General features: G+C 37.3%; 53 protein-coding genes and 3 pseudogenes (1 of these 56 running past the window's edge). 7 read left to right on the forward strand and 49 right to left on the reverse strand.

The features are described from left to right. Positions 1-46: 46 nt before the first annotated feature. The 7 genes from IGK77_RS14820 to IGK77_RS14850 form a co-directional block, all read right to left on the reverse strand. Positions 47-361, reverse strand: coding sequence for an LPXTG cell wall anchor domain-containing protein (locus tag IGK77_RS14820; protein WP_438713234.1), 315 nt, complete (start codon positions 359-361; stop codon positions 47-49). A 1,236-nt stretch (positions 362-1,597) separates the two neighbouring features. Next, positions 1,598-2,956, reverse strand: a complete 1,359-nt coding sequence (locus IGK77_RS14825; protein ID WP_077151558.1) for a HAMP domain-containing sensor histidine kinase — start codon at positions 2,954-2,956, stop codon at positions 1,598-1,600. Next, positions 2,953-3,609, reverse strand: a complete 657-nt coding sequence (locus tag IGK77_RS14830; protein ID WP_065095712.1) for a response regulator transcription factor — start codon at positions 3,607-3,609, stop codon at positions 2,953-2,955. The genes IGK77_RS14825 and IGK77_RS14830 overlap by 4 nt, the downstream gene beginning before the upstream one ends. Positions 3,610-3,621: 12 nt before the next feature. Further along, positions 3,622-4,854 carry an ABC transporter permease gene (locus IGK77_RS14835; protein ID WP_438712942.1) on the reverse strand — a complete coding sequence of 411 codons (1,233 nt, stop codon included), beginning with the start codon at positions 4,852-4,854 and terminating at the stop codon, positions 3,622-3,624. Between the two features lie 6 nt (positions 4,855-4,860). After that, the gene (locus IGK77_RS14840; RefSeq protein ID WP_438713235.1) at positions 4,861-5,544 is read right to left on the reverse strand and encodes an ABC transporter ATP-binding protein; all 684 of its coding nucleotides are present in this window, start codon (positions 5,542-5,544) and stop codon (positions 4,861-4,863) included. Then, positions 5,531-6,784, reverse strand: a complete 1,254-nt coding sequence (locus IGK77_RS14845) for an efflux RND transporter periplasmic adaptor subunit (RefSeq protein WP_438713236.1) — start codon at positions 6,782-6,784, stop codon at positions 5,531-5,533. Before IGK77_RS14845 ends, IGK77_RS14840 begins: the two co-directional genes overlap by 14 nt. A gap of 61 nt (positions 6,785-6,845) precedes the next feature. Continuing rightward, positions 6,846-7,076: a hypothetical protein gene (locus tag IGK77_RS14850; protein ID WP_086334354.1), complete on the reverse strand. Its 231-nt coding sequence runs from the start codon at positions 7,074-7,076 to the stop codon at positions 6,846-6,848. Positions 7,077-7,354: 278 nt separating this feature from the next. Here IGK77_RS14850 and IGK77_RS14855 point away from each other — a divergent pair. From IGK77_RS14855 to IGK77_RS14875, 5 genes and pseudogenes are all read left to right on the forward strand, one after another. Then, a pseudogene (locus IGK77_RS14855) lies at positions 7,355-8,493 on the forward strand (transposase). Positions 8,494-8,674: 181 nt separating this feature from the next. Continuing rightward, positions 8,675-9,955, forward strand: a complete 1,281-nt coding sequence (locus tag IGK77_RS14860; protein WP_438713237.1) for a sensor histidine kinase — start codon at positions 8,675-8,677, stop codon at positions 9,953-9,955. 13 nt (positions 9,956-9,968) lie between these two features. Next, entirely contained in the window at positions 9,969-10,697 is a 729-nt protein-coding gene (locus tag IGK77_RS14865) for a LytR/AlgR family response regulator transcription factor (RefSeq protein WP_438713238.1), read from the forward strand. Positions 10,698-11,228: 531 nt separating this feature from the next. Further along, entirely contained in the window at positions 11,229-11,387 is a 159-nt protein-coding gene (locus IGK77_RS14870) for a transposase (protein WP_438713393.1), read from the forward strand. Between the two features lie 358 nt (positions 11,388-11,745). After that, positions 11,746-13,104: pseudogene (locus IGK77_RS14875) on the forward strand (IS3 family transposase). Between the two features lie 464 nt (positions 13,105-13,568). On the opposite strand, the gene IGK77_RS14880 reads toward IGK77_RS14875, so the two are convergent. The 6 genes and pseudogenes from IGK77_RS14880 to IGK77_RS14905 form a co-directional block, all read right to left on the reverse strand. Continuing rightward, a complete protein-coding gene (locus tag IGK77_RS14880) occupies positions 13,569-13,793 on the reverse strand; it encodes a hypothetical protein (RefSeq protein WP_438713239.1) in 225 nt (74 codons plus the stop codon). A 147-nt stretch (positions 13,794-13,940) separates the two neighbouring features. After that, positions 13,941-14,072: pseudogene (locus IGK77_RS14885) on the reverse strand (C39 family peptidase); the annotation flags it as partial. 152 nt (positions 14,073-14,224) lie between these two features. Then, on the reverse strand, positions 14,225-14,938 hold the full coding sequence (locus IGK77_RS14890) for a DeoR/GlpR family DNA-binding transcription regulator (protein ID WP_438713240.1): 714 nt from the start codon (positions 14,936-14,938) through the stop codon (positions 14,225-14,227). A 162-nt stretch (positions 14,939-15,100) separates the two neighbouring features. After that, on the reverse strand, positions 15,101-15,964 hold the full coding sequence (locus IGK77_RS14895; protein ID WP_438713241.1) for a ketose-bisphosphate aldolase: 864 nt from the start codon (positions 15,962-15,964) through the stop codon (positions 15,101-15,103). Positions 15,965-16,053: 89 nt separating this feature from the next. Next, entirely contained in the window at positions 16,054-17,460 is a 1,407-nt protein-coding gene (locus IGK77_RS14900) for a PTS fructose transporter subunit IIC (RefSeq protein ID WP_195514464.1), read from the reverse strand. A gap of 16 nt (positions 17,461-17,476) precedes the next feature. After that, positions 17,477-17,929: a PTS sugar transporter subunit IIA gene (locus IGK77_RS14905; protein ID WP_438713242.1), complete on the reverse strand. Its 453-nt coding sequence runs from the start codon at positions 17,927-17,929 to the stop codon at positions 17,477-17,479. Positions 17,930-18,518: 589 nt separating this feature from the next. On the opposite strand from IGK77_RS14905, the gene IGK77_RS14910 reads away from it, so the two are divergent. Further along, positions 18,519-19,154: a recombinase family protein gene (locus IGK77_RS14910; protein ID WP_438713243.1), complete on the forward strand. Its 636-nt coding sequence runs from the start codon at positions 18,519-18,521 to the stop codon at positions 19,152-19,154. Between the two features lie 68 nt (positions 19,155-19,222). Here the strand turns inward: IGK77_RS14910 and IGK77_RS14915 are convergent, their stop codons facing one another. The 26 genes from IGK77_RS14915 to IGK77_RS15040 form a co-directional block, all read right to left on the reverse strand. Further along, complete coding sequence (locus IGK77_RS14915) at positions 19,223-19,573, reverse strand: DUF7006 family protein (RefSeq protein WP_142432914.1); 351 nt, start codon at positions 19,571-19,573, stop codon at positions 19,223-19,225. Positions 19,574-19,592: 19 nt separating this feature from the next. Beyond that, positions 19,593-21,071 (reverse strand): helix-turn-helix domain-containing protein, encoded by a 1,479-nt coding sequence (locus IGK77_RS14920; protein WP_438713244.1) that lies wholly within the window; start codon positions 21,069-21,071, stop codon positions 19,593-19,595. 49 nt (positions 21,072-21,120) lie between these two features. Beyond that, on the reverse strand, positions 21,121-21,264 hold the full coding sequence (locus IGK77_RS14925) for a hypothetical protein (protein ID WP_438713245.1): 144 nt from the start codon (positions 21,262-21,264) through the stop codon (positions 21,121-21,123). Between the two features lie 66 nt (positions 21,265-21,330). After that, a complete protein-coding gene (locus tag IGK77_RS14930) occupies positions 21,331-22,404 on the reverse strand; it encodes a helix-turn-helix domain-containing protein (protein WP_438713246.1) in 1,074 nt (357 codons plus the stop codon). Positions 22,405-22,466: 62 nt separating this feature from the next. Next, positions 22,467-27,959 carry a WxL domain-containing protein gene (locus IGK77_RS14935; RefSeq protein WP_438713247.1) on the reverse strand — a complete coding sequence of 1,831 codons (5,493 nt, stop codon included), beginning with the start codon at positions 27,957-27,959 and terminating at the stop codon, positions 22,467-22,469. Positions 27,960-27,972: 13 nt separating this feature from the next. Beyond that, complete coding sequence (locus IGK77_RS14940) at positions 27,973-29,013, reverse strand: DUF916 and DUF3324 domain-containing protein (RefSeq protein ID WP_438713248.1); 1,041 nt, start codon at positions 29,011-29,013, stop codon at positions 27,973-27,975. Between the two features lie 90 nt (positions 29,014-29,103). Beyond that, a complete protein-coding gene (locus tag IGK77_RS14945) occupies positions 29,104-29,910 on the reverse strand; it encodes a WxL domain-containing protein (RefSeq protein WP_438713249.1) in 807 nt (268 codons plus the stop codon). A gap of 24 nt (positions 29,911-29,934) precedes the next feature. After that, positions 29,935-30,243: an LPXTG cell wall anchor domain-containing protein gene (locus IGK77_RS14950; protein WP_023520670.1), complete on the reverse strand. Its 309-nt coding sequence runs from the start codon at positions 30,241-30,243 to the stop codon at positions 29,935-29,937. Between the two features lie 631 nt (positions 30,244-30,874). Further along, positions 30,875-31,228: a DUF7006 family protein gene (locus IGK77_RS14955; RefSeq protein WP_194180038.1), complete on the reverse strand. Its 354-nt coding sequence runs from the start codon at positions 31,226-31,228 to the stop codon at positions 30,875-30,877. 25 nt (positions 31,229-31,253) lie between these two features. Next, complete coding sequence (locus IGK77_RS14960; RefSeq protein WP_438713250.1) at positions 31,254-33,884, reverse strand: WxL domain-containing protein; 2,631 nt, start codon at positions 33,882-33,884, stop codon at positions 31,254-31,256. 13 nt (positions 33,885-33,897) lie between these two features. Continuing rightward, positions 33,898-34,968 (reverse strand): DUF916 and DUF3324 domain-containing protein, encoded by a 1,071-nt coding sequence (locus IGK77_RS14965; protein ID WP_194180036.1) that lies wholly within the window; start codon positions 34,966-34,968, stop codon positions 33,898-33,900. A gap of 87 nt (positions 34,969-35,055) precedes the next feature. After that, the gene (locus IGK77_RS14970) at positions 35,056-35,886 is read right to left on the reverse strand and encodes a WxL domain-containing protein (RefSeq protein WP_194180035.1); all 831 of its coding nucleotides are present in this window, start codon (positions 35,884-35,886) and stop codon (positions 35,056-35,058) included. Continuing rightward, positions 35,883-36,218 (reverse strand): LPXTG cell wall anchor domain-containing protein, encoded by a 336-nt coding sequence (locus IGK77_RS14975; protein WP_194180034.1) that lies wholly within the window; start codon positions 36,216-36,218, stop codon positions 35,883-35,885. The genes IGK77_RS14970 and IGK77_RS14975 overlap by 4 nt, the downstream gene beginning before the upstream one ends. 544 nt (positions 36,219-36,762) lie before the next feature. Continuing rightward, positions 36,763-37,116 carry a DUF7006 family protein gene (locus tag IGK77_RS14980; RefSeq protein ID WP_194180038.1) on the reverse strand — a complete coding sequence of 118 codons (354 nt, stop codon included), beginning with the start codon at positions 37,114-37,116 and terminating at the stop codon, positions 36,763-36,765. A gap of 25 nt (positions 37,117-37,141) precedes the next feature. Beyond that, a complete protein-coding gene (locus IGK77_RS14985; protein WP_438713251.1) occupies positions 37,142-39,757 on the reverse strand; it encodes a WxL domain-containing protein in 2,616 nt (871 codons plus the stop codon). Between the two features lie 9 nt (positions 39,758-39,766). Further along, entirely contained in the window at positions 39,767-40,807 is a 1,041-nt protein-coding gene (locus IGK77_RS14990; RefSeq protein ID WP_438713252.1) for a DUF916 and DUF3324 domain-containing protein, read from the reverse strand. A gap of 88 nt (positions 40,808-40,895) precedes the next feature. Next, on the reverse strand, positions 40,896-41,726 hold the full coding sequence (locus IGK77_RS14995) for a WxL domain-containing protein (RefSeq protein ID WP_438713253.1): 831 nt from the start codon (positions 41,724-41,726) through the stop codon (positions 40,896-40,898). Continuing rightward, positions 41,723-42,058 carry an LPXTG cell wall anchor domain-containing protein gene (locus IGK77_RS15000; protein ID WP_438713254.1) on the reverse strand — a complete coding sequence of 112 codons (336 nt, stop codon included), beginning with the start codon at positions 42,056-42,058 and terminating at the stop codon, positions 41,723-41,725. The genes IGK77_RS14995 and IGK77_RS15000 overlap by 4 nt, the downstream gene beginning before the upstream one ends. Before the next feature lie 824 nt (positions 42,059-42,882). After that, positions 42,883-44,055: a hypothetical protein gene (locus IGK77_RS15005; RefSeq protein ID WP_438713394.1), complete on the reverse strand. Its 1,173-nt coding sequence runs from the start codon at positions 44,053-44,055 to the stop codon at positions 42,883-42,885. Positions 44,056-44,446: 391 nt separating this feature from the next. Next, a complete protein-coding gene (locus IGK77_RS15010; protein ID WP_438713255.1) occupies positions 44,447-44,659 on the reverse strand; it encodes a hypothetical protein in 213 nt (70 codons plus the stop codon). Positions 44,660-44,833: 174 nt separating this feature from the next. Further along, positions 44,834-45,013: a hypothetical protein gene (locus IGK77_RS15015; protein WP_349521200.1), complete on the reverse strand. Its 180-nt coding sequence runs from the start codon at positions 45,011-45,013 to the stop codon at positions 44,834-44,836. 15 nt (positions 45,014-45,028) lie between these two features. Then, a complete protein-coding gene (locus IGK77_RS15020) occupies positions 45,029-45,229 on the reverse strand; it encodes a hypothetical protein (RefSeq protein WP_438713256.1) in 201 nt (66 codons plus the stop codon). 169 nt (positions 45,230-45,398) lie between these two features. Next, positions 45,399-46,094 carry a hypothetical protein gene (locus IGK77_RS15025; protein ID WP_438713257.1) on the reverse strand — a complete coding sequence of 232 codons (696 nt, stop codon included), beginning with the start codon at positions 46,092-46,094 and terminating at the stop codon, positions 45,399-45,401. Further along, entirely contained in the window at positions 46,087-46,524 is a 438-nt protein-coding gene (locus tag IGK77_RS15030) for a hypothetical protein (RefSeq protein ID WP_108145546.1), read from the reverse strand. Before IGK77_RS15030 ends, IGK77_RS15025 begins: the two co-directional genes overlap by 8 nt. Positions 46,525-46,527: 3 nt before the next feature. Further along, the gene (locus tag IGK77_RS15035) at positions 46,528-46,746 is read right to left on the reverse strand and encodes a DNA helicase UvrA (RefSeq protein WP_169058595.1); all 219 of its coding nucleotides are present in this window, start codon (positions 46,744-46,746) and stop codon (positions 46,528-46,530) included. A gap of 441 nt (positions 46,747-47,187) precedes the next feature. Beyond that, positions 47,188-47,448, reverse strand: coding sequence for a hypothetical protein (locus IGK77_RS15040; protein WP_023523762.1), 261 nt, complete (start codon positions 47,446-47,448; stop codon positions 47,188-47,190). A gap of 153 nt (positions 47,449-47,601) precedes the next feature. On the opposite strand from IGK77_RS15040, the gene IGK77_RS15045 reads away from it, so the two are divergent. After that, entirely contained in the window at positions 47,602-47,724 is a 123-nt protein-coding gene (locus IGK77_RS15045) for a putative holin-like toxin (protein WP_070097509.1), read from the forward strand. Positions 47,725-47,939: 215 nt separating this feature from the next. Here IGK77_RS15045 and ssb read toward each other — a convergent pair whose 3' ends face one another. The 10 genes from ssb to mobP2 all read right to left on the reverse strand — a co-directional run. Next, positions 47,940-48,425, reverse strand: a complete 486-nt coding sequence (gene ssb / locus IGK77_RS15050; RefSeq protein ID WP_438713259.1) for a single-stranded DNA-binding protein — start codon at positions 48,423-48,425, stop codon at positions 47,940-47,942. Positions 48,426-48,427: 2 nt separating this feature from the next. Next, positions 48,428-49,327 carry a nucleotidyl transferase AbiEii/AbiGii toxin family protein gene (locus IGK77_RS15055; protein ID WP_438713260.1) on the reverse strand — a complete coding sequence of 300 codons (900 nt, stop codon included), beginning with the start codon at positions 49,325-49,327 and terminating at the stop codon, positions 48,428-48,430. A 15-nt stretch (positions 49,328-49,342) separates the two neighbouring features. Then, positions 49,343-49,936, reverse strand: a complete 594-nt coding sequence (locus tag IGK77_RS15060) for a type IV toxin-antitoxin system AbiEi family antitoxin domain-containing protein (protein ID WP_438713261.1) — start codon at positions 49,934-49,936, stop codon at positions 49,343-49,345. Positions 49,937-50,011: 75 nt separating this feature from the next. Continuing rightward, positions 50,012-50,161 carry a hypothetical protein gene (locus IGK77_RS15065; RefSeq protein ID WP_438713262.1) on the reverse strand — a complete coding sequence of 50 codons (150 nt, stop codon included), beginning with the start codon at positions 50,159-50,161 and terminating at the stop codon, positions 50,012-50,014. 15 nt (positions 50,162-50,176) lie between these two features. Next, positions 50,177-52,381, reverse strand: a complete 2,205-nt coding sequence (locus tag IGK77_RS15070; RefSeq protein ID WP_438713263.1) for a DNA topoisomerase 3 — start codon at positions 52,379-52,381, stop codon at positions 50,177-50,179. Positions 52,382-52,391: 10 nt separating this feature from the next. Beyond that, positions 52,392-53,861, reverse strand: a complete 1,470-nt coding sequence (locus IGK77_RS15075) for a toprim domain-containing protein (protein WP_023523819.1) — start codon at positions 53,859-53,861, stop codon at positions 52,392-52,394. A gap of 60 nt (positions 53,862-53,921) precedes the next feature. Further along, entirely contained in the window at positions 53,922-56,777 is a 2,856-nt protein-coding gene (locus tag IGK77_RS15080; RefSeq protein WP_438713265.1) for an NADAR domain-containing protein, read from the reverse strand. Between the two features lie 62 nt (positions 56,778-56,839). Next, positions 56,840-57,034, reverse strand: a complete 195-nt coding sequence (locus IGK77_RS15085) for a hypothetical protein (protein ID WP_023523817.1) — start codon at positions 57,032-57,034, stop codon at positions 56,840-56,842. Between the two features lie 147 nt (positions 57,035-57,181). After that, entirely contained in the window at positions 57,182-57,517 is a 336-nt protein-coding gene (locus IGK77_RS15090; protein ID WP_108145551.1) for a hypothetical protein, read from the reverse strand. Between the two features lie 11 nt (positions 57,518-57,528). After that, on the reverse strand, positions 57,529-57,671 hold the 3' end of the coding sequence (gene mobP2 / locus IGK77_RS15095; protein ID WP_438713267.1) for a MobP2 family relaxase. Its footprint extends 1,450 nt past the window's final position; only the last 143 of its 1,593 coding nucleotides appear in the window; the start codon falls outside the window, past its right edge; it ends in the stop codon at positions 57,529-57,531.

The raw sequence follows: 57,671 nt of genomic DNA on the forward strand, positions 1-57,671 counted from the left end.
GGCTACAGTTGCTAAACGGATAAATTTCATACTTAAATTCCTACTTTCATTTAATTGTTTTTTGTGTTGCTTTTCTTCTTTTGTACCCTAAAACTAATAAAACACTTGCCACTAAGAAACTGCCAACCCATAGCCCGAGTGGGCTACTGATCGTATTGGTTTGCGGCAAAGTGCCACCTGGCTTTTGTGGGCTGGTGCTAGGGGGTGGATCTGGTGAACCGATTGGTTCATAGGCCCCAGTAAATCCAATCGATCCTTCTGACTCGACGGATTGGATCTCTGTACCGTAAACCAATAGCGGAAACTGCATCGCTATTATTAGGACACAAAGTGCAATCATCTGACCAACCGTTTTTCGCATCTTCCCTCCTCCTTTAATGTTTCTCTCAAAACTCTTCGTTTTTAAGGAAACTACAAAAAAGACATCTGATCGCATCAGATGTCTTGAAAAAGTGATTAGATTAGACTTTCTATCCCAAGTGATAAATAACAAATAATCATTCTTAAAAACGAAGGTTTTTGATAAAAACGATTAAACAAATAAGGCTCAACTTGTGGCCTTCCTTGCATCTTCTAGATTACAAGATTCTCACCGAAATAAATAATCAAAATTTTCACTTCGACATGCAAATTTAGAAAAACGGACATTAAAAAAAAAGAGTAGTTAACAGGAATTCCACTACATAAAGTAACCTTTTCAAATTCCCCAAATAATCTAAATTCTCTTTCAGGTATTTTATTAGGATACTTTTTCTTCATTGGTGTTAGTATTAAATCTTCGACAGCTTTTCGTAGAGATAAAATTAAATTAAGCTTATCTACAAGAGGATAAAAAACGGCTTGAAACCAACAACATAAGGCATTCCTATAGTCGAAAGGAAACGCCTAATGATAATGCAGGAATCGAATCCATAGCTCAATTTACTATTTAACTCCACAGAAGTTTGAAAATTTCGAAATAGAGAAATTGTCTCAGTAGTCTCTACTAATTATATGTCCAAGATATTGACTCAAATCCACAAGTCAATATATCTGAATATTTAAAAAACTCATTTTCTATGTAAAGGGTGTAATAAAACTTCACTTTCTTAAGTAAGTATAAAAAAATCAAGAATGTTTTCAGATGACTTATAATAATAATGCACTGGATACGACGAACAATAAAATTAAGGTTATTAAAAAAGGGGATACTAGCTACAGAAATTTTCGAGTCCGCATTTACTTGTTTCAGGGCGTAGTTTTCCAAGATCAATCCAAAATAAAAAATAATCAATCGAAGCGTATTTCTACTTCGATTGATTCTCGATGAAATTCTTTCAATCTATCACAACCTGATTGCACAACTGCTACTTACCAGGGACTAAATTTTCTACAAGAGTTTCTAGTACGTTGTGAGTTTTTTGATCATTTTGTTCTTACTATTTAGTGGTATGGTATAGTGTGGTTTTGTACATTCCAGTTGAGTGTGTAAAAATAAAAAATAAAAGTCCCTGGCAAATAGCAGTTGTGCAATTTGGCTATTAGCTTCGCTACCATCACAAAAATATCCAATAAATCTTGTGGCGACAGACCGTTTATCCTTTAGCGATACCATCGATCAATTTAGGCTTCTTCCACTAAAAATGACAGAAAAGCACATTCTGGAATTAGCAGTTGACTTGAATGAATACTCCCAGCCATATTTTTCAAAAAGTTGTTGTACGATAAACAATCCTAAACCAGAACCTCCAGTATCTCGACTTCTGCTAAAATCCGGTCGATAAAAAGGTTGGAAAATCTTACTTAATTCCTCCTCCGTAAGTATCTGATTCACTTCATTTTCAATCACTAATTGTTTACCATCAAAAAACAGACTGATTTCTCCCTCATGCTTCGTATATTTGAAGGCATTACTTAGTAGGTTATCTAAAATTTTATCAATATCATTTTTATTACCGATGATTTTCTCCCCTTTTAGATTAACGACTAGTTTTTTCTGTTCTGCTTCAGCAAGTATCCGGAAAGAAGTCAATTTATGTTCGATCATTTCTTTGATTGAGACTTCTTCATAGACCACATCATCTGAAGGCAAATTGTTTCTTGAGGCAAAGAGGATATTATTGATCATTTCTGTTTGTTCTTGCAAAATATTTTTACAAACTTCTAAATATCGCTCTCTGTCTTTAAATTTTCCGACATTATAGATCATGCCATCAATCAGCCCCATCAATGAAGCAACAGGTGTTTTCAATTCATGAGAAGCGATTTGCATAAACTCTGACTTTGCTTGTTCCAATTCTTTCGTTTTAGCTACTTCAAGCTCTAACACTTCAATTGTTTGGATCAAAGAAACATATAGATGGTTGATATCTTGCGCTAAAAGTGAGATTTCATCCGTACCTTTGACATCACAACGAATATCCGCATCTAATTCGATCATTTTTTCTGTTACTTTGGATATCTCTTTGATTTTTTTTGTCGAATAAATACTATAGTAGTAAGCGCCGATCCCCCCAATGATTAGTGAGACGATGATGATAAATGGATATAAATGAAGTAACACTTGACTTGCTTCTGCGACTGGTTGCATCGAGTATATGCCAAATAAATAATAAGTGTTACCTTGTTTGTCAGTAATCTCTTGAAAAATTCTCTTTTCATCAGATAAAAGACTGATGCCTGAATAGTCAAGATTCCCGTCAAAGAAAGGACCAAGAACTAGGCCATTATTATCCAACAGCATGATATCAAGATTTTGTTCTCTTTCAAGCCAGTATTGATCAACAGCGTTTTGCATTGTAGCTAAATCTTTGTGCTCTATACTCTTTGCCACTTGATTGAATTCCTTGTTTATTTCGTTCAGCTTCATTCGTTCATAGTAGACTGGCATCGTAAAATATAAGACAATCAACGAAAGAATCGAAACTAGAAAAATGATGATCCCAGAAAACAGAAAATTTTTCAGCATGATACTCATGGGGTGTCCTCAAGCTGATAGCCTCTATTTTTGATCGTTTTTATTGATAAAAGTGGCATTTTCTTTCGGATATTTTTTATATGATTATCTAATATTCGATTTTCCAAATGATATTCATACGACCAAACTTGATACACTAATTGTTCTCGCGTGATGATTTTCCCTTTGTTTCTTATTAGAATCACTAAAATATCATACTCTTTTCTTGTTAAATGGATTTCTTCCTCTTGGTATTTGACAAGACCACCATCGAGATCAATGGCGTACTCCCCGATAGTGATGTGGGGATTTCCTTGATTCATCCGAAACACATTTTCGATCCGTTTGATCAAAATAAGTGGGGAAAAAGGTTTGACGACATAGTCACTGATCAAATGGGAAAAACTGAGCAACTGCGTATATTCATCATCCAAGGCAGTCAGCATGATGATCGGCACATCCGACGTTTCCCGAATTTTCTTTAAAACATCCGTCCCCCTTATCCCAGGCAACATAATGTCCAATAGGATCAAGTCAAATGTTTCTTCAGCAAAAGCTTCCAATGCTTGTTCGCCACTTCTTACCGAATAAACTTCATACTTGCGTTCTTTTAAAAATTCCGTCACGATCTGATTGATCATATATTCATCTTCAACAACTAAAATTCTTTCCATATCACTCTCTCCTTATTCAAAGCGTAATGCCTCGATAGGGTTTAATTTCGATGCTTTCATCGCCGGTAATAGACCAAATATCACACCCATCAGGGAACAAAATACTAAGCTACCGACAATGGAAATCACGGATACGATATAAGGATAATCCAGTGATAGCGTAATGGCATAGCCACTTAACAAACCAACAAGCACACCTAGTACCCCACCAATCAAAGTCAGGACGACCGCTTCTACTAAAAATTGTTTTAAAATTACTTTTCTTCTTGCGCCTAGTGCTTTCTTTATTCCGATTTCTTTCGTTCTTTCCGTGACAGAGACCAACATGATATTCATCACACCGATTCCACCCACTAATAACGAGATACTTGCTATACCAGACAAAAGAATAAAACTTGACTGGTTCATTCGTTCCAATTCTCTGGCAAATTCTTTCAAATTCATCACCCCATACTCATAATCAGATGGTGGGATCTGTTGATTGAGGATCTCTGCAGCTTTTTCTGCAGCGCCTTGTAATTGATCGGTATTATTTGTTTGGATCGTGACAAGGGGAACAATATCCAACTCATCAGATAGTTTATGCGCTTGCTGTAAAGGAACATAAGCTCTTTTCTCAAAGCTAAATAGATTACTACTATTGGGATCTAACTGAAATACACCTTGAACTTTAAATGGCACCCCATTCACTTCGACAAACTGTCCGATCCCTTCTTCATTTGGAAATAATTCGTCATACAAGGAATCTTCCAGAAAAATTGCTTGTTGTTGCTCTTTGAATGCTTGGGCAGTAAATCCTTCCCCTTTGATGAAGTTTAACTGCTCCAAATCGGCTACAGAAGAAGTGACAGCAGAAACTTTGGCGTCGGTCCCTTTGGCTTTCCTGTAGATTTTCCCTTCCTTTTGATAAGACAAACCACTTGCTAAGACCTCTGGTATCTCATTGACTTTCTTTAGGACATCCTCGTCTAAGAATGGAAAATATAACGGTTTTTTCTCTTCCTTTCCAGATAAGATTCCATCTGACATAGTGTTCTGTTGGAAAGCACTTTTTCTGTCATATTGGATATTCATCGTATTATTGTTACCACCAATCATTTCTCGTTTCATTTTTTCGGTGTTTCCGCCGATGATGCTGAAAATCGAAATAATGGCAGCAATTCCAATGATGACACCTAGCATAGTCAATACCGAACGCATCTTATGAGCAAAAATCGATTGTAAGGCAAATCTGATTTCTTCCATTCTCGATCACCTCACTTCATTTTGTTCGTCGCTGATTATTTGACCATCTCGTAAAGTGATCGTTCGCTGACATAACGCTGCGATTTCTGGCTCATGGGTAATTAGAATAATTGTTTTTCCTGCTTGGTGGAATTCCTTAAAGAGATCCATGATTTGACTACTGGTTTTTGTATCAAGTGCCCCTGTCGGTTCATCACCTAAAACAAAACTAGGGTTAGTCACTAAAGCTCTCGCAATTGCGACACGTTGCTTTTGTCCTCCTGATAATTCCATTGGTTTAAAGTCACTTCGATCCTCTAATCCTACGAGTTGCAACATATCCAAGGCACGCTTACGCCGCTCTTTTTTATTGACTTTTTTATACGTTAATGGCATTTCCACATTTTGCGAAACGGTTAATTTTGGCATGAGATTGAAATTCTGGAAAACAAAGCCGATTTTTGCATTACGAAAATCAGCTAATGAATTGTCCGCTAACGTTTTGATATCCGTTCCTTCAACGATATAATCCCCTGATGTAGCTGTATCCAGACAACCAATGATATTCATCAACGTCGACTTTCCTGACCCCGATGGCCCCATGATTGCGACCAGTTCTCCTTCATTGATTTGCAAAGAGATATCTTTAAGGACTTTTAGTTCTTTCCCGCCTTGCCAATATGACTTCTGAATGTTGTTAAGCGTCAACACTTGCACCAACCTCCATTCCCTCGACCATTCCTGTTTGAGGCAAAGCAAGCTGATCTTCAACAGTCAATCCTTCGACTATTTCTGCAAGTTCATCATCCATAGGATTTACCTTTACTTCATGCTCTTTGATCCGATTATTTTCTACTTTCCATACATAATATTTTCCATCTTTTTCCATGAGGTATTTTTGGTTGATGATCACTTTTCCTGGCACAAAATCTTTCGGTAAAACATTGACATACACATTGGAACCAATCAGTGGCATTTCTTCTTTTGGATCGATCTTAACTTTATAAGGAAACTTAGATAAATTAGGATTCTCTTCTTTTTGATCCTCTTGTTTTTCATCTCCAGTTAAGTTTGCCACCTGTACAATATTTCCTTGCCAAGTTTTCTCTGGGTCTTTACGATCCATGATTTCTACTCGCTGATCGACAGCGACTTTTTCACGATCAAATTCAGTGACTTGACCATCCACATACAAGTTCGAATCATCAAGGATCTCCATAAAATTATCTTCTTTTTGACGTTCTTTTGATTGATTGACTAAGTCACGATTCAACGATTGGATTCTTCCTGAGTGATCAGCTGTCACTGTGTCTTCATTTAGTCGTTCTTTTTCACTTTCGTGAAGTAATTGGGCTTTTCGCAATTCTGTTTCGGCATTCTTCACTTCATTGTCGCCAGCAATAGCGTCTGCATGTAGACCTGTGATTTCTCCTTCTAATGCTTTGATCGTACTTTGTAACTCTTCGGATTTTTCCTTCGCATAATCTTGTCTTGCTTTTCCAAGCTCTGCTACTTTTTGGTTATGTGCTGTCCATTTTTGATTTGCAGTCACTCGTGCTTGTTCTACTGCTCTCACTTTGATTTCTACGTCCATTTCAGCTTCCACAACTTTTCTCTGTTGATCCGTTTGGTATGTAAACAAAGGTTGCCCTTTTTCTACGACATCTCCTTCATTTACCAGAATATCTTTCACTGTTCCTCGTTCTGGATCAATTTTGATTTTGTTGCTATTGTTTGGCATGACTTTTCCTGCTAAAATCAAATTCGCCGCTTTCACCTCATCAATAAGGGATTTGACAGACCGGGCTTCAATATTTGTTTCTGAATTTTCTTCTTTTGTTTTCCCACTAGAAGCAACTATACTGATTGCACCAACCACTAGTAAAACGGTGATGACTGCTACTGGAAAATACCATTTTCGGTTGAATTTTTTTCTTTTTTTAGGCTTCATGTACCTACTCCTTCATTAAGATCAGTCATTAAAAAAGCGCTTATATAATTCTATCCAAAGCTCATTCCTCTTCTTTTTCCGATACTTCTTCATCAAACATTTGAACAACCGTTCCATCATCCATAACTAGTTCCGTTCCTTCTTTTCCATCAATAGTCACTTTTCTTTCACTTTTCACCTTTGGCATCTCTGCTTCATCCCCATCTTTGGTCTCTGAGCTGCATGCTGCTAAAAGACCGACAGAACATACTAATACCAGATAACCTTTATACTTTGTTCCTTTTTTCATCATGAAAAACCATCCTCTTCTATTTGTTTTAGTTATGTTTCCCTTGTTATGTTTACTATCATACATAACAGACCTATTCTCTTTCTAAAGCTAATCTGTTTTTTGTGTAATTTTTTTGGTAATTTTTTTTGAACAAAAAGATAGCGCTTAAATTTCACAAAAAAAAATCCGAGTGATCGTTCAGAATGTAGACAAATTCTTAAATGTGGAGTCTTCTTTGCCGTTTTTTTGTTTTATACTAATAGCATAAACTTGGGAGTGATTCTAATGATGATAAAACAATTGATGCCCTTGTTCCTAAAGATCACATAGTTCGAAAGATTGATGCTGCAGTTCAGTTTGATTTCATTTATCCCATTGTAGAATCCCCGTATTCGACCTATAGTCGTCCCAGTATTGATCCAGTGGTCTTAATTAAATTAGTATTTATCCAATATTTATTTGGGATCCCTTCGATGAGACAGACAATTAAAGACACAGAAACAAATGTTGCTTATCGTTGGTTTTTAGGTTATTCATTCGAGGATTCTATCCCACATTTCTCTACTTTTGGTAAAAACTATGTTCGAAGATTTAGAGAAACGACTTTATTTGAAGATATTTTCTCTCATATACTAGAACAAGCTGTAAAAGCTGGTTTCATTAGGATGACCACCTCTATAATGATTCTGCTCATATAAAAGCGAATGACAATAAACATAAGTTCACGAAAGAAATGACCTACGGTCAAGTCGCAATGGATCTCGTTAAAAAGTCGAAAAGAGCTTTTCCAAATATAAAACGTGTTGTCGCTGATGCAGGATATAAGATGCCCAAATTTGTTCATTTTCTTTCACGCTTGAAACTCTACCCGATTCTTCCATATACTGCACCTCATGGAGTGAAAGGGATGTTTCGTAAAAAAGACTTCGTCTATGATACCTATTTTGACTGCAATTTATGCCCCAATAATCAACCATTGTTATTTTCAACTATCACTCGTGATGGTTATCGAACCTATAAATCAAATCCAAAATCCTGTATGAGTTGCTCGTTACGTGAAAATTGTACTTCGAGTGCAAATTATCAAAAAATTGTAACTCGACATGTTTGGGCTGACCTTATGGATGAACTTGAACACCACCGCCATACGGCGTTAAATAGAGAAATTTACAAAAAGAGAAAACAAACCATTGAACGAATATTTGCAGATCCAAAAGAATAGCATGGTATGCGTTGGACGAAATTTCGAGGTCTTGAAAAAGTAGCCAAGCACACGATATATACGTTTGCTGCCATGTATTTTAAAAATTAGCCACATGGCTTTTTATTTAAATTTTATCCAAAAATAACAAAAAGGTGTGGCTTAATTGGCCACTTCTTTTTGTCTAAAATCTGTGTCACTCAAAAACAATTAATTAATTTTCTCAGATTTCATTAAAAAATAATGTATAGAAAATCACCAATATTTACAAGTAATCGCTATAAATTATAAACATTTAAATTTTTTAGTCTTTAATAAAAATATGTGATATGTTTATCAAATTTTTTAGGTGACAAATAATAAAAAAAATTATTGCTTTATGCTATAATTTTAGAAAACTCATTAGGAGATGTATTTTATGTTTTTATGGCCTATAGCCTTACAATATTTCATATATACAATTTGTATATTACTCATCAATCATCAAATAATACATAAATCTCTTTTTTTAAGCGTTACTTGCATAAATGCTGTTTTTTTAAGCTTTTTGTACCCAATATTTGGTATTTTTTCTTCACTAATAGCAATTTGTATGTTAGTTATGACGTTTTACTTTTTTTCTTCATCAAATCGACTATTATTGTATGCTTTAACTTTGGGATTGTTATCTTCCTTACTGGGAGATCATCTTGCAAGGATAGGAGACCTTATAGTACTTGGATCTTCAGTGATCGAACCCGGAGATGCCTCGCAGTACTCTCATATTGCAATTTCTGCTCTTTTGTCTTTTATCCTTGCTTATAGTTTTAGAAAAGCCCTTGATAATTGGTCTTATGCAGTTGATTACCAAATGATCGGTACAATCGGTGTATTTATTCTTTCGACTTATTATATTATTATCTTATTTACTCGCTTTTCGGGAGGAAATCCGGAAGTTCTTGCATTAAATACTACTTTTTTTATTCTATATTTATGTATAGGTTTAATTATTTTGATTTATTATTGGAAAATTTCAAATACAAAAATGGAAGAACAACTATTGGAACAACATATCCAGTTACAGCAAGATTATATAAGAGATATTGAGAAAAATTATCAAGAACTTAGGGAATTCAAACACGACTATCAGAATCTATTATTTTCGATGAATAGTTATATTTCTGAAGGCGATTTGGAAGGGCTGAAGAAATATTATGACCAAAATATAATGCCCACACGTGAGATCATGAATCTTTCACCTGCAAATCTCAGTTTATTAGATAACATAAATGTTCCGGAAATTAGAAGTTTATTATCATTGAAAATGATGATGGCAATAGAAAAGGGTATCTCTTTACAGACTAGCATACCTGAAGAGGTCAAACTTGATACCAAGCATACTGTCAATTTGGTCCGTATACTTGGTATCATTCTAGATAACGCAATAGAAGGGGCTTATGTAACGGAAAATAAAAAAATAGAATTGTTAATTTTTAAAAAGAAAAATTCGCTAATTATTCGAGTAGTTAATACAACTATCAATACACTACCACTTAGCCAATTAAAACAAAAGGGTTTTTCTACGAAGAGCAATCCTAAAAATGAAGGATTGGGACTACATATCCTGGATGATTTAGCAAAAACGAACCCTTATCTGTTGATTGAAACTTCAATTGAAAATCAGCGTTTTTCTCAAACTCTTTATATACAAACACATTAAAAGGAGCTTTTTAATGATTCCAATATATATATGTGAAGATGATCCGAAACAACTAGAAGTCATAAGTTCTGTAATCAAGAATCGTATCATGATAGAAAATTTAGACTGCTACATTCATTTTGCTACGCCTAATTCCCTAGACTTGCTCAAAATTGTTCAAGCTCGTACGTCCTCTTTTGGTATTTATTTTTTAGATATAGAATTGAAAGACAGTAAGTTGAATGGGATTGAACTCGGCAAAAAAATTCGTGATCTTGATCCTTCAGGTAAAATAATTTATGTTACTTCCCATACAGATCTTTCGTTGGCTATCTTGAAAAATAATATTGAACCCACTGATTATATTATTAAAGAAGATGTTTTACATTTAAAAGATTCTATCGAACGTATCTTGAGTAAGCTATTTGAAGATCTTCAAATAGCTCCTTTAGAAAAAGAGCTATTTAAAATCGAATTCAATGATGAAATAAAATTTTTATCTGTTAAAGATATCCAATACTTTTCTACTTGTCCGGAAGCCCCACATAAACTAGTGGTCCATCTTTCTAACGCACAGCTGCAGTTCTACGATAAAATAAAAGAAATTGAAAAGAGAAACCACCACTTTGTTCGTTGCCACAAATCATATGTGATAAATACACAGAAAATAAGAACAATCAATAAAAAGACACGGGAAGTAACTTTAGTGAACGGTGAAAATATTCCCGTGTCCATTCGTGGCTTAAAGAAACTACTTACTTGAAAAATAAATAAAATGAAGGTTTATAAATGAACAAGATTCTATAATATCTAGTGTTGGTGGAAAACAATTTTGTTTTCGACTCAGCCTACTTTATTGGTAAAAAAGGAGAGACAAATTGATAGAATTAAGGCGACCAAAATAAACTCCCCAAGACAGGATATCTCCATGAACTATCATACTAAAAATTACTCGGTTTAACAGACAAAAATATTATTTTTCCAAAGAGTTGGGCGCAACTTTCTCGACTGAACCTTCTTTAGTCGATAGGAACAGTTCGCTTTCTGTCGGCTTGAATTGAAAAATTATGGCAGATTTAGCAACCAACTCAAGCAGAAAAGACATTACCATTCGATACCTCGTATTGAATGTAACGATTTTATGAAGCATGAAAGCAACTGTGAAGAACGTTAAAGTACGTTTCGACTACTTACCTTCCGTTCTTTGCTTTGATGAATTTAAGGCATTGAAATCCTGTGTTGGTGAAGTGAGTTTTATCTTCATGGATGGTCAAAAATCAAATTCTTGGTCTTCTTGAAAGCCGTAAAGTCGCTTATCTACGTACCTATTTCTCTTGCTACCCCCGTCAATATCCAATATATCATCATGGATACGAACGCCCCTTATTTTGAATTAGCGAAAAGTATTATTCCCCATGTTCAAATTGTTACGGATCGTTTTCATATTATCTAACATATCTAGCGGGCATTGAATCATTTACGGATTCAAATCATGAATACTTATCGCAAGAAAGATCGCCTGAAGTATGACGATTCAAACGTTACTGAGAGTTATTAAGTTATTTCTAAACGATTCTTATCTATTAGATAAGCTCACACTACCGCTATGATTTTTTCTTTAAGCGACCGATGACTGAAAAATCATCGTCAATGAACTACTGAGCTATGATTCTAAATTGAAGCTGACTTATAACACTTGCCCACTCCTACTCTATACACTATAAATAAAAGCTCTATAATTTATGGGACTGATGAATGTACCGACCCCAAAAAGTTAGAACAAAATCTAATTTCTGAGAGTCGGTATTTTTATGGCAAAATATAGCTTTGGATTCAAGTTTGGCAATCGTTCAAGAATATCTTAAAGGAAAAGCCGGATTAGGATATTTGGCAAGAAAACATGAGGTAAAATCAAAAAATCAGGTACACGGATGGATCAATGTTTATCGGAAATTTGGAGAAGAAGGGCTTTTGCACAAGCGAAAAAGCAAAGTTATTCTGTTCAATTCAAGATAGATGCGATAGAGTTATATCAAACGAGTGAGCTATCCTATCGTAAAGTGGCGAATCATTTAGGGATAAACCAACCTGCGTTAGTTTTCAATTGGATGAAAATTTTTCGTTCAGAGGGATTGGGTGGGCTCTTAAAAATGAAAGGATGTTCCTCCAATTTGTCTAAGAAAGAAGAAAAGCAAGAGATAAGCAAACTGACGTCTAAAGAACATAGTCGGATCAAGGAATTGGAAAAACAAGTGCGTTCCCTTCAGATTGAAAATGCCTTTTTAAAAGAATTCAGGAAGCTCAATAAAATCGAACGAATCAATCGAACGAATCATCGATAGCCTCCGTGGATTATTCAAGTTAGTTGAGCTTCTTGAAACCTTGAAATTTCCTAAATTAACCTTTATGTATTGGCAAAAACGATTTGATCGAGGAAATCCAGATCAAGAAATCGAAGAGGAAATGCTTAAAATATAAAGATTATGGCTGTTTACGTATGACAAAGGAATTGGGGAACCGAGGATTCCATATTAATAAGAAAAAAGTACAACGTTTGATTCGAAAGCTGGTATTGAAGTTCTATCATTTACGAGAAAATCTCGCCGCTATAATTCTTATCGTGGAAAAATCGAATTCATCGACGCTTTTATACAAGCATTTGTCATCAAAAGATTACAACAGATACGACAGAATTATAATATTTTGAAACGGACAAATACGGTGCTATTCGTGAAAAAAAACTGTATCTTGATCCATTTTTGGATATGTACAACAATGAAAATGTTTCTTAACGCATTTCTGAGAAACTAAATGCGTTGGCTATCATGGAAGCTTTAGAGGAAGCTATCTATGTAACGGAAGATTGTGTCTATCGTCGAACCTATCAAGGATAGGCCTACCAAATGAAAAGTTATAGTCATAAGTTGAAAGAACATAAGATCTTTCAACTTATGTCCCGTAAAGGAACCTGCTTAGATAATTCGATTATGGAGAACTTCTTTAGTCTATTAAAGCAGAAAATTTATTATGGAAGAGACTATCATAGCTTTGAAGAATTGAAGCAAGCCATTGATGGCTATATTCATTACTACAACCATGAGCGTATGAAAGAGAAACTAAGCTGTCAGAGTCCAGTGCAATTTAGAGAAATAGCATTGAAAGCTGTCTAAAATCATTAAGAAAAGCAAAGAAAAATGGAGTGGATTTCTCCACACCAAAAAAGTTTAAATTTTGGGATCACTACATTCATCATTCCCATAAATTATAGAGCTGAAAATAGTTAGACAACTATCTGACTATGATAAACCTATTTATTTTTTTCGTTTGGCAGTCGAAATTCTTGGTCAATAAATTGATAAAAATTACCAAAATTTTACAATGATATTGTTTTGTTTGTATATTGAGTTGAATAGCTCACCGCGATACAGCCGTTCTTGGTTTTAATCCATATAATTAACGCCCACAGAAAGTATAGCCTACTTGTTTTTCTTGCATTCACTTTCTTCCTCCCTAAAATGATTTCTATCCTTAGCAGGTATAACTCTTCGTTCAACCAATGATGATTTTTAATGGGTGACACCCTGACCTTAGAATGCTCATAGGGACATAGAATTGGCATTATTACTTTGGCGCTCTATGTTGATTCTTCCATTAGCTTCGACGTAATCTTTACAGCTCCAATTAAAACTAAATATTGAGCGCCATCTTTACTTTTTTTTAGTTCAACATAATGTACTTTGTCTGATAGTGGTCCAAAAAGATCTATTGATACAACCTTTTCTGACAGAGTTGTGTGTACTTGTATCTCCTCATGACTATAATTTTTAACTAGCATATCTGGTCCTTTTTTTCTGAACAAGCTAACATCTCCCAGTAATTTTATTTTTATTAATTATAAGCCATCTTACAAGTTATAGGACAAATCAATCATAAAAGACGTTTTTAAACACATAATCGTTACGATAATTATTTATATAAATTATTCTTATACTTTTAGAATAGGTTACTATCTAACTACAACTGCATATTTTCGTGCGTTGTAAATATTCTCAAATATTGTTAGATTCATCCAATAAGAACCACTAATCGAATCAGATACATTTACCTGATTACTTCCTTTGTTGTATCCATCAAGTGTTCTTGATTTTACTACCAATATTTTTTCCAATACTTATATTTGAAGTTTCATCTGAGATAATATGTTCATGAAACACGTATATGGATACACAATGAAAAATAAACTACATCCATTTTATAATGTCGCGATGAACGTAGTCTATTCCAATCAACTCATAAATTCTCAATAACTATATATATATCATCTGGTAACAAACTCTTATAAAAATAAACTTTATTTTTTTTTGATTGTAATACCATTAATATTATTTTGTCTGTACACTCCTTTAAGCATTGTTTTAAAATTGCTTCTCCTTCAGAAATTTCGCTTGCTCCTTTATCTTCATCAAATCCCCTACAAGACAATAATGCAAGATCAAATTGATAGATGTTTAACTGGTTTATTGCTGTAACTGAATTTACTGTAAATTTTTTTTTAGTTACCATTCCTCCAATAACGGTCACTTCAACATTTGTATTTTCGGAGAGAAGTGTTGCTGTTAAAACGCTATTTGTTACTACCCGTAGACCATGAAATCTGTTTAGATAAGGAATTAGGTGGAGTGCTGTACTAGAACTATCAATGAAAATAGTCATATAATCTTCTATATATGTTATGGTTTTTTCAGCAATCGATCGCTTTTCTTCATCGTTTACATAATTTTCCACTTTTGTAAGATAGGCAGCGTCAACTTTTTCAGCATCAATTAATATTGCTCCCCCTCTGGTACGTCTGATTTGTTCCTCGTTCTCTAGTTCAATTAAATCTCTTTTGACAGTAGCACTACTATAATGTACAAATTCAACCAATTCCCCTAAAGAAGCAAATTTGTTTTTGTTCAGATAAACCATGATTTTCTTTTTTCGATCATCTTTTGCTGTTGCCATGACAAAACTCCTTTTGAAAAAAAGCGACAATAAATAAAGAAAAACAATAATCTATTAATATACAACTATTCTTCAATATGACCAACGATCACCGTTATTAAAAACAATCTCTCAATGATAGTTAGTGTAACGAATTACTGTCACAATTCATTTTTTTCATTATCACTGGTAGAAGCTCGCTTTGTCAACCGTTTTCAATAAAGTCAGTTTATGACGAACAACAGATTTTACATCTTCGATGGGCTGGATATAGACTTCATTTGGCTCATACATATCCGGATATTCTTTTAGCACTTTTCTTAATGAATTAAAGAAAACTGATTTCAAGTCTGAACTTAAATTCACTTTACAAACTCCGTGATTTATAGATTCATGGACTTCATCATCAGGATTTCCAGATCCACCATGTAACACAAATGGAATATCAATCCGTTTGTTCAATTCTTTTAATAACTCAATATTTAATTTTGGCGTAACATCCTTCGGATATAACCCGTGTGCTGTACCGATCGCAATCGCTAGTGTGTCTATTCCGGTAGTATTCACAAAATCTGCTGCTTGATCAACATCTGTATAAATGATTTGAGAAGTACCGCCTTCAGCGGAACCGTTATTTCCTATTGTTCCAATTTCCGCTTCAACACTTACTCCAACTTCGTGTGCTAACTCAACAACCTTCTGGGTGATTTTTTTATTATCTTCATAATCTTCTAATGAGGCATCGATCATAACAGAAGTATAACCGTTACGAATGGCACGCATGACATCATAAAGTGTCCCACCATGGTCAAGATGGATGACTACTGGTACACTACTTCTTATTGCATATTCTTGAATAGTTGCGATAAAATTATCACCTAGATAACTAATTTCATTTGGGTGAATTTCTAAAATCACAGGCGCATTTTGCTCTTCAGCTTCTTCCATAATTGCTTTTAACATATCAAAACTGCAAATATTAAATGCTGGAATAGCAAATTTATTTTTCTTAGCTACTGCAAGCAAATCTTTCATTGTATATAACATATTATTTCCCTCTTTCCATTTAATTTTTTATCTTTAAAGAGTCCTTGCAACAATAATAATCTATTGCAAGGACACTTCCCCCACAATTTTTATAGTAGATCTGTCTCACTTGTTGTTGATATCCCATTTTCTTCAGATACCGGTTTTTTTAAAAATCCTAACATCATTGCTGTGACGAGCATCCCACATCCTATTGCCACAACATACATTAACGGTTTATTTAATACATTAGGTATTGGAAGAATCCATATACCTCCATGTGGAGCCAGAGAAGTAACACCCGCTCCCATTGATATTGCTGCAGCTGTTGCAGATCCTGCCATCAAGCTAGGTATTACACGAATTGGATCAGCTACTGCAAAAGGAATAGCTCCTTCAGTAATATAGGATAAGCCAAGAACCCAACAAGACTGAGCGGAAGTACGCTCTTCTTGTGTAAATTTACGTTTAAACAAAAGAGAAGCTAGTGCGATTCCAAGCGGTGGTGTCATCCCAGCTGCCATACAAGCTGCAATTGGGGCATTTACACCAGCTGACATAAGCCCGATACTAAAAGTAGAAATAGCTTTATTTATTGGCCCGCCCATATCACTTGCCATCATAACTCCTATTAACAAACCAAATAACACGCCACTAGTAGAACCTAACCCATTTAACCAACTAGTTAGGCCATCAAGAATCAGGGAAATGGGTTTATCAATTAAATAAAACATTGCAAAACCAGTCAATGCTACTGATACTAAGGGCACCACAATCAGTTGATATAATGACGCGAAGGATTTAATAATCGTTACCTTATTCGCTAAAAAATGAGTTGCATATCCAGCCAGTAACCCTCCAATCATTCCCCCTAAAAACCCAGACCCACCACTTGCAGCCATTGTACCTGCTACCAAACCTGCGGCAAAACCTGGTCGACCAGCAATGGAGGTAGCAATACCTGCGGATAATGCTGGAACCATTAATGCAAATGCTGTTCCACCTCCAACTATACTTAATACTTCTGCAAACTGATTATAAGTAGGGTCGGTAGGATCTGCTGCATTGATTCCAAATGCAAAACTAAAGGCAATTAATATCCCTCCAGCAATCACTAAAGGTAACATGTAGTTAACACCATTCATAAAATGATTATATATACCAGATTTTTTTTCTGAACTATTTGGCTTAGAGAATTTTTGCGAAATAACTTTAACATCTTCTCCATCCAATGCTTCTTGAATAACTTTTTTTGGTTCTCTAATTGCTCTAGCTGTCGACACTTGTTTTACTTTCTTCCCTATAAAACGATTAGTACCAACTTTCTTATCCACTGCTAAGATAACAACATCAGCCTCTTCGATTTCATCTGCGGTCAATATATTTTCAATCTTTACACCTTGTGTTTCGATTTTAACAAAATGCCCCATTTCCTTAGCCGTCTTTTCCAATTTTTCCGCAGCCATATACGTATGTGCAATTCCTGTGGGGCAAGCAGAAATACCTACAATTTTCATAATATTCCCTCTTCTCCTAGTAGTTTGTTTTTATAATATCTATAATATCTTTTGGGGTTACTGCTTCTTTTAATTTATTTCGAAACTCCTTATGCATGAGGAGTCTTGCTAAACTGCTTAAAATCATTAAATGTTCATCCGAACCTTTAGTTGGAGCCGCAATCAAAAACGAATATTCGACTGTTGATCCATCCATAGCTTTGTAATCCGAAATAGGTCCAGATTTGATAAAAGCTATCGCTGGTCTTGTGACCGCTTGACTTTTGGCATGTGGAATTCCAAAACTGTCTTCAATCCCTGTGGAAGTTTGGTTTTCCCTAATAAATAAATCCTTTTTATACTTTTTGATATTTTCTACGATCCCGACAGAATTAAATAATTTTGCTGCTTGATCAAATAATTCTTCTTTAGTATTAATTCGTTCATCAAATAAAATTAACCTGGGATCAATCATCTCTTTAATTTCCATTATTGAACACCTCATTTTTTGAAATCGTTTTCTATTTCTTGGTTCAACAATACCATCATGATCTTTACAGTTCAATAGAACGAGCCATTTAATACATTTTCCTAAATAATAAAGTTTTTAGATCATTTTTTTGAACCATATAGATCAAAAACCATATACATTAAATATTTTTAACCATGTAAAATAAAAAAGATTCTATTCGTGTTTTATACACTCATAGAACCTTTTTTATTTGATCGGCACATATATTTAAAGTGAAATTTATAGCGATTTACCAAATAATCTAATTTCTCCTGCAGGTATTTTATTAGGATAATTTTCTTCATTTGTCTCATATACTCAGAATCGCATCCTCATCTTTGACTGGTTTTAGTCGCAGTCATCAATCAGAACATTGTCTTGTAGATCATATTCCTCTCCTTTGATACACGATATAGTTTACAAATAAAAATAATATATCGTGTATTGAGCTAAGCAATGTTAATTTTAAGTGTACCCTAAATAGACACTACCCGATCATTGAAAAATCTAGTTTTCTAATGTATGATTAGGGTGTGTTTTAAATAGTTTGAGAAAGTAGGTAAAAAAATTGAAAGTTGCTTATATTCGAGTATCATCGATTGATCAAAATGAACAACGACAAATTACAGAAATGAAAAAGTTTGGTGCAGAAAAAATTTTCATTGAGAAACAATCTGGAGCAACAATTACTCATCGACCGATTTTCCAGGAAGCTTTAGGTTTTGTCCGAGAACAAGATATTTTTATTGTCGAAGCCATCGATCGATTAGGAAGAAATTATGACGAGATTATTGAATCAGTCAATTATTTAAAAAAGAAGAATGTACAGCTAATCATCACTAGTTTACCGATCATGGCTGAAGCAATCGGAAATCCTCTCCTGGATAAATTTATCAAAGACCTAATCATTCAGATCTTGGCCATGATTGCCGAACAGGAACGTAAAGAATCCAAACGACGCCAGGCACAAGGGATAAAGATCGCAAAAGCGAATGGTGTTTACAAAGGACGTCCTAAGTTATATAGCGCAGATACAAAAGATCCCCAACGTCGCCTTGTTTATAAAAGCATCGTTGAGGATCTTGAGAATGGCGTTGCTATTTCTAAGATTGCAAAAGACTACAATATTACTAGACAAACAGTTTATAGAATTAAAAATGAAATAAACAATAAGAATACCTATATAAAGACAAATAATCATTAACCATTATAAAAACTCTTACTAAAGTAAGAGCCTAAACATTTAAGTTATTCCCATCAGCCATCAATCCATCATACCACATTGAAAATCATGGAATGTTTCGGGTCCATACTGCGATTGTACCCACATAGTTCTTTAAAGTAGGTGGAGTATTCACTTTCAACGATTCGAAGGATTTCCACATCTGAACAGTGATCAAAGTCGATCAGATCTACTACTAGACTCATCTTGGCATCGATTCCTAAGATCTCCGGCAATAGTTCCCAAAAATTCTCCTGACAGATCTGACTTACTAAGGTTTCCAATCGTTGGATCTGGGTGTTTAAATAGACCTTTAGGTCTTCACTTGCTCGTTTTTCTGCCTCTTCAAAGGTACTTTGAAAGCCCTCCAGATACGCTTCTTTTGTAAAAAATGTAGGCATTGTTTTTTCCTTCCTTCTTTTAAAATGTTTCATGATCGATCAGTGGATTCAACTGATGCTTGACTCTTGCCCAATCTTGCGCCGTAGGGATACTGCCCATAAGAACATAATCCGTGTCAAGAGAGTAATCCAAAAGGTACGGTCGATAGTTCGTTACAATCAAATCAACGTGTGCATCATTTAAATGTTCCGGCGTCAATTCCTGAAGCGGCATAAACAACAGCTTATGATATTCCCCTAATAGTACACGTGCCTGCATTCGAATGGATTGAACCATTAAGTAGTCACCTTCTAATAAAAATAAAACTTTTTTGACCGGTTGGTAATAGTGGAACAATAAGTTCATATATGCCGTAAAACTCACCACGATATCTTCAAAATATTGGCCAGAAAAACTGAGTACTCGGGCATGTTTTAAGAGAAATTGTTTATGGGCTTCATAAATCTGTTTATCGCTTTTCTTTACCATCCAATGGATTTCTTCTAGCTCTTTGTTCAACACTGGACTCACTGCTTCATTCATCAAGCGCGAAAGGAAAAAAGAGGTCATAAACGGTTCTAAAGTATCCGTATCCCATTGTTCAAAGAAAGGATCAGAAAGATAATCTGACACGATGAACTGAAGATCCTTCCAGCGGTTGAATCGTTGGTTAAAAGTTTGTTCTTGGTCCACACGATGGATCGTCCGTTTGGAAATAATCGATAAATGGATCCAAGCGAATTCTTCCTTTGATAGATAGATCTCGTATTTATCTTTGATCCTTTCTTGTAAAGAATAAAGCAACTGAAAATCTTTTTCCTGATAAATGCTTACTTTTACCCATTCAGGTAAGGACACAAAATGGTTTTGATGAACTCGGACCATTGCGATATAAAGCTGGTAATAAAAGGCTGAAATCGTTATTCCCGTACCCAACTCATACTTCCCCAATTTGCCAGACAGTTCGTTCAAGACCAACGTATGTAAGTCTTCTGGCGGACGGATTGTATACGGAGTTTGTTCACTGCTATAATAAAAATCAAAAAAGAACTTTCGGATATTGGCTTCTTCCCCTAAAAAATTGACTGGGTTAAAAGCCAACGTTAACTCATACTCAGCTAATACCGGTCGGATTCTTAATAAAAACCTTCGTAAAGTACTCTCTGCATAACTGTGCTGGTGAGCCAAGTCAGCCACTGTAAAATCTTTTCCCCAAAAAACATTTCCCACGATTTCAAATAACACTTCGTTTTCCAACAGTTGTTCTTTTTTCTCTTGGTAGTCCCTACGATTTCGTTCTTCAAAATAATACCCACTATAATTCGAACGTAATTCGATGCTTGTGCCAAAATGGTTTTTGAATGTTTGAATATCTTTTATCAAGGTACGATGTGAAATAGCCAGTCGTTCACTCAGCTCTCCAATCGTAAAACGCCGTTCTTGTTCCATCACACTTAACACCTGCATCCATCGCTTGACCTCTGCGCTTGTAATAAACGCCATCTGAAACTCACGCAATTTTTTTCCCCCTCACTTTTTCAAATATTTCCCTCTTATGCTCGGTAACTCATCTTGACTCAGAAAATGCAGAGAGCACTTCATCGATTTTCTCCTTGCTAGGTACATAGGGAAGTTCAATCGTTTCACGAGCGTTTCTAGCTTGTGGTTGATTCACGATTTGTACATGACGTACTAGTCCAAGTGGATTCATTTGGTCAGCTTCCACCACCTGTAGCCCAGATTTTTTTAAAATCGTTTCAACTTCCTGTTTGATCCATCATGTCAAAGCACGTGGTCCTACTAGCTGATAGGAAACATAAATCGTCTGGCTATATTTTTTCTTCTCAGCTAAAAAACGTTTCATGAGTACTTCTAGAGGAGACGGTTTCTCACTGTTTACATACGGCACTTGTTCTGGTGCTTCAAGTGTAGGTAGCTGGAAAAAGGCCTCCATTAAAAAAAGGAGTGTTTCGAAAAAACCATAAGTCAGACCTTCGGTCTCATGCATCGGTAACTCATACTCACTCGCAGGTGAAAATGTGCGGGTAAATGCCTGTTGTGTCAAAGGGTTCAAAAATTGACTCTCATCTAACGAGAGAAGAAACAACGCAGCTTTTTCTGGTCCTGGCAGAACCACACTCACCTGTTGATCCAAAGCCTGGATTAGAGTTGTTTGGGCTTGTTTATGTGCCACTTGTTCTTGTAAGCAATGTCCTTGGTCGACTCGTTGCTTAGCTAGTTTCAGCCATTGATTAAACAAGGTTTGATCTAGGTGCCAAGGTCCGTCTTGAATCGTCACTTTCTCCTGATGTTGGTCCTGAATATGCTCTGAAAGAAACTGGGGATACAATGGTAAAGTGAAATAAAAATCATAAAGGAATTGGCGAATCCCCGCTTCTTCTCCCCATAATTGATTGGTTTTAGATTCAATTTTTATCCCATAATAGGTCGTTAATAACGTTTGAAGCTGCCGTTTCATCCGTTGAAATCTTGCACTCGACACATCAAGATACGCCATCCACTGTTGATTGTCTAAACACTTTCCCGCAGCCAACTGATCCACAAAAAGAAAAAGTTTCTCTTCATTTAGTAACGCTTGTTTCTTCTCATAATACTCTTTAGGATTCAGAAAGGAAAAGTGATAGCCCTTCTCATCGCCGATCAAATGGATCCGCTCACCAAAATAGTCCTTGATCGCCTTTATATCCTCAATAATCGTCCGTCGCCCAAACCCAGTCTGTTTAGCTAAGGTTTGTGCGGTAACATGTTCCTCTTCTTCTAACGTCGCCAATAAGAGCAGCCAACGTTTAGTCTTATCTGCCATGACTAAATGATCAAATAAAATGTGCATATTTTTTTCTGTTCTTTCTATGAAGAAAAAGAAAAGAGCCGCAGCCCTTTTCTTTCTTGTGACTAATTATCGGGAACTACACTTAGTTCCCAGGTGAGTGTTGTTTCATAGGTGCTTGCTCTTGGATTCGCGGTTGGAGGAACTTCAAGTGCCACGCTTTCGCTTGCACTTTCACCGTCACCAAACCGATAGATCCAGGTACCTGCTCCTTGGCCATCGAGCGCGGTCAGAAGTTTAGTCTTTTCTCCTGGAATTAAGGTAACACCGTCTTGAGCATACAACATCGGTTCATCACTTCCGTGAATAGACTCCAATTGTTGGTTAGTGAAAGACAAACGAGCCCCTCTTAGTTCATTTTCCTGTAGATCCGTAAATTGACTGTTTTGCGTAACTGCTAATTGCCAGCCGTGACGTTCCTCTTCTGGCCGTCGATCACTGATCTGGATATAGTTTGGTCGCTCTTCAGCCTCATTGACGGTTCCATCCGGATTTAACAAGCGTTGCGGTTGCGCATAATATCGCTTCGTTCGCGTAGAAATTGCTTGTTGGCCAAATGTGAATCGAGAAGCAAAATCTATGCTTAACAAGCCTTGGTCTTCTTCGAGCTCAGGTTTATTCTCTGGATCGACTTCAATTTCTGGATTCATCGGATCTACCGGTGAAACAGGACCAAGATTCCCAACCGTTAAAATCGTCGCTGGTTCAAATGTCACATCATGAAACAGTAACTCGGTTGCCGGATTGATATTACCTCGATCATTATTTGTTTCAGGTGGAGCAACGACCTCTGCGGCCTTTGCGGATCCTGCATTATCCCGTAAAAAGATTTGAATTTCATCGTCTTCTTGTAATGAGAGTTCACTTAAATCAAGTGTGAATCTGCCCTCATCGTTGATAGTGGCATCTGATGTATCAAAGGGTTGCCCATTATACGTTGCGGTTACTTCAGCTTCTTTATTTTCTGAAATCCCTTGGATGGTTTTACTATTTTCACCAATGATAGAAGATGAGAATTTCGCAGGTGCCGGAGGGACGATTGGAAAGACTTCCACAGTATCTGTTAAGATCTGGTGGTCAAAACCTTCGGTCAGTTCGCCACTGGTTAATTCTACGTGACTGATTCGAACTTTTGATCCTGCTTCAAGGGGTTCAGGTAAGGTGATTTCAAAAAGTCCGCCACGTGGGTCTTCTCCGTAGATACTGATACCTGGTGATTCGTCTGAATGACCGACGGTCTTAGTCGTATAGTCTTGCGTGTGTCCTGATGGAGATTCTACTTCGACTGTCACGATCGCTTCATCGTCCCATGCTGGGCGACTATCATCTAATCCTACAGGAAGACTCACGCGCCCATAGATTTTCTTATCGGCATTGGTTGGCACTCTCAACTCATCTGCGATGGCCCATCGCCCATTGTTACTACTTAATCGACTGTATGCAGTTAAACCTGTGTTTCCAAACACGTCCGTATTTAGTTGATCTGGTGCACTTGTTTCGCCTAATAGGTTGAAATTTGCGCCTCCAAATGAATAATCAATACTGCGGAAATCCAAATCTGGATCCCCAGCAAGATCTGCCCCATTTTTCCAAACAGATAAATCACTATTCGTTGCTTTCAATGTGGAACCATTATTGACATTAAAAATGTTTCCCCCACCTGGACGATTATTTTGGAAATTCATATACAGAGGATTCTCAAAATTCACATTAATTACTGCAGCACTAAATACTCCTGCGGTAGCCGACGCAGTTCGACCTTCGGCTCTAAATATACCCCCATTTTTGACATCAAGTGTAGGAGAGCTTGTTCCCATATCTAACGCAGGACCGCTTTCTGCAATAATATTGACATTTGAACCAATTCCTTCAATAGAAAAGGAATTATTTGTACCACCTGGATAACTAATTCCCTGGTTATTTACTCCGATTCCTCCATCATTTGCTGTACCATTTCCAGGATTATAGACGCTAAATTCACCGCCATTTTTAACCATTATGGAATTATTATTTCCAAACATACGCATTCCAGGTGTCGATCCCCCCGTTTTTTCAATACTCATCTTCGCATCATCAATCGTAAAACTACTATTACCAAATTGCATAAATCTTACCGCCGCTGCTGCACCTCCAGCAGGTTCAGAAGAAGCCCCTTGTTTAACTAGTAATTCTGCTTTCTCCGAAATGTTGAATTGCGCATTTTCACTCCAAAGTCCGATTGTAGTTGCCATATTACTAGTGATTTCAACAGAAGCTTCATCTGAAACATTAATTTCTGCTCCTGGTGATACCCCCACGCCAGTTCCCAAATACACTGTAGCTACAGAAAAAACGGCAGCGGCTGAACTAGCAATCGTAACTTCTGTACCTGCGTCTGAAATATCTAGTTTAGGATAACTACCATTTAGCCAAATACTGCTTGCACTAACAGAATTTATGTTAACTTTACTGTTAGAGGCAATATTAACCACATTTGTATTTCCCTGTGCATATATGTTACGTCCACTTGTGGTCTTCAAAGAAACCTCACTTGAGTTGTTGATACTTAGGTTATTGTTATTTCCAATTTGTGAAATATTATCTCCACCAACTGTTTCTGACGAGAATGTACTATTTTTAATTTCAAATATCCCGTTATTACCATCAGAATAGAAACTCGTCCCATTAAGTACATTTGTTTCCAACTCACTATTTTCTATAATAGCTTGAGATGTATTACCTGTCATAACTAATCCCCGTCGATTACCAGACGTGATATCCACGTTAATTTTTGAATCAAGAAGACCTATCTTTGGTGAGTCGCCTCTTAAATGTAAAACATTATTCGCAGCATTTGTTGCAGCTACAGCTGAGCTTGTGGTTGTGACAGATAGTTTAGAACCATCAATCACGGAAAGCTCTGGTCTAGCATTATTATTGCCTATTTGAATATTCTCTGAATAACCAAGTCCAGAACTGTTTAGGTTGAATTCACTCTGATTATCCAGTGAAAGCAAGGCATCCGTCCCCTGTAAAATCATTCCCTGGGAATCACCAGTATCTGTCATGGTAAGCTGACTATTATTTAAGAGTACTTGAGGCGTCACGCCTTGCAGATAGATTCCTCGACCTGTGGAAGCAGCCATTTCCAATTGACTGTTGACCATAGACAAGGTAGGGGTTGCTCCTATTAGATTCATTCGCTGTCCAGAACTAGATCGAATGGCTGACTTGGTTTCATCTAATTGAAACAATGCGTCATCTCCAGATAAATCAACACCAATTCCTGTTGTCGTTTCTATTTCAGAGGAGGATTTTATCATTTTTACTATAGGAGAAAGTCCTAGAAGACTCAATGCCTGACCCGCAGCAGTACGTACATTTAATTGGCTATTACTAACTTCTAACTCTGCATTTTCTCCATTTAAATAGAACCCTCTTCTGTTATAACTTGTTACTGAAACATTTAATTTGGAACCTCCGGAAATTGTTGCTTTAGGTTCTGTTCCTCTCAAATGAAGAGCGTTGTTTGCGGTTTCTGTTGGTATCACAGCACCGCTTGTGGTCGAAACAGAAAGAGTTGAAGCACCTGTAACAGAGAGCTCTGGTCTGTCATTGTTGTTGCCTATCTGAATATTTTCTGATGTTCCTACTCCTGCACCTGTTAAAATAAATTCACTCTCATTTTCTAAAGAAAGCAAGGCATCTGGTCCTTGCAAAATCATTCCCTGAGAATCACCAGTATCTGTCATGGTAAGTTGACTGTTATCCAAACGAACCTGGGGTGTTTCACCTTGCATGTATAGCCCTCGGCCTGTAGAGGAAGTCATTACCATCTGCGTATTGGAAAGTTTAAAATGTGCAGCATCTCCAAGCAAATTTATCCTTTGACCACTCGTACTAGATAGTCTTACTGTTGAAGTGTCAAAATTTACGGATAGTTCTCTACCTGTCACATTTAATGCTGTACCAGTAGTTGAAGTAAGTTGAATCGTACTATTTTTTGTAGAAAACACGGGAGTATTCCCAGTAATATCCACGGCTGATTGTGATGCAGAAGTAACGATTAATTCGGAGTCATTTACCGTTAGTTTTGCGGTGTCTCCACTTAAGTGTATTCCTCTTTTTGCTGCAGTAGTTGTAATCGTTAACCTGCTCTCTGAGTTGATCAATATTTTCGGCCCAACTCCGGTAAGTACTACCGCATTATTTATTATATCTGATGGAACATCTCCTGTTCCTCCAGTGGTGACTGTGAGTTGGCTATTTGAACTAATAGATATCTCTGGGTTTTCTCCCCTAAAATCGATTGTATTTGCTGCACCAGCACTTGTGGTAATCGTTATGGTTGAACCATTTTCTATGATTAACTTTGGATTTGTTATAGTAGCTCCTGAAAAGAAAACAGTTGAGTTTCCTCGATTAATAGTTACCCGCGCTTGGTTTATAGCGGATATTTCTTTTGCTTCAATAAAAATTGTAGTAGCTGCAATCCCTTGAAAATTTGATTGGCCTCCTGTAAAAACTAGTTTCCCTTCAGGAGAGGATACTAACCTCAATTCATTGGCATTCAATGCTGTAATATCTTCTAATTCAATGGTCCAATTACGACTACTCTCAGAAGAGGCATTCATTAATGGCGTAGTACCTATCTTTGCAATAGTCGCATTTTCTATCCGGAAGGTAGTCTCTTCTTCTACATCTTCAAATTGAAAATAAAAACCAGTGTTACCAAAAGTCAGCGTATGTCCGTTTCCTTGTATCTTGATTGGTCGGTCGATCGTCATGATATTGGCTGTATTTTCAGTTAAATTTGCTTGAACAGAGATAATGCTGACTTCAGGATTTGCGACAGCTTCTCTGAATGCAGCCATTGTTGAGACTTCTTCTGTATTTCCATCAAAGACCGCCTGTTTGAATGTTTCGTTCTCAGAAGGAGTAGCTTCCTCTTTCGATTCTTCGGTTGCTACAGGCGCTCCTTTTTCTTCTGATTGTTCAGTCGTATTTGGATATTGCTCATGTTCTTCATTTGATTCATCAGATGAATCCTGATTCATTTCTGATTGATCTTCAGTCTCCGGTTCTTCCTTTTCCGATATTTCAAGTGTCGCAGTTACGTCTTCGACGGACACATCATAATTACCTTCAGCTTTAAATACCACTGGAAGCACAAACGTTTGTTGCGCACGCTCCGCTTGAATCACCCATTCATCTGATTCTTCTTCTTGGTTGACGGCAACTCCAGCTTGTAACTGGTCTTTTACCAGCTTTGCTTCCTTCGGGAGGGTAATTCTTGCCTCTGTCACCTCTTGATCTGAAACAAATGTCACCTTCAATGGCTCTTCAACCGTTCCTTGAAGGCGAGAGCGAGGAAAGGAAAAGCGAGGATTGCCTTCCTTTTTCACTTCTGGATAGTTTTTTATGGATGGAAGTTCCAATTGTTCTTCTTCCTGTACTTGCCCCTCTTCCTTTTTATCCGTGGTTTCCGCATAGACGATGCCTACTGGCAGGAGGAATGCATGCAGAACAAGAATCATCGTCCCTAAAATGAGCATTCCCTTTTTCATTAGCTTTCTCATGGAATCCTCCTCTCTATACTTCTTTTTCGCTTTCACGTGCTCTTTTCTTTTGCCACATCAGGTAAAGCACAAGTCCAAACATTAAAATAAGCAAAATAATCACACCGATCATCCACCAATTGACACCAGAATCAATCATTACGTCTTCTCGATTTAACTTGCGGGCTTCATCGGCTTCAATCGTAAATTCACGTGTCCATGACCATTCATTCTCTCCCGATGTAGCTGTTAATTCAAGGACATAGTTCCCACTTCGAAAACGGTCGCCTTCTAAAGAAATCGGGAAGTTGAAATTAGAATTTGGCGCCATCTGCATCATTTCTTTCTCAGCCTTATAGAGCACCTCATTCTCCCCTGCTCGTTTTACGGTCGCTTCCACCGCCAATTGATTGACAAAAGTGGGCGTAAAATTTTGTAGCGTGGCACTGATCACATTGCGATAGTTCAATTGATCCGCGAACACATCTAATAGTTCCAACTCCGGTTGCACCGAGTCTCGAGTATTACTAACGACCACACCAACCACATGGGCAAACTCATTCTTGATAGCTACGCCTTCTCCTCCTGGGGCATCGCTATCTTCCTCTTCTTTTACTTCGGCGATTCGTAAGCCGCCGGCTAAATACCCTTCAAAGGCGTCTTTAGGCATTTGCAGAGGAATTTCTATAACCGTTGTTTCATTTCCAGCTAAAGTAATGACCTCCGAAGGAGTCATCAGCTCATCCAAGGAGTGGATTAAGGTTGGATCCGCTTCTTCAACATCTTTGCCATACTCGACATTACCCAAAGTATTAGTATAAGCCGTATGCGGTGTCACCTGAACGTTGATTGGTTCTGAACTGGAATTTCCGACTTCTAGTCGCAAAGTCTCTTTTTGTCCAGGAGGGAGTAATAACTCATAGTATCCTTTACTTTCATCCACTTGGCTCTCTGGAAAAAGAGGGGTAACGTACGTATTTAAACTCGCTTCTTCGGCCTGGACCGCCTGGGGCAAGAAAAAGAAGAGCGCTATAAGCAACCATAGACTTTTTTGTATCGTTTGTTTGTGTATCATTTGTCATAATCCTTTCTAAAAAAGCAGCGTCACAGAAATCTGTAACGCTGCCAGTGACTAATGGAACATGGAAATAGGAATGGTTACTTCTTAAACCGCATCAGGTTTCTCATTATCTGGTGTTAGTTCTAATTCCCATGTCAATGTAGAGGTATACGTTACTGCATCTTTGGCAGTCGAGCCAGGAACAAACAATTGGATCGCCTTATTTTCGACGACATCTACCTTATCTTCCACTTGTTTTGCAAGCGCATCATGATCTCCCCAAACAACGGAAGAAGTTCCGCCACCCTTTCGGTTAGCAGCTGTCATGACCGGCACGGCCTCTTCACTTGGAATCAACTCTAAACCACTTGTGTGAATCGTCGGTTCCTGATTTGCATCATTCACACTGTAACGAAGGGAAGGATCGAATAACGTAATTTTTGCGCCTTTTAACACACTATTTAGGGTATCTGTTTTTGCTTGAAATTCACTTAAACTCACGCTCAGTTCCCATCCTTCATTCGTTCCGCGGGTGTCTTGAACTTGTGCCATACTGACATAAGGAATCATATTTTCCTCGCCTGTTGTTCCGGCTTTCTGTTGCATTTCCGCAATCATGTTGTAATGTTCATCAGCAGTTGAGATAACTTTCGTTCCAAAGTTCATTGTTGGAACTGTTGCAATCGTTAGTGGTCCTGTACCAGGAATTGGTGGGATCGTCACCTCTGGACCTTCAGGATCAGGTTCTACTACTGTGTCTTCAATATTTGGAGTGAAGGTGACTTGACCGGTCGTTGTTGTTTTACGTACTTCTTTTGATTCTTGGTCTGCATCTTCAGCAAAGACTTGTACTCCTCCTGCGAAAATTGTTGTTGATAATGCGGCTACAGTTGCTAAACGAATAAATTTCATACTTAAATTCCTGCTTTCTTTTAATTAATTTTCTTGTGTTTCTTTTCTTTTTTTATTCCCTACGACTAATAAAACACCTGCCACTAAGAAACTTCCAATCCATAGCCCAAGTGAGCTACCGGTCATATTGGTTTTTGGCAAAGTTCCTCCTGGCTTTTGTGGGCTGGTGCTGGGAGGTGGATCTGGTGGACCGATTGGTTCATAAGTTCCTGTAAACCCAATAGATCCTTCTGACTCGACGGATTGGACCTGTGTACCATACACCTGTAGCGGAAATTGTATCGCTATTATTAGGGACATTAGACCAATCATAAGACCAATAGTTTTTCGCATCTTCCCTCCTCCTTTAACATCTATCTCAAAAACGATCGTTTTTCAGAATAACGAATACTTATGTATGCTAAGTCATCGAAACGCCAATTTAACAACATTACTTTAGACATCTGACAAGTTCAGATGTCTATTTTGCTGTACACCCAAAAACGATGGTTTCTAATACGTTTTAGTGAATAAACAAGGCTTAACTTTCAGCCTTCCTTATACTCATTATCTTATAACAATTTATATAAGGTTGAAAATCACAATTTTCACCTCGTCATGCATATCTAGAAAACAACAAAAAAAACAAATGAGATCATGGATTCATCAGAATGAATGGGAGAAAATAATTAGTGCTCAAAAAAAAAATAAAAGGTAAGGGTCAAAAAACTTAAATATTTTTGATCCTTACCTTTTATTTTTCTTGCTCAACTTCGATGTCATTTTCTAATTTAGGTGTTTAAAAGCGAAATAGAAAGTCCACCAGGGTATACCCTGTTGGACCCATATTATCTATTTAATAGATTGACTAACTGAACACAAATTTTTTAAGGAATTTCATGTTGAAAAAGGAGTTTCCTAAAATATACAAACCAAACAAAAATTGCGCAGAAAGTTTTTTCTAGACAATTTTTTTAGCCTATTTTCATTCCACATTGTATACCATCGAATAGTAATCATGTGTACTTAAATTATTCCCACAAAGTTCCTTGAAGTACGTACGATAGTCTGTCTCAATAATTCTTATCATCTCTTTTATTGGTATGATGTTATAGTCATAACTAATCAGTTCTGCCAGTAGTGTTAGTTTCGCATCGATCCCTAGAATTCTAGGGAGATTTTCCCAAAAATTATCTGGCGAAACCGTACATGTCAAATGATCAAGTTGCTCGAACTGTTGTGCCAGGTACGCATTCAGTTCTTCTGATTTTCTTTTATCTTGCGGTATACTTTCTTGAAATTGACGCATATATTCATTCTTCGTTAGGGGTGGTTTCATATGGTGTGCTCCTTTCTCTTTTTCTTCATTTCTGATTGTCAGGAACCATACTTAGTTCCCAAGTCAACGTAGTTTGATAGGTCGCAGCTTGTGGGGCAGTACTTGACGGAACCTCTAGTACCACACTTTTGTCGGCACTGGCTGCATCACCAAACCGATAGACCCAAGTACCGATCCCTTGGTCATCTTTTGCGGTGATCAGTTCGGTCTTTTCTCCCGGAATCAGTTTGATTCCGTCAGGCTGACTCAGTTCAGGCTCGCCGATGTTTTGGACAGACGCCAACTGTTGATTGGTCAACTGTAAACGGGAACCTTTTAGTTCATGCTTTTGAGGATTTATGAACTGTCCATTTTGAGTCACAGAAAGGGTCCAGCCATGGCGGTCACTTTCACTCCGACGATCACTGATTTGCACGTAGTTCGGACGTTCTTCCTCTGCATTGATTGTCCCATCCGGATTCAATAAGCGTTGAGGTTGTGCATAATAGTTCTTTGTTTGGGCAGAAATACCTTGTTTTCCAAAAGAAAAGCGAGATGCAAAATCAATACTTAAAGCACCTTGTTCTCCAGGTAGTTCAGGTGGATTTTCTGGATCGACTTCTGTTTCAGGCACTAATGGATCCACAGGAGAAACAGGATCAAGGACATCTTTTGTATATAGATACGTTACGATCTGTTCCTCCTTTGTAAATCTGCCCTTCGCATTTTCAGGCATTTCTTTTAACGTGTATCCTTCAATTTCTAAAGGTTCTGTTTCATAATCTTCCTCTAGTAAGCCTCTGAGTATTCTTGGTTCAGCTAGTTCGGCCAGAGATTCATCTAAATATTTTACTAACACGTCTCCCCCTTGTTTTTTCTGATAGACAGCACGGACGGTAGTATCTGATGTTCCCATCGTAAAAGTAGTCACTTCATTTGTTTCATCTAAAATCCTACTATCAGTTCCGGATACAATTTCCCACCGAAGAAAATCAAATGTTTCCGTTGGGTTTGCGTGAAGCGTGGTGGTCTCTCCTTGAGTGATCGTTGTTGTTTGTGCCGTAGGATTCCCCCCAAGAGTAGGACTCGCTTCTAATGAAAGTACGTAGGAAGGGCGTGGGGGATTGAATCCATCTGATGAGTGAGCACCTGTCATTATAGTACGATATCCTATATTATTGAAATTAAATAAATATCGTTCAGAAAAATCATTTGGATCACTTATACTTGAAGTAACAATAGATCCATTTACTCCTGTTAAACGTGCATCAACCGAGTACCATGATTCTGAAAATGAAGAATGAAAAGGAGCTCCAGACTGATCTACTCTCCCTGTCATTAAAATATTGTTTCCTTTGATATCGATAGTACTATTAGCGGAAGAAGAAATAGGCGGCAAATACATTCCAGTAATAGCCATACTTCCAATTAGTCCGTTTTCTAAAACTAAACGAGAGGAACCACTCAATTGCACTGGAGATTGTAATGAATGAGTTGATCCACTTACAATGATTGCCCCTTTCATCACAAGCATACTCGCTTGAGATAAAGAAATTACCGGAGTATTATTCCTATAACTAAGAAAAAGAGGGGCAGACGAATAACCTTGTACTGTAATAGTCCCAGAACCACTGTGGCGAATGAGAGGTGTCGTAGCTGAAGTATTAGTAGATGTAAAAAAGTTTAAACCCTCAATATATAAATCCCCAGCAGACATTGCTAACGAATTGGCAGATCCGGCAAAATTTAACCTAAAAAAAGCTGCACCTGTTAGATCCACTGAATTTGAACGAACATTCAGTGAATCCCCTAATAAGGACGATGAAAATGTGATATCAGATTGAAAATAAATTTCTGTAACCGATCGAGAGTTCCATGCGGAACGAAAGCCACTCCAATTCTGAACTATACTTCTCGACCGATTTTGTGTATCCCTTGTCCCTTCCAAAATTCGGGCCTCTTCTGCTTGAATAACTTCTTCTGGAATCGATAAATTTCCTTCGCTAGCAGTAACCGCATGCACTGATAGGTTTACATCCCCACTCTCTTCCCTTTTTTGCGGTTCTTCTTTTTGTTCGTCATTTTCTTCTGACGGATCGAATTTCTCTTTGTTTGTTTGAGTATCTTCCAGCGCTTGAGAACGATCATCGATTCCTGTATTGTTGTCCGAGATAGGGGTTTCTACTTCCAAATAGAAATGATCTGCATCATGATCGATGGTAATAAAGTACTGTCCTGGAGTCTCAAAAACCACAGGTAGGGTAAATTCGGTCTGTTTTCCTTTTGTATGAAGCGTCCAGTATTCTCCATGGGAATGAGTAATTGACTCCCCTGAGGAAAAATGGGAAGTCATTACTTCCCCTTCAATTGGAACCCGAACCAAAACTTCATCTGCAGGATACGTACTCGTAAAACGCAAGATTACAGGTTGGTTCGTGACTGTCTGAAATGTCTTTTCTACAAATGAAAATTCCTGAACTGCTGTCGGTGCTTCTTCGACAGATGGAACAGCGGTACTCATTGCTACATAATCAGGTGTCTGGTTACGAAAAGCAGCAAGTGCTTGCTCATCTATTGATCCATTCGTTTCCGCATAGACTTGATTAACGATAAATGGCATCCCTTGTCCCAACAAGAATAGAATGACACAAAGTATACTCTGTTTTCGAAAGCCCACTCGACATCCCTCCTTAATCTTTTTGATCATTTTCTTGATTTATAAATGAATGAATATCGAGATCTTTTTTTCTCTTTTTAAAAAAAGTTATCATGACAGTTATTGCTAAAAGAATCAGTAAAATGATGGTACCAACCATCCACCAATTTATGCTTGAATCCAGCATCACATCTTCTCGATTGAGCTTACGAGCCTCATCAGCTTCAATGGTAAACTCACGCGTCCAAGACCATTCATTTTCTCCAGAAGTCGCTATTAATTCTAGGATATAGTTTCCGCTGCGAAAACGGTCTCCCTCTAGAGAAATCGGAAAGTTAAAGTTTGAATTTGGCGCCATCTGCATCATTTCTTTCTCAGCCTTATAGAGAACGTCGTTCTCCCCTGCTCGTTTTACGGTGGCTTCTACCGCCAATTGATTGACAAAAGTTGGCGTAAAGTTTTGTAACGTAGTACTGATCACATTGCGGTAGTTCAATTGATCCGCAAATACATCTAGCAGTTCCAACTCCGGTTGTACCGAGTCTCTGGTATTACTGACGACCACACCAACCACATAGGCGAATTCATTCTTTATGGCTACGCCTTCTCCTTCTGTTTCGTCGGTTTCTGCCGTTTCCTCTTTTTGTTCGGCAATACGTAAACCACCCGCTAAAAATCCTTCAAATGCTTCTTCGGGCATCTGTAAGGGAATCTCCACAGTTTTTGTTTCATTTCCAGCTAATTCAATTACCTCAGAGGACTCCATCAGGTCAGCTAAGGAATGAACCAACGTAGGGTCTGCTTCTTGTGCATCTTTACCGTATTCAACATTTCCTAACACATTAGTATATGCAGTATGGGGGGTCACTTGAACCCGTATGGGTTCAGTGCTCGTATTCCCAATCTCCAAGCGCAAGGTTTCTTTTTGATTGGGCGCAAGGTTTAAATCATAATACCCTTTGCTTTCATCTACTTGGCTATCCGGAAAAAGAGGTGTGGCATAAATATTTAGCGTCGTTTCTTCTGCCTGGACCGAAACCGATAAGAAAAAGCTGAGAACTGTAAGCAACCATAAGGATCTGTAGTTCTTTTGTTTGAGTTTCATGAAACGTAATCCTTTCTTAAAAAAAGGCAACGCTACAAGGATCTGTAACGCTGCCGATACTACAAGGTCATAGTAAAAAATTTATCCCTACTCTTCAGTATCAGGAATTGAGTTGTCAGGAGTTGAAGTTAACTCCCATGTCAATGTAGACTGATACGTTACGGCATCTTTTGCAGTAGATCCTGGAACAAATAGTTTAATCGCGTCATTCTCTACTACGTCTGCGCCATCTGCGACTTGTTTCGCAATAGCATCATGGTCCCCCCAAACAACAGAAGATGTACCCGCACCTTTTTTCGCGGCTGCTGTCATGACTGGTACAGCGGCTTCACTTGGTAGAAGTTCTAACCCACTTGCATGTGTTTCAGGTCTTTGTTCAACATCATCAATGCTATAAAGTAGTGCTGGATCAAGCAAGGTGATCTTTGCGCCTTTTAATACGGCATTTTGTGTTTCCTTCGTTGCTTGGAATTCACTTAGACTCACACTTAATTTCCAACCTTCATTTGTCCCACGTGTATCTTGAACTTGAGCCATACTCACGTAAGGGACCTTGTTTTCATCACCAGTCGTTCCTGTTAATTGTTGTCTTTCAGCAACCATATTGTAATTTTCATTTGTGGTCGAAATAATTTGTGAACCGAAGTTCATCGTTGGCACCGTCGCAATTGTTAATGGTCCTTTGTTTTGACCATCAGGATCTACAACTGGTGGAATCGTTACATCTGGTCCATCTGGTCCAGGATCAACGACAGTATCATCATTCCCTGGGGTAAATGTGATTTGGCCCTCAGTTGTTGTTTTACGAACTTCGTTTGTTTTTTCTCCTTCGGTTGGTTCATCAGCAAAAGCTTGAACGCCTCCGGCAAAAATAGTAGCAGATAATGCAGCAATAGTTGTTAATCGAATAAATTTCATGTATGATTCCCTCTTTGATTTTCTTTATTTTTTTTGTTCTGGGTGTTTCGTTTTACACCAAGGATGACAACTAGACCTACGAATAGCCAACCTAGCCATATCCAGTGATATTGGATCATCGTATTGGTCTGGGGCAGGTACCCCTCAGTAGGTGGCTTGACTATATTTTCCGGTGGTGGATCCGGTGTGCCAATTGGTTCATAACGTCCCGTAAACTGAATCGAACTTTCTGTTTCGGTCACTTGGACTGAAGATGCGTACACAGGATACGAAGTATTCTGTGTGAAGAGCACAAACAAGCAGCTCACAACGAGCCATTCCCTACATTTCATTTCCCTCCTCCTTTTATGAATTGACTCAAAAACCTTCGTTTTTAAGGGAACAACAAAAAAGACATCCGATTCAATCGAATGTCTTGAAAAAAGTTGTTAGATTAGGTTTTCTATTCCAGAAAATAAATAACAAATATCAATTCTTAAAAACGAAGGTTTTTGGGAATTTTTATGCAAGAATATACCTTTATGATAACTTCTTACATAACCAATACTATCAGTTTTTCTGATTTAAAAAAAACCAATTATTTCATATATACATGAAATAATTGGTTTTATCTCCTTTTATGATTGTCTGATAAAAATCATACGAATATTTTTCATTAGAAACTAATTTTTTTTATGCGTATCTACAGCTCTATTCAATAAAATTAAATGACGTCAGGGTATACCCTGGTGGACCCATATTATCTATTTAATAGATTGATTAACTGAACACAAATTTTTTAAGGAATTTCATGTTGAAAAAGGAGTTTCCTAAAATATATAAACCAAACAAAAATTGCGCAGAAAGTTTTTTCTAGACAATTTTTTTAGCCTATTTTCATTCCACATTGTATACCATCGAATAGTAATCATGTGTACTTAAATTATTCCCACAAAGTTCCTTGAAGTACGTACGATAGTCTGTCTCAATAATTCTTATCATCTCTTTTATTGGTATGATGTTATAGTCATAACTAATCAGTTCTGCCAGTAGTGTTAGTTTCGCATCGATCCCTAGAATTCTAGGGAGATTTTCCCAAAAATTATCTGGCGAAACCGTACATGTCAAATGATCAAGTTGCTCGAACTGTTGTGCCAGGTACGCATTCAGTTCTTCTGATTTTCTTTTATCTTGTGGTATACTTTCTTGAAATTGACGCATATATTCATTCTTCGTTAGGGGTGGTTTCATATGGTGTGCTCCTTTCTCTTTTTCTTCATTTCTGATTATCAGGAACACTACTTAACTCCCAAATCAACGTGGTTTGATAGGTCGAGGCTCGTGGGGCAGCGCTTGGTGGAACCTCTAGCACAACACTTTTGTCGGCACTGGCTGCATCGCCAAACCGATAGACCCAAGTTCCTACCCCCTGCTCATCTTTTGCGGTCATCAGTTCTGTCTTTTCTCCCGGAATCAGTTTGATTCCATCAGGCTGACTCAGGTCAGGCTCACCGATGTTTTGGACAGACGCCACCTGTTGATTGGTCAACTGTAAACGGGAACCTTTTAGTTCATGCTTCTGCGGATTTATGAACTGTCCGTTTTGAGTCACAGAAAGGGTCCAGCCATGGCGGTCACTTTCACTCCGACGATCACTGATTTGCACATAGTTCGGACGTTCTTCCATTGCATTGACGGTCCCATCCGGATTCAATAAGCGTTGCGGTTGTGCATAATAGTTCGTTGTTTGGGTAGAAATACCTTGTTTTCCAAAAGAAAAACGGGAAACAAAATCAATACTTAAAGCACCTTGTTCTTCGGATAGTTCAGGTGGATTTTCTGGATCGACTTCTGTTTCAGGCGCTAATGGATCCACAGGTGAAACAGGATCAAGGACATCTTTTGTATATAGATAAGTTACGGTCTGTTCCTCCTTTGTAAATTTTCCCTTCGCATTTTCAGGCATTTCTTTTAACGTGTATCCTTCAATCTCTATAGGTTCTGTTTCATAGTCTTCCTCCAGCAAGCCTCTGAGTACTCTTGGTTCAGCGAGTTGTACTAATGATTCATCTAAATATTTTACTAACACGTCGCCCCCTTGTTTTTTCTGATAGACAGCACGGACGGTAGTATCTGATGTTCCCATCATAAAAGTAGTCACTTCACTTGTTTCATCTGCAATCATACTATCAGTTCCGGATACAATTTCCCACCGAAGAAAATCAAATGTTTCCGTTGGGTTTGCGTGAAGTGTAGTGGTCTCACCTTGAGTAATCGTTGTTATTTCTGCCGTAGGGTTTCCCCCATCCAGAGGACTCGCTTCTAATAAAAGTTCATAGGAAGGGCGTGGGGGAGGGACAAATCCATCAGAAGCTGTTGCTCCTACAGTTATTGAACGATAATCAACTAAATTATGATTAGCCAAATATCTTTCAGAGAAGTCATTCGGATCGCTAGTACTGCTAGTTACTATTGAACCGTTTACTCCAGTTATTTCAGCAGTAACTGAATTCCAAGATACGCTAAACGGTGTTAAATAATTAACAACTGGCTGAACAATTGAGTGCACATTGATATGTCCACCCATCATAACATTGGCAGCGTTTCGAGAAAAAGATAATACAGAAGTAGCATCCGAAGATATTGGGGGAACCCAAGTATTCGAGGCACCATTGCTTCCGACAACTACTTTTCCACCTAAACTTGCAGTCCACCCGCTAATATCAAAGCTGGAATTTCTATTTAGCTGAACAGGTGATACGGCAACCTGATTATAAATAGTGTGACCCCCACTAACAGTATAAATTCGAGAACCATTATTAGCCGATACCGCTGGACCCCTCCTTCTATTAATAATTACTGCTCCGCCGTTGGCCAAATTAAGCGAAGAAGAGCTATCTAGCGATATCAGAGGTTGTACCCCAGAATCTTCGGATACGATTATAACATTCATCAGTGTCAATCCACCATTTTCTAATTCCAAACTGTTTCCCGATGTTCCCATATTAACCCGTCTACCTAGACCACTTATGGCTCTAGAGGAGTTATTACGTTTATTTAATGAACTTCCAAGTATGGAAGAAGAAAAATTAATATCTAAGTCAAGTGCAATGGACACATACGACTGGCTACTGTTCCAAGCAGAACGAAATTGTGACCAATTGGTTACCCGAGTCGACGTTCTATTATCTTGATAATCTGTTATCATTTCTAAAATACGTGCTTCTTCCGCCGCAATGGCTTCATCAGGGATGGATAAATTTTTTTCACTTGCGATCACAGGTTGAATTGCAATAGGGCACTTATTCACCTCATTTTCTTCTGAACCAGTAAGGTCTGGCTCATTCTGAGACTCTGAATCAATTAACCCGTTTTCTGAGTTACTCTCCTCTACCTCCAAATAGAAATGATCTGCATCATTATCAACGGTAATAAAGTACTGTCCAGCCGTCTCAAAGACGACAGGTAACTCAAAGAATGTCTGTTTTTGATTTGTTTTAATAAGCCAATATTCACCTTGTGAATGCGTAACGGAATAATCGCTGGATAATTGCGTATCTACAATTTTTCCATTTTCCGGAATCCTTACCAGAACCTCATTTGCTTCTAGCGTACTCGTGAACTGTAAAAGTACCGGCTGACCAACAGAAGTACGAAATGTTTTTTCAAAAAAAGAAAATTCTTGTACTGCTTCATGGGGAACTTCAGTCGATAGAACTTGAGGTTCTATTGGTAAATAATTAGGTTTATTGGCCTGAAAAGAAGCAAGAGTCTCTTCATCTACCGATTTAGTGATCTCTGAAGCAAATACAGGGGGGATAGACAATGTCGTAACTTGCGCTAGTAATAAAAAGAGGCTTCCTAGCCTTAGGTACCTACGAAAACGTGCCATACTCACCATTCACTCCTTTGTCGGTTGTTTTTTATCTTTGTTTCTACGTTTCAAAATTAAATATACAAGTAATACAAGTACTGTAAGCAGTAGAAAGATCGTACCAACCATCCACCAGCTTATGCTTGAATCAATCATTACATCTTCTCGATTAAACTTGCGAGCTTCATCAGCTTCAATGGTAAACTCACGCGTCCATGACCATTCATTTTCTCCCGAATTCGCTGTTAGTTCTAAGATGTAGTTCCCACTTCGAAAACGGTCTCCTTCTAGAGAAATTGGAAAGTTAAAGTTTGAATTTGGCGCCATCTGCATCATTTCTTTCTTTGCCTCATAGAGAACTTCGTTCTCCCCTGCTCGTTTTACGGTGGCATCTACCGCCAATTGATTGACAAAAGTTGGCGTAAAGTTTTGTAAAGTAGCGCTAATCACATTGCGGTAGTTTAATTGATCCGCAAATACATCTAGCAGTTCCAACTCCGGTTGCACCGAATCACGATTGTTACTGACGACCACACCAACCACATAGGCGAATTCATTCTTTATGGCTACGCCTTCTCCTTCGTCGGTTTCTGCCGTTTCATCTTTTTGTTCGGCAATACGTAAACCACCCGCTAAAAAGCCTTCAAATGCTTCTTCTGGCATCTGTAAGGGAATCTCAACCGTCTTCGTTTCATTTCCGGCTAATTCAATCACCTCAGAAGACTCCATCAGATCGGCTAAGGTGTGAACCAACGTTGGATCCGCTTCTTGTGCATCTTTGCCATATTCGACATTTCCTAGCACATTGGTATACGCCGTATGGGCCGTCACCTGAACCCTTATGGGTTCTGCACTCGTGTTCCCAACCTCCAAGCGTAAAGTTTCCTTTTGATTCGGGGCTAGATTCAAATCATAGTAACCTTTTCCTTCGTCTACTTGGCTATCCGGAAAAAGCGGCGTGGCATAGATGTTTAGTGCCGTTTCATCTGCTTGAACCGAAATCGGTAAGAAAAAGAAGAAAATGGCGAGCAGCCAAAGGTATCTGACGTTCTTTTTTGTAAGTTTCATTTAAATTAATCCTTTCTAAAAAAAAGCAGCGTTACAAGGTTCTGCAACGCTGCCGATACTACAATGTCATAGTAAAAAATGTTTCTCCCTATTCCTCAGTATCAGGAGTTGAGTTGTCAGGAGTTGAGTTTAACTCCCAAGTCAATGTAGACTGATACGTCACGGCATCTTTTGCGGTAGATCCTGGAACAAATAGTTTAATCGCATCATTTTCTACTACGTCTGCCCCTTCTGCGACTTGTTTCGCAATAGCATCATGGTCGCCCCAAACAACTGAAGAAGTTCCTGCCCCTTTTTTCACTGCCGCTGTCATTACTGGCACCGCAGCTTCGCTTGGTAGAAGCTCTAAACCACTTGCGTGCGTTTCAGGTCTTTGTTCAAGATCATCAATGCTATAAAGTAGTGCTGGATCAAGTAAGGTGATCTTTGCGCCTTTTAATACGGCATTTTGTGTTTCTTTCGTTGCTTGGAATTCACTTAGACTCACATTCAGTTTCCAGCCTTCATTTGTCCCACGTGTATCTTGAACTTGTGCCATACTCACGTAAGGAACTTTGTTTTCATCACCAGTCGTTCCTGTCTTTTGTTGTCTTTCAGCAACCATATTGTAATTTTCATTTGTGGTCGAAATAATTTGTGAACCGAAGTTCATCGTTGGCACCGTCGCAATTGTTAATGGCCCTTTGTTTTGACCATCAGGATCTAAAACTGGTGGAATCGTTACATCTGGTCCATCTGGTCCAGGATCAACGACAGTATCATCATTCCCTGGGGTAAATGTGATTTGACCCTCGGTTGTTGTTTTACGAACTTCGTTTGTTTTTTCTCCTTCGGTTGGTTCATCAGCAAAAGCTTGAACGCCTCCGGCAAAAATAGTAGCAGATAATGCAGCAATAGTTGTTAATCGAATAAATTTCATGTATGATTCCCTCTTTGATTTTCTCTATTTTTTTTGTTCTGGGTGTTTCTTTTTACACCAAGGATGACAACTAGACCTACGAATAGCCAACCTAGCCATATCCAGTGATATTGGATTAACGTATTGGTCTGGGGCAGGTTCCCCTCAGTAGGTGGCTTGACTATATTTTCCGGTGGTGGATCCGGTGTGCCAATTGGTTCATAACGTCCCGTAAACTGAATCGAACTTTCTGTTTCGGTTACTTGGACCGAAGATGCGTACACTGGATACGAAGTATTCTGTGTGAAGAGCACAAACAAGTAGCTCACAACGAGCCATTCCCTACATTTCATTTCCCTCCTCCTTTTATGAATTGACTCAAAAACCTTCGTTTTTAAGGGGACAACAAAAAAGACATCCGAGTCAATCGAATGTCTTGAAAAAAGTTGTTAGATCAGGTTTTCTATTCCAGAAAATAAATAACAAATATCAATTCTTAAAAACGAAGGTTTTTGGGAATTTTTATGCAAGAATATACCTTTATGATAACTTCTTACATAACCAATACTATCAGTTTTTCTGATTTAAAAAAAACCAATTATTTCATATATACATGAAATAATTGGTTTTATCTCCTTTTATGATTGTCTGATAAAAATCATACGAATATTTTTCATTAGAAACTAATTTTTTTATGCGTATCTACAGCTCTATTCAATAAAATTAAATGACGTCAGGGTATACCCTGTTGGACAAAAAAATGCAGAAATACATGCGATAAAAATATATTTTTATTATCAACCTTATACCATTTGCTTACTATTAATACACAAATCTTAGTAAATACTTTGAAATAAGCAAAAAACATTAAAAATCAATATTTTAAACAAATATGATTTTATATCATTAGCCTATACCCGAAAGTATAGTTTTAAAACCTTAATTTATGCTATTATTGTCCGTGTTGCATTTGAGAACCATGCTGTTTTGTATGGTTCTAAAACGCGAACATCAAAAATAAAGGCAAACAAAAATTTGAGAACCATGCTGTTTTATATGGTTCTAAAACCTTAACAGCATTTGTCCTTCCGTCTGGTCACACAACTTGACGGAGTTTACCCTTCAGTGAGTGGTTTTACCCTCACTATTTCGTTGCCAAATCAACGATTGTTTTATTTCAGATACTTTTAACTTCTATTCCGTATCTTTTTCCTTTATTTACTAGTTGCTCTTTCAGTTGATAATAAGCCCACTCTCCATAATCTTTATCTGGTTCAGCAATACATATAACCTGAGCTTTATTGCGAATAGCAGTTTTAACGATTTTCGCAGAACATTGATTATTATAAGTTTTAACAAAATTACTCTCTCTGCTCTTTATTGCTTCCCATCGATCTTGATTTAATTTCCTTTTTCGACCATGACCGCCCTTAGAGAATATGCCTCGGCTTTGTTCTTTTGATTTTATTGCTTTAATTTTACTTTTGAAGTTCCTTATATATTGGCTATCACCAAAGGATATTACCGTTTGATTATTAACTAAGCATTCACCACTACATAAATCTACAAAGTTTACAATCAATTCAGTACCTTCATTGAATTCCAGTTCATTATAGCTTTTTTCAAAAGAAACTGTTAGATTAAAAAATAATTTTCTACCGTCATAAATTAGATTGCTCTGATTTAATTTGTAATCACCTTTTGCAATGTATTGTAAAACTGAAGCAACATCTCTTGCTTTCCTTGGCTTACTACCCAAATTTACTTTAAACCTAAATCCTTTAGGCAAAGAAATATAAAACTTGTCTGCTTTATGTATTTTAATATCTCGCCCCCTGAACGGCAATAATCCATATTTGTTTTTATTTTTATATATTCTAGGTGTTCTTTGTCCAGATACGATCCCAATGAAATCATTGCCAAAGTCTTTACTAGCTTTCATATTTGCAGAATCAATAAAATCCGAATAATCAAAGTCCATTTTTTTAGCTACATCTCGTGTTCTCGTTTGACTCTTCAAACCTATTGCTTGCGTCAATATTTCTCTCGCTTCTTTATTTTTTTCATTTCTCAGTTTAGATAATTCAGCTTTCGTTTTATCAAGTTTCTTTTGATCTATCGGATCATTATATCCTAATTTTTCAATCCGATCTTGAATGCTTTTTTCTCTCTCCGCATAGCCTTGATCCATTTCTTTGATTGCATCTTTTAACAACTCTTCAAACATCAACTGTTTATATACCATATTCAATGCTTTTACGTATTCTCTACTATTTTTCCAAAAAAAATCATAAAAGGAATTTTTTTCTTCTTGCGATCCATCAATAGATACTTCTATTTTTTTTGTCATAGTTATTGTTGTCAATTTTAGCACCTCTTTATTTTCCATCTAGCATATAATTATTTGAAATTATTGAAATTTTTGTCAAATTAAAAATATATCAATCTATCCTGTAATGTATCTACGCTTATTGTAAATCTGAATTTTAATTTTTTAGAAGTTAACGTTGACTTAAAGTACATCGAGTTACTCGAATAATAAAAAATTCCTCTCTTTACTAAAGGATTACTTTTCTAGAATAAAACTAACCTTTAACTATTTCAATTTATCTCTATCTGAGTTATAATTTAAGTAAATAAGGAGCTATGCTCTAACGTAGCCCCTAGTGTAGTCCGTTCAAAGCGGATGGCATTTTTAACAAGTTTAGAGCCTGTCTACTCTGCCAAAAGTTGAGACGGCTCTATTTTTTTTGTTCTTTTTTGAACTTTAACCATGCCAAAACCGAATCACTAGCTTTCGCTATAGCAGTAATTACCACTGCTGCTGCTCCGATAATAGCAATGATTTGATCCAATGAGAACAAATCAGGCATTTCCTTTCTACAGAGTACGACCGATAAGCTAATAAGCCCATAGGCACCACGCTCCTTCAATTGGATTTGCCAAACCGCCACAAACTTTCTACAATGATATTATATCATACCTATCTAATTCCCTTTATTATAATTTTAATTCTTTATCGTATCGTTTACATCTGCAGCGAAAGTTAATAATTTTACACCTTATCTCCACCTTTTCAATTATTTAAAAAGTGATATCACTTTTAGGTTTTAGTATAAAAAGTGACGTCACTTTTTGAGTGCTGGTACCTCAAATCCTGCTTTTTCTTGCACGATCAATAGATCTAACGCAATACACATAATCCTAGATTCACTTTTTCCGTACTTCTGTTTGAGTTCCTGCAATTCTTTTTGTCTATTTTCATCTAGTGTGACGGGTAAGCGTTTGTTTCCTGTTGCAATCGGCACTTCTTCTCTCTCCTCTCATCGAAACAGTCCTATAAAAAATATAGTTATGATCATTTTGATTATTAACCTGACCAACGCCAATACGAACCGCCAAAAAACCAAACAAAATCCCAGTATTCCTAAAAATACTACCAAGTTTACATTCACAGCGGCACTATGAGAAATAAGTATTTCGCCAACAAATAGCACTAATAGTAAGGGTATAATCTTGTTCACATAAATCTCCTTCTTTCTCTTAGGTTAGCGGGCTTTGCCCGCTTATTTCGCACCACCTAAGCGGCGGGGGCGGTCGGAGCGATTGGTGCGAAATAAGAGCTTGTCCTGATTTTCTAATTGAAAAAACTCTTATTTCACACTTTTCCACTTTTCAGTATAAATACCAAAGTTATTTATTGTTTTTTAAAAAAAACATTTGATAAGCAACTTGTTTTCTCTCTAACTCTACTAACATTTGTTCGGTCTCATCAAAATGAAATGTTTCATACAATTCTTTCCGCATTTCAGAGTTATTATCCTTTGAATTTGCAACCTCTTTTTTGTACTCATCAAGAAATGATTGAGGTACCGTTAACATGTACCCATTTCCAAAAACCAAGGCTAATTCGGTCTCGGCCGTTAGAAATTGAGCAAACAGCAAATAATAGTCAAAGTGATTGTATTTTTTTTGGTTTAATTCCTCCATTCTCTCTTCCATGTCCATACCACTTTCTACAAATGTTACATAGTCATTTTCTGAATAGTATTCTTTCCTAAGAATCACGCAATTAATATAATTTTTTACATACTCATTGGTCTCTAAAAATACTTCCATGATATACTGGTCGGTCTCAAAACGTAAAAGAGTGCTGTTATTTTCCATTTTAGGTAAAAGTGTATAATAATTAACCTTAGCTTCAACTTTTAAAACACTCGTTTGCTTCTCGTTATATAGTTCTTGTTCCACACTATTTACATAGTACCCTAACTCTTCCATACAACTAAATGACTGTTTCACTCTTCTTGTTACCTCATCTAGATGCTCCCTATTTGTCAAAAATTGACAAATATCTTCCGTTGACAACTGATATACAATCTCACTCATCTTCATTTCCCTCCAATTCAAGTGTGTACAATGCGCCATATTCTTTGATTTTTTCAAATAAATCTAGCCACTCATTAGAAACTGTCTTAGCTTTTTTTGTCTCCGAATATTTGGCATAAGTAAGTTCTAACGCCTGATACTCGGAAGGAGTAATCGCACTCGGTTTAACACCTGAATCCAAGCACACCAGTGCTTGAAACAACCATTTTGGATTTTGTTTCTTCAACTGTTCCAAAGTTCGGTAATACGTTTCAATCAGATTGATTTCTACACTAGATTCAATCATTTCCTCGACAGCTACTGATAGCTGTTTCTTGTAATGTTTTTTTGGCACACGAGTCTCATTGTAAAGAAAGGTCATATCTTCCATTTTTTGTGCCATTTTGTCCAAAGGTAATTTAGCAAATTCGTCATAGTATTTTTGAACCATATTTTATTCCTCCAAGTCATTTTTGATTAAAATGTAGTCTCCACGTACTAATGAATATTTTCTTCCACATGTCTTACACTGATAGCGATATACAGATTTTATAGAATCCGCTTTTTCTCCACAGTCACATGCAATCTGATGTGGTACACTTTTATACCTTATATTTGGTATTGGATACAACACACTAAAAGGTACACCCCAATAATCATATTTTTCTCTCACAGTTGACCCTGCCTCCTCTTAGGGAAAGGTTTTGAACCTTCCGCCGTTTCTTTCTTTATTGATTTGTTGGCCAGAATGAATCAACTAAAACAGCAAGGGACAAGGGCGCGTAGCGTGCATTTTACCCTTGTCCCTTGCTGTTTTTGGTGATAAAAGGCAACTTGTTGCCGGTCTGGCAAATCAATAAAGAAACAGCGGAGTGGATCAAAGCTTTCATCCAGAGGAAGCTTTTACGATCCGTCTTGCTTTGCAAGACCCCATTTCTTTATGAACGCTTTGCGTTCGCTTTTTCTCGAACGGCGGTGGCGGTTGGAGTGAGAGAAGGTTTTTAAATTGAGAAGGCGCTTGTGCCTTCCTAAGAGGCCTTTCTATTTCTTCTTGTTTCTATGTAAAACAAAAAGAGCTGCAATCCTCAAATAAGGACTGTAGCTCTTCTTTTATTTATATGCCCATCAATCGTGTAAAATGATCGGGATTTCTAACAACCATGCCAGAAACAACTAGCTGATTTCGTTTATTGAAGTGACCGGTTACTGCAATATTGTATTTACCATCTTCCATAATTAATAACTTATCGACAATCTCAATATCTGCGACTACACAATTAATCGATTCATGAATTGTTTGTAAAGTAAAGCGAACCAATAATGGTTGCGTTTTTATCACTCGAATTTTATCAAGTAAACCGACATAGTTGTTCATCACGATCACCTCACTATAATTATAGCAAAGACAACTAAAATTGAGAATTTTTAACCGAGTTTAGATATGCTATAATAATCAAGACAGTAAAGTTTGAAGACGGTGGCGACTTCTGAAAGGTGGTGGTGCTTATGTATGTAAGTGCTAAAATCTATGAAAGGAGTAAGCCTTTTGTCCGCATATGAGACAATTCAAACCATTCTTGGTTTTGGTATGTTTACCATCACTTTGATTAGTTTGATTGTAGATATGCTTAAAAATGACAAAAAGAAATAACCGTCTACTTTAGCAGGTCAGCGGTTATTTCCAAATAACTAATATTCTGCCACCGTTCTTTAATCGGTGCTGTTAATGGGGGGTTGTTAGCGCAACTCCTCTTTTTCATGTTCATTATAGCAACATTTCGCAAAAAATTCAATGGTTACCTGTCATCCCATAGAATCCATCGTTAAACGAATGTTTATTTCTAGTCTTCCTCCTTTTTTCTCTCACTAAAACGGTAGATCATCATCGTCAATATCAATTATTTGTCCATCAAATGGGTTTTGTAAATTCTTCAAATCGTTGTTATTAGTTGTCGTTATATCATTTTGTTCAACGGTTTTTGTTTCTGGTTTAATTTGAGATTGACCCTGGTGCGCACGACTTTCTGTCGATGCTTTACTTTCTAACAATTGGAAATTATCGGCCACAACTTCAGTCACGTAGACACGCTGTCCTTGCTGATTGTCATAAGTCCGCGTTTGAATCCGTCCGACAACTCCGATTAGGCTACCCTTTTTAGCTAATGCAGCCATTGTTTCCGCTGGTTTACGCCAAATCACGCAGTTAATAAAATCGGCTTCTCGATTGCCGTTTTGATTCGTGAAATTACGGTTAACAGCTAGGGTAAAAGTGGCCACTGCTGTACCACTTGCGGTATAACGTAAATCTGGATCTTTGGTTAATCGTCCTACTAAAGTTACATTATTGATCATTTTTATCTCTCCATTTCTTGATTCATTTGTTGTGATCTCTTAAAATTTTGTTTTCGTTCTACTTTCTCTTGCTCTACAATTGATTGCATCAGGGAATCAACGGAAGTTAGTGTAGATTCGAAAGAAATGTCTTTGGCAAAATAGTTTTCTTGTTGGTATCTTTTCCACTTTCCTCTCAAGCCCTCATCTTTCACCAATTGAGGCATTTCCTGATCATACAAATGCTTAAACACCGATTGATTATTTCTTTCCTTGAATGTTCCTTGAACACTCTTATACAAATTTTTCTCATCGATACGTTCTAATTTCGGAATCATATACAGGTCATAAAAATCTTTCATGCGCGAATTATCTTTTCCAAAACTAAACGTGGCATGTAATTTTTCAGCTAGAATTTGTTCCGTAGGATAAGCTGGAATATGAATCGATTTATCTTCAAACATCAATTTGTGTTCATACATCAATGCTGCTGGAATAATAGAATCACCTGAAGTAATATCTAATTTAAAAGGTACACGTGCATTTTCAAGAAAAGCAATAAACTTTGCCTGAAAACCTGGGTAATAATCGGCTTCCCTCGTCTCTGTTAATCCCTTTAATTCAAACCGAATGTCATCTTTTGTAGGATTAGCTGTTAATTCAGAAAAAACAGTTTCTAACTTTTCTTTTGTTAGTTTCGAATTTCGATAAGTCGTATCAATATCAACGGTTGAACGGTTTTCTAAACCGTATTTTGATCCGATCAGAAATCCCCCTTTTAATACAAAATCGTCATGATAAGGCGATTCAACGATACATTCTAATAATTTTTCCATCATATAATATCTTTGGACAATTTGTGGATTTAAATGTTTCTCTGCTGCGAAATTTCTCGTTTTTGCTTTAAATTGTGTCGGTGTCATTCACCTTTACTCCTCTCAATAAAGTGGCAACATGTACAAAGTCATTTCTTTTGGTGATTTTAAAATATCCATGTATCTTCTTAGCTTATTTGTATTTCTACTGGTACTTGTCATATATTCTTTTAATGCTTCTTGTTTTACTTCTACGCTTGCTTTATATCTGGGATTCCACATATCACATAACGTTCGCTCTAAATCATAGACGAAAATTTTATTGCCGTAAAAGCTTTCTGTTTTTGTGACTCCCAGGTCAAAATTTTCTTTATTCGTGTAATGCGGTTGAATGGCATACTGATCTAAATTCTCCTTTGATACATTGTATCCTTTAGGAAACATCATATTGATCTTTTTAGGGATATACGTTCCGACTTGAAAAAGATCGAGCGCAGTCTCATGAGAAAAAATCCCTCTGGAATAGATACTTTGAGCGAGATACAATTCATCCACGAACGCATCCTTTAAGGTATAGAAACCTGGCGCTACCTTTTCTATTTTATCCTTTTCAGCTAATCGATCTAACGTCATAGGCAATAATCCTTCGCTTCTAGCATCCTTCAAGGATAGGTTGCCATTGTATTTCTCAAAAATGCACTTGACTTTATCTTTCATCGCTTTCCCTCTCAAAAGTTAATATTAAACTAACACAACTATAACATGTTAGTTTAATATTAACAACAGGGGAATTTATCGATCTAATTCGATTTCTCTTTGAATCCGCTGCTGGTTCTTCAATTGCTGAAGTCTTGTTTTTTTGGCACGTAATTTTTCTTGTTCTGAACGAATTTGGGCTTTTTGATTTTCGATTTCTTGTTGTTTGTGTGTTGTATTACGCATAAAATTAACCCTCCATTATTTTGTAGTGCGTCGTGTTCTTTTCTTATAGTTCGTTTTTTTCTTTTCAGAAAATTCAAAGCCTGTAGTGAAGTCTTCTTTTAAAACAATAGTTGCTTCAAACGAACCCTTCTGACCTTTTAACCCTTTCACTGGTTGGCTTGTTCGGCTATTTTGAATGATCTCCTTCAGCTGTATCGCTGTGAGTTTCTTTTTGGCAATCGTTGTCCATAATTTAAAATCACAGGATTCAGACGTGCAAGCCGCCACCTTTTGATAAAGTATGACTTCTTTTTCCTGGCACTTTGGACAAGATCCTAAATGACGCGCCGCTTCTTGCTTTTCACTGGCTACTTTCACCTCTTGTAACGTTGCTCCAAAATCAGTGGCTTGGATTTGTTCTGGGACGACTTCCAACAAGTGAGAGATAAATTTTTGGATATTAGCTAGAAAAGTATCTTGTGTCCCTTTTTGCTCACCAATCTTTAATAGGTAACTTTCCCATTTGGCGGTCATTTCGGCGCTCGTAAACAGCGGTTCTTTTTCAACAGCCTGACAAAGTAATATTCCTTTATTTGTCACCATGAGTTTATTTTTCTCTACCTTGATGTATTCCTTTTGTTTCAAGGTTTCAATAATATTGGCACGTGTCGCTTCTGTACCAATTCCTTCGACTTCTTTCAATATGGATTGCGCTTCTTCACTATCCACAGTTTTACCAGCCGTCTTCATGGCGGTGATCAGTGTACCTTCAGTATACGGTTGTGGTGGTTTGGTTTTTTTTTCAAGGATTTCTAAATCTACTGTCACCGTTTCTCCTTTTGTCACTTTAGGAAGTAGCGGTTCTTCTTCCTTCTCTTTTCTGTCGCTCTCTTTGCCAAACAGCTTTTTCCAGCCTAGATCTACTGGTACTTTTCCGACTGCCTTTAGCTGAAGCTGCTGGACTTGCGTCAAGATCGTTGTTTCTTCATAGGTATATTTTTCCGCAAACATGGCCACCGTTGTTTTTAAAACTTGTTCATAAATGGCCTGCTGCAGCGGACTTAGTTGTTCAAAAGCCGCTGCTGACATGACTGTTTTTGTAGGAATGATCGCGTAATGTTCCTGGACTTTCTTATTATTCACATACCGACTATTCGGTGTATGAGTAGGAGTAGGAATTGCTTCAGCCTTTAAAAAATACTTGTATTCGTCTAAGTGAGCCAACAAATACGCATATTCACCTTCCGTGATATAAGGGGTATCTGTACGTGGATAGCTTAGATATTTCCCTTCATATAGTCCTTGCATTGCTTCTAACGTATCCTTTGCACTAGCTTTCATGAGTTGGTTCATCTTAGACTGAAGGCTCGATAGAGAAAAAAGACGCGGACTTGCCGCGCTTTTTTTCTCGGTTTCGACTTCAAGAATCATGCCTGGCTGTTGTCCTACTTGAACGCCTTTTTCTTTTAAATACGCTTCAAATGCTTCTTGCGTCACTTGGGTTTCATTGGGATCAAGCTTGGCATCAAATGTGCCATTTTGAGCGGTTACTTGGGCTTTTCCTTCAAAGTAGGGTTCTTTCTTGAAGTTCCTAATCTTTTCTTGCAACTGATAAATCATATAAAGCGTTGGAGTCTGAACTCTGCCTAAGGAGAAGCTTCCTGGTATGCCTTTTTGCTGCAAGAGTAAACTATATAGTGGACTACCGTTCATGCCGATCAACCAATCAGCGATCTGACGTGCTTGAGCTTCCTCAAATTTTGGATAGGTCTCTCCAGCGTCTCGTAACTGCTGGAATCCCTGATAAATCGCTTCTTTTTCTAAGGAGTTGATCCAAAGTCTTTTATAGGTTTTTCCCTGGTCTGCACCTGCTTGTTGAATGATCGACCAAGCAATCAATTCACCTTCACGATCGCTATCTGTCCCAATAACAATGGTATCGGCCGATTGAAGTTGCTGCTTCACCACGTTGAATTGCTTTTTCTTATCTTTAGGAACATGATACCGATAATGCGTAGGGATAATAGGCAAATCCTCTAATGACCATTGTTTCCATTTTTCATCGTACATATCAGGGGAATCTAACTCGACTAAATGACCAAAACCATAGGTAATTACAGTTTCACCTGGAAACAATCGATCCTTGATCTCAAAATATCCATCTTTTCGGGTAGCTTTAGAGAAGCTATCCGCATAAGCCTTCGCTTGTGACGGTTTTTCTGCTAAAATAACTGTTTTCATAGTAAAGCTTTCACTCCCTCTCTTGTTGTCTGCCCTGTTGAAACAACATGGCCCGTTTTTGTTTTCTGATTTCTTGTTGCTGGATCTCATGCTTCAATTGATCGTTCCAATCTTTTTTCACTTCAGACACAAATTCATGTTCATGTTTTTTATAGCCCTTATAGTACTCTTCCGCCTTATAAGAAAAAAGAATACTCGCATTCACATCTTTCATATCCGCTTTCTTACTATAAAAACGATCAAAATTATACGTACCATCAGATTGCTCACAAGCTTTTAATTCTTTGGCTACTGTAGTACAGGCTTTCTTTAAATCAATCACTTCTACCTGTTCATTGACTGCCAACCTCTTTCCAAACGTTGCTTTTACATTGTGCGCAGACACTAGTTGATTGGTTAGCTGTAAATTATTCTCCGTTTTGTGTACAGCCATGATTGCTTCAGGATCTACTTTAATTTCTTTTGCGGCTCTTTCATAAATTGTTTTGTATGCTTTGGGTACTTGCCAATCATTCGGAATGCCTCGTTTACAGCGGATTTTTTGATTGGTAAAAGGATCAGTAATACCCATTAATTGTTCTTTTTCATAAAAGATATGCCCCGCACGATCGTTATCAACACATACTTCAATGGACTGCGGAAATTCTTGTTTCTGGCTTAGTTCTGTGATTGCTTCACTGACATAATGACTGATCACATGGTGTTTCAAACCTTCCATAGAAACTAACCACGTATCAGTTAACTGGTCTTGATTCAGCGCTGCGTAGCTAAGCAGATCAATACTGCTTTCAAAAAATTTTAAGTGTTTCGGATCACCGTTTTTAAGGTTAAATCCGTGATTGGCCGTCGAATTTTTATCTATATGCTTATACGTACCTCTCTCACCAAAACGTTCAAAATCAATGACCGTTCCTTGATAACTTGCTCCAACCGTTTCTTTCGTCTGTGGGTCTTTCCACAAAAAAACGACTGCATGATCTAATCGATCGTCTCGAACTAAATAATTTTCTCTTTCATTTTTTGGTTTTAGCTCGGCAAGTAATCCTTCTTTTTCCGCATAATCAATCAACCAACTTGGTAATTTTCGTTCTTCCTTCAGATAACTTCTACCTTTTTCAGTGAGTGGGTGATAATCAATGGGGTGATCTTTATACTCTTCCGTTTCAAAATGAAGATTTTCCACCCGTTCCGTTTTGGTTTCATTCTTTAGGATAAAATCAGTAGCAGCTTTAAATTGTTGTTTAGGATCTTGAATCTCTTTGTTGATGAAAAAAATTTTAGCTAATTCAATAATGTCGCCACTAATATTTTGACTGTTCCAATAAAAACGTTGTTTTCTTCGATCAAACACAAAAGAATCATGGTCCTCTAAACGGTAGTCTCGTCCTTTGTTGACCACAGCCATTCCATTGTTTCGAGCAAAATCCACTATATCCATTTGCTTGCATCGATCAATAAGACTCATTTTTTTCTCGGTCATTTTTAAACCTCCCAAAAGAAAAAAGACTATCCATTTTTCAGATAGTCTTTCTTGCTTGTTTTATACCCGTTCTTTTTGGGTCATTTGTTGTTCATAATAGATTTCATTTTTTCGTTTCGCCACTTCTGACACTGTTTCTTGCGAAAAATGGAATAAATTGCCTAGCGCAAATTCGTCTGAAGGTAACGCCGTTTGGATCTCTTTTCCATAACTTTTTCCTTTTAGAATCACTTGATTATGCTCCGGATCTTCAATAAACGCCGCATCCTTCAAATGTAGCGTTCGACCCGTATCTTCTTCCATGACTTTCCCGTCTTTCTTGTCGATCCAAAGGGAACCAATAGGTACAATATTCTTTGGTTCTACCGTTTCTACAATATTTTTATGATCCTGCTTCACTTCTGTTGGTTGGATCTCTAGTTCTCTTTGGTGATTGATCTCCGTAGAAATGGTTTGAATGAATTCATTTGCGACACGGCTGACATCATTCATGATTTTCCCACGTTCTGAAGCTTCTTTATCATCCAAAGTCTGACCGTTCTTTGTCCATGTCGCAATATAAGGAATTGCTTTCTCAGACGTATCCATTCCAAAATGCTTGCACACAATATAAGAGGTCATTTCTGCCTGGAGTTCTTTTGTTTCGGTGTCTAATTCTGAGAATTTATGCATTCTGGCATGCGCTAATTCGTGAATACTTGTAGCTAAATTCTGTGTCGGACTATTCCGAGTATTCATGACGATTTCTTCGTCACCAGTAAATTCGTTATGAACATACGCCCCACGTGCTTGTCCTAATTCTCTTTGATAGACTTCACTTTCTGTCATATCTCGAATTTGTATCCCAATAGTGTTGGCTACTGCTTGAATTCCAGCTTGTAGTTCCGACTGCCCTTTTTTATCCAATTGAAAATCAAAGACACGGTTCGGGAATATTTTCGGATAATCTTCAGGTTTCAATTGTGTTTGCGTAATATCGAATACTTTTTCAATCGTGTAGTACGGTTTTTTGATCACTTCGATCTGGCCACTTTCGATTCTTTTTTTATCTTCTAATGTGGCCTCTGTTTCTCGAACAAAGCCCCGTCCTTTATCATAGAATCCTTTGACCGTTTTTCTGACAAAGATCTTGTTTCCTTGTTCCCCTTTTTTGATATAAATGCCTTCTTTTTTCAACGCCCCACGTCCTAAACACGCCGTTGCATCTGGGAATTGTTCCTCGATCAATAATTGATTTCTAAAGGATCGTTCGGGAAAACGAGACATAAAGTTCAAAAGTTCTTTGACGTCTTCAGGTGAATGAGTATGCTTTTTCACCGCATCAAGTGCCTGTTGCGAAAGGGATTTGACTTCTTGCTTAATCTCTTCTGTCGAGCGTTTTTGGTAGCCCGTCTGTTTTGTTTTTGTCTCTTTATCCTTAGTTTGGTTCTGTAAAACTGGTTCATTTTTAACCGCTTGTTTTTGATCCTTTTCAGGTACTTGGTCGCACAATTTAGCTAACTCTACATAGATCGGGTGATTACTGTTGACGCCATCTCCTAGATCCATTCGGATCTGGTCTACTACTTCTCCGTTCTTCACTTCTTCAAAGTAGAATTTATAATAACCTGCTTCTGCGGCGTATTGATTATCCAACGTTTTAAGTTGATCGATCAATTCTAATGTTACGATCTCCCCACCATAACTTTTCAATCCTTTTTCTGGATCATTTTCGTTGAATTCTACTTGATAGTAATGATCGTTTTCTTTCTCCTTCAAAGAATCAGTTGGTGCAGCCTCTTCAAGTAATTCACGAACAGCTACTTTTTCCTCTTCCGACATGGCTTGATATTTTTTAGATTCCTCAAATTCCCCGTTTTCATTCAGTTCTAAAGCGACTTTTCGATAGCCTTTCAGAAAATATATGGTAGGATTCTTTTTCCATTGTGTCACTCGTCCACTATCAATGATCGCTTGTACTTCAGGAAGAATGTTTTCTTTTCCTTTTTCTGATTTTTCTTTCAGCTGTTCTAATGTTTCCAATTTCCGTTGGTATTTTCGGATCGTAACAGCTGAAAAAGTCGATTCACCTTTTTCAAAGCGTTCGATCTCTTCTTTGATTCTTGGAATATTCTCAATCGTCATATCCAGTCCGCCGTACTTGTTATAGCCCATTTCCTTTAGCTCTTCTTGTCTTTCAAGTTTCTCTACCTGTTTTTCTTGTTGCTTGATCTCTTCTCTCAGACTATGCACTTTATTTTCTAAACGTTCTTGTTTCTTAAAGAAGGAGTGACCATTCCTTTTGTCGTTCATCGGCTGGCCATTTGTCTTTCTTTGGTGTTCAAACATCTTTTCAATTTGTTCGTTTAATTCATTTTGCAATCGGACTAATTTTCTTTTGGACTTTCCTAAACGACTATTGTCTAATAGTTCTTGTTTCTTTTCTTGGGATTGTTTTTCTTCACCAGGCTCCTCATTTAATTCCGTACGGATTTCCATCAGTATCTTTCCTAAATGATTTTCGCCATTTTTGTTATTCACTCCCCAAAAATTATCGCCCCATGAATTGTTTTCTACTAGCGGAGTATGACCAGTTTGAAGTAATTTTTCTTTTAACGATTGATTTTGTGTGAATTTTGCTTTACAAATGTCTTTCATCACTTGTAATTTTATATTTTCCCAATCACTACGAAGAGCTACACGTTTACCAGCTTCTTTTGCTTCTTTTCCAGTCATATCAGTAAAATCTTTTCGAGTGAATTTTGTTTTAGGATCTATCGTTTGATTTGTTGCAAGTTTTGCTGCTTGAAACGCTGCTTCATTATTCTTATAAGTAATTCCTTCATAGGTTATAGGATAACTCAAATAGTAAAAATCGCCTCTAAATGAATCTATCGTCTCTTCAGTTGAGTGATTACTTTTATTAGAATCATTCATATCATTTCACTCCTATCGAGATTATTTTTATTTGTTGTTCACTTTCTTTTGCCTTATCCTTTCTAAATAAATGGATAATCTTCTGCCGCATCGACAAACATTGTCGTAGTCAGATTTAAGGTGAGAATATCGCCGCTTTGATAGGCTTGTGCGTTCTTGTCTGTGACAACAAAGCCTCTACCTGTTTGGATCTCTGTAACAAAAACGAGATTATCTCTGCTTTTTTCAACCACAACACCAATCGTTGTCTGAGTCATTTCTTCTTCCTCCCTTCTCTTTGGAATCTCACTTTCTTTTGATATAATAAAATTGAATCGCACCACTCAGTGAATTGGCGGAAAACAATTCATTGAAAAAAGAGTCCTGAACAATCACGTTCAGGACTCTTTTACGTCTCTATTTATTTAACATTCTGTGAGTGAAATGGACTTTTCAATGCTTTCACATGGGAAGTTATTGATTCCCTCTTCATTCATTTCCCAGGTGGTATAGTAAGGCGATAGCGTTCCTTCATATTCTTGAATGATAAAATATTTTCCATCGTGGATATAATTGCAACAATACACACCAGGTGCGGGATATTCCACTACGCGGAAAGCGTCTGGATCAAACCCTTCCATTTCTAACATGTTTCTGATTTGAAACAATTGCTCTTTTTCTAAACAATCAGGAAGTTGTTCGATTCGTTCATTTTTTAGCGATCCTTCTATGACTTTCCATTGATCTAAATATTGTTTCATTTCTATTCCTCCTATTGTCTTTCTTGTTCCATTTGGATTCTTCGTTGTTGCTCTTCATAAGCTTTACTTGCGCGGTATTTTTCTTCATGCGCGTTAATCGTTCGATTTAATTGGCGCAAGCTACGCTGCGTGACAACTCTTTGTTGAAATTGTT

This window comes from Enterococcus sp. DIV0806c (genome assembly GCF_051710905.1).
GTDB lineage: Bacteria > Bacillota > Bacilli > Lactobacillales > Enterococcaceae > Enterococcus_B > Enterococcus_B mundtii.

Bases quoted from the DNA above. Each gene is read 5' to 3' on its own strand.
- IGK77_RS14820 (WP_438713234.1), bottom strand. From the start codon at position 361: ATGCGAAAAACGGTTGGTCAGATGATTGCACTTTGTGTCCTAATAATA.
- IGK77_RS14825 (WP_077151558.1), bottom strand. From the start codon at position 2,956: ATGAGTATCATGCTGAAAAATTTTCTGTTTTCTGGGATCATCATTTTT.
- IGK77_RS14830 (WP_065095712.1), bottom strand. From the start codon at position 3,609: ATGGAAAGAATTTTAGTTGTTGAAGATGAATATATGATCAATCAGATC.
- IGK77_RS14835 (WP_438712942.1), bottom strand. From the start codon at position 4,854: ATGGAAGAAATCAGATTTGCCTTACAATCGATTTTTGCTCATAAGATG.
- IGK77_RS14845 (WP_438713236.1), bottom strand. From the start codon at position 6,784: ATGAAGCCTAAAAAAAGAAAAAAATTCAACCGAAAATGGTATTTTCCA.
- IGK77_RS14850 (WP_086334354.1), bottom strand. From the start codon at position 7,076: ATGATGAAAAAAGGAACAAAGTATAAAGGTTATCTGGTATTAGTATGT.
- IGK77_RS14860 (WP_438713237.1), top strand. From the start codon at position 8,675: ATGTTTTTATGGCCTATAGCCTTACAATATTTCATATATACAATTTGT.
- IGK77_RS14865 (WP_438713238.1), top strand. From the start codon at position 9,969: ATGATTCCAATATATATATGTGAAGATGATCCGAAACAACTAGAAGTC.
- IGK77_RS14890 (WP_438713240.1), bottom strand. From the start codon at position 14,938: ATGGCAACAGCAAAAGATGATCGAAAAAAGAAAATCATGGTTTATCTG.
- IGK77_RS14895 (WP_438713241.1), bottom strand. From the start codon at position 15,964: ATGTTATATACAATGAAAGATTTGCTTGCAGTAGCTAAGAAAAATAAA.
- IGK77_RS14900 (WP_195514464.1), bottom strand. From the start codon at position 17,460: ATGAAAATTGTAGGTATTTCTGCTTGCCCCACAGGAATTGCACATACG.
- IGK77_RS14905 (WP_438713242.1), bottom strand. From the start codon at position 17,929: ATGGAAATTAAAGAGATGATTGATCCCAGGTTAATTTTATTTGATGAA.
- IGK77_RS14915 (WP_142432914.1), bottom strand. From the start codon at position 19,573: ATGCCTACATTTTTTACAAAAGAAGCGTATCTGGAGGGCTTTCAAAGT.
- IGK77_RS14925 (WP_438713245.1), bottom strand. From the start codon at position 21,264: ATGAATCCACTTGGACTAGTACGTCATGTACAAATCGTGAATCAACCA.
- IGK77_RS14930 (WP_438713246.1), bottom strand. From the start codon at position 22,404: ATGCACATTTTATTTGATCATTTAGTCATGGCAGATAAGACTAAACGT.
- IGK77_RS14935 (WP_438713247.1), bottom strand. From the start codon at position 27,959: ATGAGAAAGCTAATGAAAAAGGGAATGCTCATTTTAGGGACGATGATT.
- IGK77_RS14940 (WP_438713248.1), bottom strand. From the start codon at position 29,013: ATGATACACAAACAAACGATACAAAAAAGTCTATGGTTGCTTATAGCG.
- IGK77_RS14945 (WP_438713249.1), bottom strand. From the start codon at position 29,910: ATGAAATTTATTCGTTTAGCAACTGTAGCCGCATTATCAACAACAATT.
- IGK77_RS14950 (WP_023520670.1), bottom strand. From the start codon at position 30,243: ATGCGAAAAACTATTGGTCTTATGATTGGTCTAATGTCCCTAATAATA.
- IGK77_RS14955 (WP_194180038.1), bottom strand. From the start codon at position 31,228: ATGAAACCACCCCTAACGAAGAATGAATATATGCGTCAATTTCAAGAA.
- IGK77_RS14965 (WP_194180036.1), bottom strand. From the start codon at position 34,968: ATGAAACTCAAACAAAAGAACTACAGATCCTTATGGTTGCTTACAGTT.
- IGK77_RS14970 (WP_194180035.1), bottom strand. From the start codon at position 35,886: ATGAAATTTATTCGATTAACAACTATTGCTGCATTATCTGCTACTATT.
- IGK77_RS14975 (WP_194180034.1), bottom strand. From the start codon at position 36,218: ATGAAATGTAGGGAATGGCTCGTTGTGAGCTGCTTGTTTGTGCTCTTC.
- IGK77_RS14980 (WP_194180038.1), bottom strand. From the start codon at position 37,116: ATGAAACCACCCCTAACGAAGAATGAATATATGCGTCAATTTCAAGAA.
- IGK77_RS14985 (WP_438713251.1), bottom strand. From the start codon at position 39,757: ATGGCACGTTTTCGTAGGTACCTAAGGCTAGGAAGCCTCTTTTTATTA.
- IGK77_RS14990 (WP_438713252.1), bottom strand. From the start codon at position 40,807: ATGAAACTTACAAAAAAGAACGTCAGATACCTTTGGCTGCTCGCCATT.
- IGK77_RS14995 (WP_438713253.1), bottom strand. From the start codon at position 41,726: ATGAAATTTATTCGATTAACAACTATTGCTGCATTATCTGCTACTATT.
- IGK77_RS15000 (WP_438713254.1), bottom strand. From the start codon at position 42,058: ATGAAATGTAGGGAATGGCTCGTTGTGAGCTACTTGTTTGTGCTCTTC.
- IGK77_RS15005 (WP_438713394.1), bottom strand. From the start codon at position 44,055: ATGACAAAAAAAATAGAAGTATCTATTGATGGATCGCAAGAAGAAAAA.
- IGK77_RS15025 (WP_438713257.1), bottom strand. From the start codon at position 46,094: ATGAGTGAGATTGTATATCAGTTGTCAACGGAAGATATTTGTCAATTT.
- IGK77_RS15030 (WP_108145546.1), bottom strand. From the start codon at position 46,524: ATGGTTCAAAAATACTATGACGAATTTGCTAAATTACCTTTGGACAAA.
- IGK77_RS15040 (WP_023523762.1), bottom strand. From the start codon at position 47,448: ATGAACAACTATGTCGGTTTACTTGATAAAATTCGAGTGATAAAAACG.
- IGK77_RS15045 (WP_070097509.1), top strand. From the start codon at position 47,602: ATGAAAGGAGTAAGCCTTTTGTCCGCATATGAGACAATTCAAACCATT.
- ssb (WP_438713259.1), bottom strand. From the start codon at position 48,425: ATGATCAATAATGTAACTTTAGTAGGACGATTAACCAAAGATCCAGAT.
- IGK77_RS15055 (WP_438713260.1), bottom strand. From the start codon at position 49,327: ATGACACCGACACAATTTAAAGCAAAAACGAGAAATTTCGCAGCAGAG.
- IGK77_RS15060 (WP_438713261.1), bottom strand. From the start codon at position 49,936: ATGAAAGATAAAGTCAAGTGCATTTTTGAGAAATACAATGGCAACCTA.
- IGK77_RS15065 (WP_438713262.1), bottom strand. From the start codon at position 50,161: ATGCGTAATACAACACACAAACAACAAGAAATCGAAAATCAAAAAGCC.
- IGK77_RS15070 (WP_438713263.1), bottom strand. From the start codon at position 52,381: ATGAAAACAGTTATTTTAGCAGAAAAACCGTCACAAGCGAAGGCTTAT.
- IGK77_RS15075 (WP_023523819.1), bottom strand. From the start codon at position 53,861: ATGACCGAGAAAAAAATGAGTCTTATTGATCGATGCAAGCAAATGGAT.
- IGK77_RS15080 (WP_438713265.1), bottom strand. From the start codon at position 56,777: ATGAATGATTCTAATAAAAGTAATCACTCAACTGAAGAGACGATAGAT.
- IGK77_RS15085 (WP_023523817.1), bottom strand. From the start codon at position 57,034: ATGACTCAGACAACGATTGGTGTTGTGGTTGAAAAAAGCAGAGATAAT.
- IGK77_RS15090 (WP_108145551.1), bottom strand. From the start codon at position 57,517: ATGAAACAATATTTAGATCAATGGAAAGTCATAGAAGGATCGCTAAAA.